Origin of the sequence: Phenylobacterium sp. (assembly GCF_031425575.1) — a bacterium.
Classification (GTDB): domain Bacteria; phylum Pseudomonadota; class Alphaproteobacteria; order Caulobacterales; family Caulobacteraceae; genus Phenylobacterium.
The window spans coordinates 1-44,800 of record NZ_JANPJP010000352.1 but is presented as its reverse complement, the minus strand read 5'-3'; the positions used below and the strand labels follow the sequence as shown (position 1 = coordinate 44,800).

The 44,800-nt window shown below is 66.3% G+C and carries 33 protein-coding genes and 1 pseudogene; 23 read left to right on the top strand and 11 right to left on the bottom strand.

Annotation, left to right across the window (positions count from 1 at the left end; all coding sequences use genetic code 11):
* Positions 1-285: 285 nt before the first annotated feature.
* The 6 genes from RMO97_RS19535 to RMO97_RS19510 all read right to left on the bottom strand — a co-directional run bounded on the left by RMO97_RS19535 (position 286) and on the right by RMO97_RS19510 (position 11,768).
* Positions 286-1,188 (bottom strand): transglutaminase family protein, encoded by a 903-nt coding sequence (locus RMO97_RS19535; protein ID WP_310542671.1) that lies wholly within the window; start codon positions 1,186-1,188, stop codon positions 286-288.
* The gene (locus RMO97_RS19530) at positions 1,185-3,719 is read right to left on the bottom strand and encodes a circularly permuted type 2 ATP-grasp protein (RefSeq protein ID WP_310542670.1); all 2,535 of its coding nucleotides are present in this window, start codon (positions 3,717-3,719) and stop codon (positions 1,185-1,187) included. The genes RMO97_RS19535 and RMO97_RS19530 overlap by 4 nt, the downstream gene beginning before the upstream one ends.
* The gene (locus RMO97_RS19525; RefSeq protein WP_310542673.1) at positions 3,709-6,957 is read right to left on the bottom strand and encodes a transglutaminase family protein; all 3,249 of its coding nucleotides are present in this window, start codon (positions 6,955-6,957) and stop codon (positions 3,709-3,711) included. The genes RMO97_RS19530 and RMO97_RS19525 overlap by 11 nt, the downstream gene beginning before the upstream one ends.
* Positions 6,958-7,140: 183 nt before the next feature.
* A complete protein-coding gene (locus tag RMO97_RS19520; RefSeq protein WP_310542669.1) occupies positions 7,141-7,995 on the bottom strand; it encodes a transglutaminase family protein in 855 nt (284 codons plus the stop codon).
* Between the two features lie 237 nt (positions 7,996-8,232).
* Positions 8,233-9,102, bottom strand: a complete 870-nt coding sequence (locus tag RMO97_RS19515; protein ID WP_310542668.1) for a hypothetical protein — start codon at positions 9,100-9,102, stop codon at positions 8,233-8,235.
* 371 nt (positions 9,103-9,473) lie between these two features.
* Positions 9,474-11,768, bottom strand: coding sequence for an Ig-like domain-containing protein (locus tag RMO97_RS19510; RefSeq protein ID WP_310542667.1), 2,295 nt, complete (start codon positions 11,766-11,768; stop codon positions 9,474-9,476).
* 593 nt (positions 11,769-12,361) lie between these two features.
* Between RMO97_RS19510 and RMO97_RS19505 the strand changes: the two genes are divergently transcribed.
* Complete coding sequence (locus tag RMO97_RS19505; protein WP_310542666.1) at positions 12,362-14,152, top strand: type I secretion C-terminal target domain-containing protein; 1,791 nt, start codon at positions 12,362-12,364, stop codon at positions 14,150-14,152.
* Between the two features lie 84 nt (positions 14,153-14,236).
* Here the strand turns inward: RMO97_RS19505 and RMO97_RS19500 are convergent, their stop codons facing one another.
* Entirely contained in the window at positions 14,237-14,551 is a 315-nt protein-coding gene (locus RMO97_RS19500; RefSeq protein WP_310542665.1) for a response regulator, read from the bottom strand.
* Between the two features lie 209 nt (positions 14,552-14,760).
* Here RMO97_RS19500 and RMO97_RS19495 point away from each other — a divergent pair, with 209 nt between their 5' ends.
* The 20 genes and pseudogenes from RMO97_RS19495 (at position 14,761) to RMO97_RS19400 (ending at position 32,350) form a co-directional block, all read left to right on the top strand.
* Entirely contained in the window at positions 14,761-15,339 is a 579-nt protein-coding gene (locus RMO97_RS19495; protein ID WP_310542664.1) for a sigma-70 family RNA polymerase sigma factor, read from the top strand.
* A complete protein-coding gene (locus tag RMO97_RS19490) occupies positions 15,336-15,971 on the top strand; it encodes a ChrR family anti-sigma-E factor (protein WP_310542663.1) in 636 nt (211 codons plus the stop codon). The genes RMO97_RS19495 and RMO97_RS19490 overlap by 4 nt, the downstream gene beginning before the upstream one ends.
* 4 nt (positions 15,972-15,975) lie before the next feature.
* Positions 15,976-16,743: a hypothetical protein gene (locus RMO97_RS19485; protein WP_310542662.1), complete on the top strand. Its 768-nt coding sequence runs from the start codon at positions 15,976-15,978 to the stop codon at positions 16,741-16,743.
* 175 nt (positions 16,744-16,918) lie between these two features.
* A complete protein-coding gene (locus RMO97_RS19480; protein ID WP_310542661.1) occupies positions 16,919-18,505 on the top strand; it encodes a DUF4331 domain-containing protein in 1,587 nt (528 codons plus the stop codon).
* A gap of 12 nt (positions 18,506-18,517) precedes the next feature.
* The gene (locus RMO97_RS19475; protein WP_310542660.1) at positions 18,518-18,775 is read left to right on the top strand and encodes a hypothetical protein; all 258 of its coding nucleotides are present in this window, start codon (positions 18,518-18,520) and stop codon (positions 18,773-18,775) included.
* Between the two features lie 86 nt (positions 18,776-18,861).
* Positions 18,862-19,437, top strand: coding sequence for a lytic transglycosylase domain-containing protein (locus RMO97_RS19470; RefSeq protein WP_310542659.1), 576 nt, complete (start codon positions 18,862-18,864; stop codon positions 19,435-19,437).
* A 4-nt stretch (positions 19,438-19,441) separates the two neighbouring features.
* On the top strand, positions 19,442-19,762 hold the full coding sequence (locus RMO97_RS19465) for a TrbC/VirB2 family protein (RefSeq protein ID WP_310542672.1): 321 nt from the start codon (positions 19,442-19,444) through the stop codon (positions 19,760-19,762).
* Positions 19,763-19,765: 3 nt separating this feature from the next.
* Positions 19,766-20,053 carry a type IV secretion system protein VirB3 gene (locus tag RMO97_RS19460; RefSeq protein ID WP_310542658.1) on the top strand — a complete coding sequence of 96 codons (288 nt, stop codon included), beginning with the start codon at positions 19,766-19,768 and terminating at the stop codon, positions 20,051-20,053.
* Positions 20,050-22,446, top strand: coding sequence for a VirB4 family type IV secretion/conjugal transfer ATPase (locus tag RMO97_RS19455; RefSeq protein ID WP_409035343.1), 2,397 nt, complete (start codon positions 20,050-20,052; stop codon positions 22,444-22,446). The genes RMO97_RS19460 and RMO97_RS19455 overlap by 4 nt, the downstream gene beginning before the upstream one ends.
* Complete coding sequence (locus RMO97_RS19450; RefSeq protein WP_310542656.1) at positions 22,446-23,648, top strand: type IV secretion system protein; 1,203 nt, start codon at positions 22,446-22,448, stop codon at positions 23,646-23,648. Before RMO97_RS19455 ends, RMO97_RS19450 begins: the two co-directional genes overlap by 1 nt.
* Positions 23,645-24,355: a VirB8/TrbF family protein gene (locus RMO97_RS19445; RefSeq protein WP_310542655.1), complete on the top strand. Its 711-nt coding sequence runs from the start codon at positions 23,645-23,647 to the stop codon at positions 24,353-24,355. Before RMO97_RS19450 ends, RMO97_RS19445 begins: the two co-directional genes overlap by 4 nt.
* A complete protein-coding gene (locus RMO97_RS19440) occupies positions 24,355-25,095 on the top strand; it encodes a TrbG/VirB9 family P-type conjugative transfer protein (RefSeq protein ID WP_310542654.1) in 741 nt (246 codons plus the stop codon). The genes RMO97_RS19445 and RMO97_RS19440 overlap by 1 nt, the downstream gene beginning before the upstream one ends.
* Positions 25,092-26,300: a TrbI/VirB10 family protein gene (locus RMO97_RS19435; RefSeq protein ID WP_310542653.1), complete on the top strand. Its 1,209-nt coding sequence runs from the start codon at positions 25,092-25,094 to the stop codon at positions 26,298-26,300. Before RMO97_RS19440 ends, RMO97_RS19435 begins: the two co-directional genes overlap by 4 nt.
* On the top strand, positions 26,297-27,301 hold the full coding sequence (gene virB11 / locus RMO97_RS19430) for a P-type DNA transfer ATPase VirB11 (RefSeq protein ID WP_310542652.1): 1,005 nt from the start codon (positions 26,297-26,299) through the stop codon (positions 27,299-27,301). The genes RMO97_RS19435 and virB11 overlap by 4 nt, the downstream gene beginning before the upstream one ends.
* Before the next feature lie 78 nt (positions 27,302-27,379).
* Positions 27,380-27,502, top strand: a complete 123-nt coding sequence (locus tag RMO97_RS19425) for a hypothetical protein (protein ID WP_310542651.1) — start codon at positions 27,380-27,382, stop codon at positions 27,500-27,502.
* Positions 27,503-27,615: 113 nt separating this feature from the next.
* Positions 27,616-28,470, top strand: coding sequence for a DUF4198 domain-containing protein (locus RMO97_RS19420; protein ID WP_310542650.1), 855 nt, complete (start codon positions 27,616-27,618; stop codon positions 28,468-28,470).
* Positions 28,471-28,489: 19 nt separating this feature from the next.
* A complete protein-coding gene (locus RMO97_RS19415) occupies positions 28,490-29,113 on the top strand; it encodes a neutral zinc metallopeptidase (protein ID WP_310542649.1) in 624 nt (207 codons plus the stop codon).
* 398 nt (positions 29,114-29,511) lie between these two features.
* Positions 29,512-31,137, top strand: a complete 1,626-nt coding sequence (locus tag RMO97_RS19410) for an alpha/beta fold hydrolase (RefSeq protein ID WP_310542648.1) — start codon at positions 29,512-29,514, stop codon at positions 31,135-31,137.
* Positions 31,138-31,212: 75 nt separating this feature from the next.
* Positions 31,213-31,491: pseudogene (locus tag RMO97_RS19405) on the top strand (IS30 family transposase); the annotation flags it as partial.
* A gap of 190 nt (positions 31,492-31,681) precedes the next feature.
* Positions 31,682-32,350, top strand: coding sequence for a M48 family metallopeptidase (locus RMO97_RS19400; protein ID WP_310542647.1), 669 nt, complete (start codon positions 31,682-31,684; stop codon positions 32,348-32,350).
* 508 nt (positions 32,351-32,858) lie between these two features.
* On the opposite strand, the gene RMO97_RS19395 is transcribed toward RMO97_RS19400, so the two are convergent.
* The 4 genes from RMO97_RS19395 to RMO97_RS19380 form a co-directional block, all read right to left on the bottom strand.
* Positions 32,859-34,163, bottom strand: a complete 1,305-nt coding sequence (locus RMO97_RS19395) for an FkbM family methyltransferase (protein ID WP_310542646.1) — start codon at positions 34,161-34,163, stop codon at positions 32,859-32,861.
* A 355-nt stretch (positions 34,164-34,518) separates the two neighbouring features.
* A complete protein-coding gene (locus RMO97_RS19390) occupies positions 34,519-34,770 on the bottom strand; it encodes a hypothetical protein (protein ID WP_310542645.1) in 252 nt (83 codons plus the stop codon).
* A 68-nt stretch (positions 34,771-34,838) separates the two neighbouring features.
* Entirely contained in the window at positions 34,839-35,561 is a 723-nt protein-coding gene (locus tag RMO97_RS19385) for a class I SAM-dependent methyltransferase (protein ID WP_310542644.1), read from the bottom strand.
* Positions 35,562-35,867: 306 nt separating this feature from the next.
* Entirely contained in the window at positions 35,868-42,743 is a 6,876-nt protein-coding gene (locus RMO97_RS19380) for an Ig-like domain-containing protein (protein WP_310542643.1), read from the bottom strand.
* A 1,113-nt stretch (positions 42,744-43,856) separates the two neighbouring features.
* On the opposite strand from RMO97_RS19380, the gene RMO97_RS19375 reads away from it, so the two are divergent.
* Positions 43,857-44,177 carry a hypothetical protein gene (locus tag RMO97_RS19375; protein ID WP_310542642.1) on the top strand — a complete coding sequence of 107 codons (321 nt, stop codon included), beginning with the start codon at positions 43,857-43,859 and terminating at the stop codon, positions 44,175-44,177.
* The gene (locus tag RMO97_RS19370) at positions 44,174-44,731 is read left to right on the top strand and encodes a prepilin-type N-terminal cleavage/methylation domain-containing protein (RefSeq protein WP_310542641.1); all 558 of its coding nucleotides are present in this window, start codon (positions 44,174-44,176) and stop codon (positions 44,729-44,731) included. The genes RMO97_RS19375 and RMO97_RS19370 overlap by 4 nt, the downstream gene beginning before the upstream one ends.
* Positions 44,732-44,800: the final 69 nt, after the last annotated feature.

The following is a 44,800-nucleotide window of genomic DNA, read 5'->3' as shown; positions in this document are numbered from 1 at the left end:
TCGACCGCCACGACCTGGCCGGCTCGGCCGACTGGCTGCTGACCACGACCCTGGCCCGTCAGGCGCCGGACAATGTCAGCTTCATCCTCATCGCCGCTGACTGATCCGCCTGTGGGCGGCGCCCGCCGGATCAGTCGGTGGGCGGCATAGATCACCGACGCAGGGCGGGTGAGGAGGAATTCGCATTATCAACACAATTGCGACCGGTTCGCATTATCGGGTGCGAGCGCGTGGCATTTGTGCGACATCGGTGACGGCTGGACTTAACGCAGCTCGAGGCGGGCATCAGGGGTGAAGGGGCGCGATGGCCTCGGTTTCCGGCGCGACGTCCACCTCGACCTTCAGCGTCTGGACCCCTGGGGCCAGGATGATGCCGTCGATCGGCGCGACGTCGGAATAGTCGCGGCCCACCGCCAGCACAATGTGATCGTTCTCGGCGAGAATCGCGTTGGTGGGATCCAGGCCGATCCAGCCGACCAGGTCCCCACACCAGAGCGAGACCCAGGCGTGGGTGGCGTCGGCGCCCTCCAGCCGGGGACGGCCGGGGGGTGGGATCGTTCGCAGATAGCCGCTGACATAGGCGGCCGGCAGGCCCAGGCCGCGCAGGCCCGCGATCATGATGTGGGCGAAGTCCTGGCAGACCCCGTGGCGGGCGGCGAAGGCCTCGGGAGCAGGGGTCGAGACCGTCGTGGCTTCCGGGTCGTAGACGAACTCCGCGTGCATCCGGGTCATCAACTCGGCCGCGGCCTCCAGGATGGGCCGGCCGGCCGGGAAGCTCTCGCGGGCATACTCGGTGATCGCCGGGGTGATGGGGGTGCGGCGGGTTGGATAGAGGAAGGTCGCCGGGCCATCGGGGGTGAGGGCGCGGCTCCTGTAGGCCTGGTCCCGGATCAGCGACCAGGCCGGCGTGGCCGCCGGTTCGGGCGGGGGCGGCGCGTGGACATCGATGCGGGAGCGGCCCTCGATGATCAATTCACGGTGCGGATGGTCGAGGACCACGGTCAGGGTCTTCTCGCCGAAGGGCCCGATCCCTTCCTGGCTGGTGGACGGCTCGGGGGTGACCGAGGTCGTGCTGCGCAGCACGGTTTGGGAGGCTGAGGACTGCGGGGTGAGGCGCAGCACGCAGCGGGCGAAGGTCACCGGGTCTTCGTAGGTGTAGGTGGTCCGATGGCGCAGGCCGTAGATCACGCCAAGGCCGACAGTTTCAGGGTGGGGACCGCATTCGCGCCCTGCAGGAAGTAACGGTCGGCCACCGCGCCGGAGAGGTCCATGAGCGCGCGCTCGAAGGCCTGCATCTTGGCGGTGGTGAGGTTGCGGGCGTCGGCGGTCTCGATCTCGGTGGCCAACGGCAGCAGGATGCGGCTGGGTTCCTCCAGCATGCCGTCCTCCAGCAGGGAGGGCAGGACCGCCAGGTGGTCCTTCAGCGTCTGCGCCTGGAAGGCCAGCGACCGGGTGTTGTACGGGTCGAGGAGCAGCATGTCGCGCACCGGCGTCAAGGCCAGGCCCACCAGGTAGCGGGCTCGGTAGGTGATCTGGCTGTCGGCGAGGTCGAGCAAGAGGTCCAGGTCATCGGTGGTGGCGTCGTCGGGCGCCAGGGTGTGGGCCAGGCGGCAGGTGTTGATGCCGCGCTCGATCCGGCGGCCCATGTCGTAGAACCGCCAGCCGGCCACACGGTTCATATTTTCCTGCGACAGGCCCGAAAGGGCCGCGACCAGCTGCAGGGCGCTTTCGATCTGCTGCAGGGCCTCGGCTTCGGACAGTGGGTTCTGCGCGCCTTCCGCCAGTTCCTTCTCGAGGTTCAGCAGCAGGGCCCAGAAGTCCACCGACAGACGCTCGCGCATGCTGGCGGCGGCGCGCTGGGCGGCGCGCACCAGATAGATCACCGAGCCATAGGCCTTCTGGTCGTGGAGGGCGTTGCGCGCCGCCGCCAGGGCCGGCGCCCCAAGCGCCTCCTCGTCGAGGGCGCCCCATTCGATCAGCAGCTTCTGAAGGCAGGCCAGGGTCTCGCCCGTGGTGTGCAGGGCGGTCTCGGAATCCATCAGGCTGGTGCAGAGGCTGCGGGCCAGGCGCAGGGTGGCCTCCGCGCGCTCCAGATATCGGCCGAGCCAGAACAGGTTGTCGGCCGCGCGACTGGGCAGATGTCCCAGGATCCGCCGGACCTTCACCTCGTCCTTGCTGGCCATGAGCGTCATGCGCTCCACCGGCTTGTCGTCCATGACCCAGACGTCGGCGGTGCAGGCGTCCTCGCCCATGGAGATCGCGCGGACGTCCAGGCGCTCGGAGGTGCGGCAGAAGCCGCCGGGCATGACCTTCCAGCCTTCCGGCGTCCACGCCGCGTAGACCCGCAGCACGAAGGGGGCTGGCTCGAGCCGGCCGTCGCGGAGCACCGGCATCGTCGAAAGCCGCACCACCTCCTGCCCGACAAAGTCGCCCGGCCGGTCGCGAAGTTGGGCCAGCAGGACGGCGCGCGCCTCCGGCGTCATGTCGGCGACCAGCTGCGGCCGGGTCAGCCCACCGGTGTCGGGGCGCGAATTGAAGGCCGGCGCGATGGCCAAGCGGTCGAGGTTGGCCACGACCATCTCGCGCTCGCGCGGCTGGCCGCACCACCAGGTGGCCACATTGGGCAGGCGAAGCTCCTCGCCCAGCAGCCGGCGGCTCAGTAAGGGCATGAAGCCCAGCAGGGCCTTGGACTCCGCCACCCCCGAGCCCGGCATGTTGAGCACCACCACCCCGCCGGAGCGGATCGCCTCCAGCATGCCCGGCGTGCCCAGGCGCGAGGCGCTGTTGAGCTCCAGGGGATCGAGGAAATCGGCGTCGACGCGGCGCAGGATCACATCGGCGCGCTTGAGCCCGGCGATGGTGCGCACGTAGACGCGGCCGTCGCGGGCCACCAGGTCGTCGCCCTCCACCAGCAGGAAGCCGAGGTAGCGGGCCAGGTGAGCCTGCTCGAAATAGGTCTCGCTGAAGGGTCCGGGGCTGAGCAGGCAGATGCGGGGGTCGGAGCGGTCGGCGGCGGCCGCCAAGCCCCTGCGGAACGCGTCGAAGAAGGGCGCCAGGCGCTCCACATTCATGGCGTTGTAGAGGGTGGGATAGGCGCGACTGAGCACCAGCCGGTTCTCCAGGGCGTAGCCGGCCCCGGAGGGCGCCTGGGTGCGGTCGTCCAGCACCCACCAGCGGCCGTCCGGGCCCCGTCCGAGGTCGGCGGCGTAGATCTGCAGGTGACGCCCACCGGGCGGGCTGACGCCGCGCATGGCGCGCACGAAGTCGACGCTGCCCGTCAGGGCCGCCGCCGGCAGGGAGCCATCGGCGACGAGGCTGGCCTCGCCATAGATGTCGCCCAGCAACGCCTCGATCAGCCTCGCCCGCTGGGTCACCCCCAGCGCGATCTCGTTCCACTTTTTCTGTCCCAGGATCAGGGGCAGGGGATTGAGCGGCCAGCTACGCTCGTTCTCTTCCCCATAGATGCGGTAGGAGACCCCGGTGTCGCGGATGTGCCGGGTGGCCAGGCCAAACCGGCTATTGAACTCCCCCTCCGGATACTCCGCGAAGTCCCCCAGCAGGCTCAGCCAATGGTCGCGCGGGCGGCCCAGGGCGTCGAACAGCTCGTCGGGAATGCCGGTCAGGGGTTTGTAGCCCTTCAGCCAGCCCGACAGCCGGCGTGCGGCCGTGGGCTCCAGATGCTCCTGCCGTCGATCGGCGGTGGTGGTGTCAGCGGCCACCCGTCGTCCTCAGGTCCAGCGTCATGGGAAACTCGTCGCTCCGTTCGTCGGCAGGCAGGCGTCGAACGCCTGGACTGTGACCCTGCATCTCGAAGCGCGCCCGACGCCTTGCCTGGGCTTCGTAGGCGTTGACCGGGAAGGTATCATAGTTCCGGCCGCCAGGGTGGGCGACATGATAGACGCAGCCGCCCAGCGACCGGTTGTTGGCCCGGTCCAGAATGTCGAAGGTCAGGGGCGCGTTCACCGGCAGGGTGGGGTGCAGTCCGCTGCGCAGCTTCCAGGCCTTGTAGCGGACCCCGGCCACCGCCTGCAGCGACACCCCGGTCGGCGTCATCGGCAGGGCCCGGCCGTTGCAGGTGATGATGTGCCGCTCGGGGATGAAGCCGTCGGCCATCACCTGCATCCGCTCGACCGAGGAGTCCACGAACCGCACGGTCCCGGAGCCCGAACTCTCCTCCCCCATCACATGCCAGGGCTCCAGCGCATGGCGCAGTTCCAGGCTGACGTCGCCATACCGGACCTGGCCGTGAACCGGGAATCGGAAGGCCCGCTGGGCCTCGTACCAGCGCGGGTCGAAGTCGTAGCCCGCGCCGCCGAGGTCAGCCAGGACCGCCTGGAAGTCGCTCCAGACGAAGTGAGGCAGCATGAAGCGGTCGTGCAGCGCCGTGCCCCAGCGCACCAGGCGCCCGGTCTGGGGTTCGCGCCAGAACCAGGCGATCAGGGCGCGGATCAGGAGGTGCTGGGCCAGGCTCATCCGGGCGTCCGGCGGCATCTCGAAGCCGCGGAACTCCAGCAGCCCCAGCCGGCCGGTCGGACCGTCGGGCGAGTAGAGCTTGTCGATGCAGATTTCGCTGCGGTGGGTGTTGCCGCCGACGTCGGCGAGCAGATTGCGCAGCAGGCGGTCCACCAGCCAGGGGGCTGGAGTCTTCTTGCCCGGCGCCGGGATGGCGGCGAGCGCGATGTCGAGTTCATAGAGCGCGTCGTGGCGCGCCTCGTCGACCCGCGGCGCCTGGCTGGTCGGGCCGACGAACAGTCCGGAGAACAGGTAGGACAGGGCCGGATGGCGCTGCCAATAGATGAGCAGGCTCTTCAGGACGTCGGGGCGGCGCAGGAAGGGCGAGTCATCGGGGGTGGCGCCGCCCACCACGACATGGGCCCCCCCGCCTGTGCCGGCGTGCCGGCCGTCGGTCATGAACTTGTCGGCGCCCAGGCGGCAGGCGCGGGCGTCCTCATAGACCCCGGTGGTGACCTCCACGGCCTCGCGCCAGGTGGCGGCCGGCTGGACATTGACCTCGATCACCCCCGGGTCGGGCGTGACCTTCAACACGTCCAGGCGGGGATCGGCCGGCGGCGGATAGCCTTCAAGGCGAAGCGACAGGTCCTGGGCCGCGGCGTCCAGCTGCGCCACCAGTTCGAGGTAGTCCTCGGCCCGCGCCAGCGGCGGCATGAAGACATAGAGGTGGCCGCCCCGGGGTTCGACCGTGATGGCGGTGCGCACGATGGGCGTCTTGCCCTTGCCCGCGGGCCGGGGCGGGATCATGTCCGGCAGGTCCAGCGACCCGTAGTCGGGCAGGGGCGCGCGCTCTTCGTAGGGATCGCGCGCTACGATCCGCGGATAGTCCTTGGGATCGACCTCCGGAAGGCTGTCCAGCGGCAGCCGCAGGCCCATGGGACTGTCGCCGCCGATCAGATACAGGCGTTCCCGGCGGAACACCCAGGCTTCGCTCAGCCAGCCGCCGCCCTCGGCCTTGGCCGCGGCGCGACGCAGGGGCAGGACATAGCCCACGGTCTTGGAGGGGCCGCCCTCCAGATTGCGACGCAGGCGGGCGCGGCTGTCGGTCCCGTCCAGCTCATGATCGGTGAGCTCGACATTTGCCGGCAGGTCGGCCTCGGTCTTGATCGTCAGCAGCGGATCTTCGCGGGCGGGCAGGATCAGGCCCGGATCGATCCCGAGACGATGCGCCAGGCGTTGGATCAGGCCCCGGGCGTCGGCCACGGAGGCCGAACGATGTGTCTCGCCGACCGTTTCGCCGTCGCGCCAGATCGACAGGCCGTCGCGGCGCCAGTAGAGCCCCAGGGCCCAGCGCGGCAGGGGTTCCCCCGGATACCACTTGCCCTGCCCATAGTGGAGCATCCCGCCGGTCCCGAACCGTTCGCGCAGCCGCAGCAGCAGCTGCTCGGCGATGATCGGCTTGGTGGGGCCGGAGGCGTCGATGTTCCACTCGGCGGATTCGAAGTCGTCGATGGATACGAAGGTCGGCTCGCCTCCCATGGTCAGGCGCACGTCCTGGCTCTGCAGGTCTGCCTCGACCCGGTCCCCCAGGGCGTCCAGGGCGCTCCAGTCCGTCTCCTCGAAGGGACGGGTGATGCGGATCGGCTCGACGATTCGCGTGACGCTCATCGCGAAGTCGAAGTGGTCGGCGGGCCGGCTCGCGCCCCCGGTGATCGCCGCGGCGGAATTGTAGTGCGGCGAGGCCGCGAGCGGGATGTGGCCTTCGCCGGTGAGCAGGCCGGAGGTGGCGTCGAGGCCAATCCAACCCGCCCCGGGAATATAGACCTCGGCCCAGGCGTGCAGGTCGGTGAAATCGGTCTGGGTCCCCTGGGCCCCTGAGACCGGATCGATGTCGGCCTTCAACTGCAGCAGGTAGCCGGAGACGAACCGGGCGGCCAGGCCCAGGCGGCGCAGAACCTGGACCAGCAGCCAGGCGCTGTCGCGGCAGGAACCCGACCCGAGGGACAAGGTGGCGTCGGGACTCTGCACCCCCGGCTCCATGCGCACCACGTAGGAGACGGCGCGCTGGATCTTGGCGTTCAACCCGACGATGAAGTTGACCGTCCCCTGGCCGGCCGGGCGAAGATCGGCGACCTCGGCGTCCAGCAGCGGGCCCCCGTCGTCGGCCACCAGATAGGGCGCCAGGTCCTGGGCGAGATCCGGCGGATAGGCGAAGGGCAGGGTCTCGGCATAGGGTTCGACGAAGAAGTCGAAGGGATTGACCACCGTCATCTCGGCGGTGAGATCCACCTCGATGCTGCACTCTCGGGTCGGTTGGGGGAAGACCACCCGCGCCAGCCAGTTGCCGTGGGGATCCTGCTGCCAGTTGATGAAGTGCGCCGCCGGCGTGATCTTCAGCGAATAGCTGGTGATCGAGGTGCGGGTGTGGGGCGCGGGGCGCAGGCGCACCACGTGAGGGCCGAGTTCCACCGGTTCGTCGTAGCGATACCGGGTGACGTGGTTCAGCGCGGCGATGACCGACAGCTTGGTCTCCTCTTGGCGATGGCCCCCAGCCTTAGCCCACCCCGGGAGCCTTGTGGGGAACTTTACCGCCGCGCGGGAACAGGTCGAGCCTTGGTGCGCGTGGCGGGTGCGCCTGGAGGCCGGGGGCGCAGAAAAAGCAGCAGCGGGGTCCGGCGAGGCGGAATATCAGGCTACCGCCATCCGCGCGGCGCCCTCGCTGGTGTCCGCCGCCGTCGCCTCGACCTCTTCGGTGATGACCTCGAACCGGGTCAGTATGGCTTGGCCGAAGGTGTGGGTGATCGCCACGTCGGCAGCGTCGCGGCCTCGGGCGACCACCACGCGCCCGATGCGCGGGATATTGTGGCGGGCGTCAAAGGTGAACCACTCCCCTTCCAGATAGGCTTCGAACCAGGCGCTGAAATCCATGGGCGCCGTGCTCGCCGGCACGCCGATATCGCCGAGATAGCCCGTGCAGTAGCGGGCCGGAATGTTCATGGCGCGACACAGGGTGACGGCGAGGTGGGCGAAGTCCCGGCACACCCCGACCTGCTCCTCATGGCCCTCCGCGGCGGTGCGGGTGGGCCGGGCGTTGTGATAGCCGAAGGTGATGCGGTCGTGGACATAGTCGCAGATCGCCTGGACGCGCGCCCAGCCCGGCGCGACACCGCCAAAGGTGCGCCAGGCCAGGTCGCCGAGCCGATCGGTCTCGCAGTAGCGGCTGGGCAGCAGATAGGGCAGGGCCTCGACCGGCAGGGCCTCCACCGGAAGCTGCCCGGCGCCCGGCGCCTGCCGGTCCCGCAGGCCGCTGTCGCGAACCACGAACTCGGCGGAGAAGGTGATGGGCCCGGCGGGCGCCAGGACGCGGGTGGCCAGGTTCCCGAGCGCGTCCTGTTCCCGGGTGACTTCGGCCCCGGCGTCGGTGCGCAGCTTGTCGTCTGTCACCAGGTCACCCCGGCGATCGGGATGGACGCTCAGCAACAGGTGGATGGGCATGGGGTTCAGGCAGTCGAACCCGATGCGGTAGCCGGCTCGGATCAGCATTGGCGGTCTCTGGCGGTGTTGACCAAGGCGGCGGCGAGCCGCCCCGGTTGGCGTTGAGCATTCCGGACGAACCGGTCCCGCACCAACGCCAAACGCCGCGGCTCCGTTCCGGCGGCCAGACCCCTGGCTGCGCCGGCCTTGGCGGGGACATCTGCGGGTCAGCGGCCATGGAAGAGACGGATGTCACTCCGCCTCTCCAACGACGCGATAGGGCTCAACCGCGGGGCGCCGCCAGGTTCACCGACGGCTGATGCGAGCGCGTGCTTCCAGCTCTCCGATCCGGCGCAGCAGGTATGTGCTGTCATCGGCCGACATCGTCATGCGAGCGTAGGCGGCTTCAAGGCGGGCGAGATCGCCGTGCGTCTCACGGATGTCCAACGCCTCTCGCCGCGTGATGGCGCCTGATCGCTCATTGGCGGCCACGGCGGTGAGGATCTCAGCCAGACGGACGCGCGGGCTCATCGCCGGGATGGGAGCCTGGGGGCCGTCGCCAAGGCGCTCGTCCAGAGCGTCCAGACGCGCGTCGAGGTCTTCCCGCTCCCGGGCGCTGATGCCGTCGCGCGCGATGGCGGCTTCAAACTGGATCAGGGCCTGATAGTCCGCGCGTAGCCGCGTGGCCTGGGTGCGCGTCATGCGTCGGGTGGCGACGGCGGCGTTTACTCTGGACTCAAAATCCGCACGACCGTCTGCGACGCTCGTGCCGGTGTCCTCGTAAGCCTCACCGGGCTGGCTGAGCCGCTGTGTGATGGCGCCATAGCGTTCGCCCAGGTCGGCGCGTTCCTGCGCCGTGAAGCGCCCATCAGCCGCATACTGGTTCTCGAGCATGACGAGGTTCGAGAAGTCCGCCCTCAGGCGGTTGGCGGAGCCCGTGGACAAGGCGCCGGCGCGGACATCGCCATCGAGCCGCGCCTGAAACTGACCCTGAGCGGTGCTCAACGGCCTTTCGCCACGCTGCCACCGGGCGTCCAGAGAGGTGCCTTGACCGAGCAAGGCCTCGAGCACCTGGCCAAAGCGCTCCTGATTGCTGCTCTGCGCCAGGGCCGCGGGAGCCGGCGACAGAGCTAGGGCGAAGGCGGCGGCGGCGGTTAAGGATTTCAGCGACAACATGAGTTCTACCTTTTCGAGCGCAGGAGTCGGGACGATGCACATGCTTCGGACTGGGGAGCTCTGCTGCAACGCGGCGTGGGACTGAGAGAAATGATGCGCCCTTGAATAGGAGCGCCTCACCCTCAACGCGCAGCTTGGCCATAGGCTCCCAGGCCTAGTGCGACTGTCCCCGTTCAACCCGAATTTCACAGGAGCTATTGGACGCTGTCTCGCGCAGATGGCCACGAAATGGGCCTTGCGCCACGGCCGGCGTCAGCGTGGCCACGCTCCGAGACGGGGAGTCGTCCGATCCCCCACCGATCCTCCGGCAGGGCAAGTCCGCTATCGCGATAGGTAGCGGGGCGGCCGCAAGGCCGCCCCGTCTGGCGTCCTCAGGAGAAGACGAAGTCGCCGCTGCTCAGGCTGGCCAAGTTGACGCCCTGCAGGGTGATCGAGTGGGCGGCGTCCAACGCGATCACCACCGAGCTCCCGACCTGGGAGGCGTGGCTCATCAAGTCCCCAAAGCCGCCCACCAGTGTGTGGTCGATCTGGATGCTGTCGTTCTGCGCCTTGAAGTCGGTGATCGTGTCGTTGCCAAAACCAGCGCCGAAGACGAACCGGTCAGGACCGTTCCCGCCCGTCAGGATGTCATTGCCGGCCCCGCCTGAGAGGGTGTCGGAGCCATTCTCGCCGGAGAGTTGGTCGATGCCCGCCCCGCCGAACAGCTGGTCACCGCCGTTGCCGCCAAAGAGGTTGTCGGCCCCGCCGGCGCCGTTGACGGTGTCGTCGCCGTTGCCGCCCTCGATACGCTCGTCAGCCTCGGTTCCCGACAGGGCGTCGGACTTCACCGTGCCCAGGATATTGGCCCCGTTGGCGACGCCGCCAACCGTCACGCTGACCGTCGCGGTGCTGGTGGCGCCTGCGGTGTCGGCCATCACATAGGTGAAGCTGTCGGCGACTGTCTGACCGGCGGTCAGCAGGTCCTGGCTGTCGGCGTCGGCGGTATAGACCACCTTGCCATCGACGATGGCGACACTGGCGCCGCTGGTGGTGGTGGAGACGGACACCAGGGTCTTGGCGTCGCCAGCGTCAATATCGGTGTCATTGGCCAGGACGTCCAAGGTCAGCGACTGGTCTTCCAAAACCGAGCCCGCGTCGGCCAGGGCGACGGGCCCGTCGTTGACGCCGGTGATGGTCATGGTCACCGAGGCGGTGCTCTCGGCGCCGGCGGAGTCGCGGACCGTGTAGGCGAAGGTGTCGGTGGCCGTCGCGCCGGCGCTCAGCGATTGGAAGGCCGAGCCGATGGCGTAGCTGACGGTTCCGTCGGCGTTGGCGGTCGCCGCCCAGATCGTGCCGGCCGTACCGACCGAGACCAGGGTCTTGGTGTCGCCGGCGTCAACATCGGTGTCGTTGGCCAGGACGTTGAGCGTCACGGCCGCGCCATCCTCGGTCGCCGCGCCGCTGTCGGCCACGGCCACAACGCCGTCATTGACGCCGGTGATGGTCATGGTCACCGAGGCGGTGCTCTCGGCGCCGGCGGAATCGCGGACCGTGTAGGCGAAGGTGTCGGTGGCCGTCGCGCCGGCGCTCAGCGATTGGAAGGCCGAGCCGGTGGCGTAGCTGACGGTTCCGTCGGCGTTGGCGGTCGCCGCCCCGATCGTGCCGGCCGTATCGACCGAGACCAGGGTCTTGGTGTCGCCAGCGTCAACATCGGTGTCGTTGGCCAGGACGTTGAGCGTCACGGCCGCGCCATCCTCGGTCGCCGCGCTACTGTCGGCCACGGCCACAACGCCGTCGTTGACGCCGGTGACAGTCATGGTGACGGTGGTGGTGCTCGTCAGGCCCGCCGTGTCTTTCATGGTGTAGCTGAAGGTGTCGGTGGCCGTTTCGCCGGCTTTCAGCGCTTGGAAGTTGGCGCCCGGATTGTAGCTGACGGTTCCGTCGGCGTTGGCGGTCGCCGCCCCGATCGTGCCGGCCGTGTCGACCGAGACCAGGGTCTTGGTGTCGCCGGCGTTGGCGTCGGTGTCGTTGGCCAGGACGTTCAGCGTCACCGCCGCGCCATCCTCAGCCGCCGCGAAGGCGTCAGCGACGGCGACCGGCGCCATGTTGCTGGGGCCGAAGGTGGCGTTGAGCGAGATGTTGTCCAGGCCAAAGGCGCCAGGGCCGGTGAAGTTGGCGGGGATGATCTCGACGAAGGTCAATTGGTAGTCGCCCGCGCTGAGCGCATTCAGGGTCGCGCCGATGTCCAGCGACACCTGGGTGACGGGGCTCCAGGCGGAATCCCGGAACGGAGCCACAAAATGATAGAAGCTGGCCTTCGTGGCGCCGCCCTGGGTGAGCAGGACGTCGAAGGTGCGAACCGCGCCGCTGTAGCTGGTGGTGGAGGCGAAATCGAACTTCAGGATCGCCGAGGACACCGTCTCCTCGATGTGGATCGTCTGGGACAGCTTGAATTGGCCAGGGCTGCCGTCGAAGCCGTTGAAGGCCGTGAAGCCGCTGATTGGGGTGGCGGCGCCGCCGGCGACATTGCGCAGGAACCAGGCCGGCTGGCCTGACGTGGAATACTCGATATCAGTATTGCCGCTCCCACCGAACGAGGCCTGATACGGATTGGCTTGGTTGCTGGTCGCGGTCCATCCCGCGAAAGAGCCCGTGCTGAATCCGCCGTTTGTGATCAGTTCGCTCATAGAAATTTGCCCTTAACAGAATCGGCCCGCTCAGCGGGCTGTTACACGAATATGTCGGGCGAACGACTAGATGCAGCTCTCAATTATTCCAAATCAAAATCCACATTAACTGCAATTTACCCGCCTTGCGGGAATATTAACTGAATCTAATCTGAAACCGTACCAGAAAAAGCCACCCCGTATCGGCCCCCAATCAACCTTGTGTTGGTGGATGCAATTTCAGGTGGATTGGGTCCGCTTCTCAAGCGTTGCGGCGCCGTGCGCCGGTTCGCGCTGACTGAAGCTTGGGCTGACAACGCTGGTGAGGGCCTTGCGCGCCACGCGCAGAAAAGGGCTCTCGGCCGGCCAATGGGCGAAATAGGTCGACCATCCAGCCAGAGGGGGGCGACCTGAACGGATGGTCACGTCTTGAGCCGTAAGTCGCCGCAATATCGCCGCAGAGACCTCATCATCAGTAATATCGCGTCACGGGCGAAATAAAGCGTGGCCATTGGGCAGAAAACCGGCGTTACATTTGTGTGCGGGACAGTGTTTCGTGTGTAGCGAAGCATGTCCGTATTCTAATCCGCGCCCGCATCAGGGAATAAATTAGCGTGACTATTGGATCATATGAAGACTTCTGGCGCGCACTTGGCCAGAACGAGTCCGGAAACAACTATTCGTTCGTGAGCAGCCTCGGCTATCTCGGTCGCTTCCAGTTCGGGGAAGAGGCGCTTCAAACGATCGGCTTCTACAATGGAGACTCAACCTCGACGATCGACTTCACAGGGAGCTGGACGTCCAAGGCCGGCGCCTTCGGGGTGTGGGACAAGTCGAGCTTTCTGAATTCGCCGGCGGCCCAGGACGCGGCCACACAGGCCTGGTTCTCCAAGGTCAACGAGGATGTGACCACCCTGGGCCTCAAGTCTTACATTGGGCAGTGGATCGGCGGCGGACCGATCACCGAGTCCGGACTGGTCGCCGGAGGGCACCTCGTCGGCGTCTGGGCCTTGAAGTCCTTCCTGGAGTCCGGGGGCCGCATCGACACACCGGACGGCTACAACACCCCCGTCTCGGAATATGTTCGCCGCTTTGGCGGGTACGACACCCCGTTCTCGCCGGGCGGCGGCGTGCAGCCGCCGGCGCCCACAGGCGACCAGGTGCTCACCGCCGCCTATCCGGGGGCGTACCTCGCCGGGGGCGCGGGCTCCGACACCCTCAATGCGAGCCAGGGCGGCGACCAGCTGACCGGGGGGGCGGGCGCTGACACCTTCGCCTTCAAGGCCATGCCCTGGAACGCCGGCCGGATCACCGACTTCCAGGTGGGGACGGACAGGCTCGACCTCTCCGCGCTCTACGCCAATGGCTATCGCGGCGCGAACCCCGTGGCGGATGGCTATGTCACCTTCGCCGCGGACGGCCAGGGCGGCGCCAAGGTCATGCTGGACGTCGACGGGCCTGCTGGCGGCAGCGCCATCCAGTACCACGTCGTCTCACTGCAGGGGGTCGCTCCTGGCGGACTCAACGCCGCCAATGTGTTCGGCGCAACGACCTCCCAGCCTGGGGCGCCGACCGCCGGCGGGGGGCAGATCCTGACGTCGGCCTATCCCGGCGCGACGCTCGCCGGCGGCTCGGGCGCCGACGTCCTCAATGCGAGCCAGGGGAGTGACAGGCTCACGGGGGGCGGGGGCGCCGACGCCTTCGCGTTCAAGGCGATGCCCTGGAGCGCGGGTCGGATCACTGATTTCCAGGTGGGAACCGACCGCCTCGACCTCTCGGCGCTGTACGCCAATGGCTACGGGGGCTCTGATCCGGCAGCCGACGGCTATATCCGCCTCATCGCCGACGCCGGGGGCGGCACAAAGGTGATGATGGACGTAGACGGCTCCGCGGGCGGAAGCACGATCGCCTACCACGTGGTGACTCTGGAAGGGGTCTCGCCAAACGGCCTGTCAGCGGCCCAGGTCCTGGGCGGCGGCCCCCCGGCGCCAGCCGCCGGCGGCGCAGGCCGCGTCTTAATCTCGGACTACCCGGGCGCTCCGCTCGCGGGGGGCGCGGGCGCCGACACCTTGCAGGCCAGCCGCGGCGCCGACCAACTGACCGGCGGCGCCGGAAGGGACCATTTCGTCTTTGGCGACCCGCCCTGGAGCGCGGGACGCATCACCGACTTCCAGCCCGGAGTCGATGTCCTTGACCTCCGGCCTCTGTTTGCGCAGGTCGGATATCGGGGGGGCGATCCCAGGGCGGACGGATATCTGCGCCTGGAGGACAACGGCCATGGCGGGACAAAAGTCCAGTTCGACTCAGATGGCTGGGGGTCCGGCAACCCTTGGTCCACCACCGTCACCAACCTCGACGGGGTTAAGCCAGCGGCCCTGAGCAGCTCGGACTGGCTTTTCAACTAGCGCAATTCACCAAGTCTCAGGCTCACCTAGGCTTCATCCATCTCGCCGCCGCCATGATCTGGCGGCGCTGAATGTCGGTGCGATCTAGGTCAGCCTGGCGCTTTGGTCGCGGTCGGCGGCCATGCGGCGGCCGATGGCGTCGAAGAGCAGATTCATGGCGACGGGTTTCAGGATGACGTCGTCGGCGCCGGCGGAGGGGCGGTCCTCGCGGGTGTTGAGGCCGGTATCCGCCGTCACCAAAATGACCGGGAGCTTGGCCTTGGCGTCTTCGCGGGCGCGGATGTGGCGGATCGCCGTGAGCCCGCCCATGCCAGGCATGCGCAGGTCCATGAGGGTCAGGTCGTAGTCGTTCTCGGCGATCATGCTGAGGCCGGTCTGGCCCTCTGGGGCCTCGGACATCTCCAGGCCGGCGAGCCCGCTGGCAAGGGCGACCGTCGGTCTAACCTGTGCCCTCAGGTGGATATGTCGGGGCGTCGCGCATCCCTGAGCGGTCGCCGGCCGTAGAGTCGGAACATGTGGAAACAGCGATCGTTAGGGCATGGCCTACTTGAAGCAGGTGCTTCCTGGAGCGGCGTCGTTGATCAGCCAGCTAGGGAGCCGGATGGCGTATGAGTGAGGCTCCCCATACGCAGCTGCGGCCATTCGCGCCTGCCCCGGTTCATTCCGATTGGATCCTCGCCATCGCCGATGAGCAGGACCGGAGCTCCTTCGTGGCGCTTTTCCATCATTTCGCGCCGCGGCTGAAGGCCTACCTCCTGCGTCTGGGGATGCCGGGGAATGTCGCCGAGGAACTCGTGCAGGAAACCATGCTGCTCGTTTGGCGCAAGGCGGGGCAGTTCGATCCCGCTCGCGCGACCCCGTCGGCCTGGATCTACACGATCGCCCGGAACCTGCGCATCGACATGCTGCGGCGGGAACGAAACGCCAATGATCCCCGCTTGTCCGAGCCTGAACAAGCGACCTGCTCGCCGGAGCAGGAGCTTGACCTGGTTGAAAGCGAGCGGAGAGTGCGGCATGCGTTGGATGTCTTGCCGGCCGATCAGGCGGCGCTCCTGCGGCTTTCCTATTTCGAGGACCGTTCGCACGCCGAGATCGCCGATCACCTTAGGCTTCCTCTTGGCACGGTGAAATCCCGATTGCGGCGGGCGGCGGCGCAGCTCCGTGAAATCCTGAGTGACAGATATTGAGTATCGAGACGCATCCACAGGCCTCGCTCCTCGCGGCCTACGCGTCGGGCGCCGTGCCCTTGGCGCCCGCCCTGACGATCAGGTGTCACCTGACCACCTGCGCCGCGTGCCGCGCGAAGGTCGCTCTGATGGAAGAGGCCGAGGGACAGCTGCTGGACTCCCTGCCTCCAACCCCGATGTCGGTGGGCGCTCTGGACCGAGTGATGGACCGTCTCTCGGCCGAGGCACCCGAGCCGGCTGCGCGCCCCGGGGAGCTGTTGGGCGACGTTCTTCTCCCCCCTGCCATTGCGGAGGTCGGGGTGGCGTCGCGTCGCTGGATGGGCCCAGGACTTTGGACCGCCCATCTGAGGCTTCCGCCGCAGGACAATTGGCGCGCCTTCATCCTGCGCGCACCGGCCGGACAAAAAATCCCGCAACACCGCCATGTCGGGCATGAGTTCATTACCGTCCTGCAGGGCGCCTTCAGCGATGGGGTGTGCTACGGCCCAGGCGACTTCGTGGAAAGCGAGCCGGACAGTCGGCACACGCAACAGGTAACCCCTGAGGGCCCCTGCGCCTGTCTTGTCGTCGTTCAGGGCCAGATCGAATGGCGTGGCATGGGTAGGCTCGTGACGCCAATGCTCGGGATCTGAAGCCGTGACGCGAAGCCAGGCCCTGTCACGTGGGATGGACATGGTCGGGGCGACGCCGCGGTTGCGCCGACCATGGACAACGGTCGCCGTCAGTCTGCTGCTGCATCTCGTGCTCCTTCTGCTGTTCCTGCGCGAGGCGCCCTCGGAACCGCTCGGCCCGTTTGAGCAGGCGGGGGTGAGCGTGGCCCTGTTCGACGGTCGTGATCGAGACTCCGCCGCCGCGCCGGTCCTGACCTCGGTGGTAAAGACGCGCGCCAGGTCAACGCCGCCGCAGGTCGAGGTGAAGCCCCCACCGCCGAAGTCAGACATCGAACCGATCTACGAGCACAGCCTGCCGCCCGTCGATCCCACCGCCGAACCCTTCAGCCTGGACGGTGAGGTCGCGCTCTCCGTGGCGGCCGCGGCAAGCGCGGCGAGCGGCCAGGCCTGCGACCTGAGTCAGTGGCTTCAAACCGCCTTGCAGAACAATCCCCAGTCCCAGGTCGCCCTGGCGCAAATCCCGCGGCCGGCGCGATCGGTCGCCAACGCCATGATGCTCTGGAACGGGCGCTGGGTGGAGATGCCTGCGGCCGCCGGCGGGTTGCAAGCGCTGCGTGCCGCGGTGCTCGCCGGCGTGGCCTCGGCCCCTGCGGCCTGCCGCTCGGAGGTCATTCGGGGGCCGGTGCTGCTGACCTTGGCCGACCCGGCGGGCTCCACGATCCTGGCCATCGGCTCTGGAGAATGGCGCTGGGACGACCTGCGCGCCGACGACCCGACCGCCTCTACGCGTTAGCCGGAGGGCGGGGCGAGCCGCCTGTCAAGTCTGAAAACTTCCTTCCGCAGCGACATATTTTCACAGCGTGGAGATCCAGTCGCACGCCGCCTTCGTAACGCTTTTCAAACCACCCCACCCCCGATCGCGGGGCGCAGGGGAAGTCGGGCGCTAGGTCCGCGGCGGAGGCTGAGACATGAAAAAACGCGTTGGCTACCTGATGGGAACCGCGGTGATCACCGCCCTGATGCTGGGGTCTGGTCCCTCGCTCGCTTCAAGCCACCGCGAGGCGCCGAACGTCACCAAGATGCCGAAAGTGGACAGCACCGACTTCTACATGTTCCGCAGCTATGAGCCGGGCCGGTCGGCCTTCGTGACCTTCATCGCCAACTACCAGCCGCTCGAAATTCCGGGCGCCGGGCCGAACTACTACACGATGGACCCTGACGCGATCTACGAGATCCACATCGACAATGATGGCGACGCCAAGGAAGACCTGACCTACCAGTTCAAGTTCAACAACATCCTGCGCAACGGCGGCAAGGGCATCACCCTGAACATCGGCGGCAAGGAGCTGCCGATCGCCCTGCGCCACGCCGGTCAGGTCACCGCGGCCGACGACGGCGATCTCGGCGAGGTCGAGGACTACACCATCACCCAGATCACCGGCGACCAGCGCGCCGGCACCCGCGCCACCGTGACGGCGGCGAATGGCGGGGCGACCAGCTTCCGCAAGCCCTTCGACAATGTGGGCAAGAAGACGACCCCGGACTACCCAACCTACGCCAACCAGTACATCTACAGCATCGCCGTCCCGGGCTGCGCAACGCCGGGCCGGGTCTTCGTCGGCCAGCGCGCCGAGGCTTTCGCCGTCAATCTTGGTCCGACCTTCGACCTGATCAACTATGTCCCGATCGACGGCGCCTCCTTCCCGGGCGGCATCACCCAGAGCCGGCAGAATGATGACCTGGTCGGCAAGCTGAACGTCACCTCCATCGCCCTGGAGCTGCCGATCGCATGCGTCACCGGTTCGGGCAACGGCGTCATCGGCGCGTGGCAGACGGCGGCCCTGCCGCAAGCCCGCCTGCTGAACCCCAAGGCCAGCTACGCCAACATGTCCCAGCAGGGCGGCGCCTATGTGCAGGTCTCGCGGCTCTCGGCTCCGCTGGTCAACGAGCTGGTGATCGGTCTGCCGCAGAAGGACACCTTCAACGCCGCCAAGCCGACCGGCGACGCGGCCCTGGCCGACTACGTCACCAACCCAACCTTCCCGGCGATCGTCGATCTTCTTTTCCGCGCTCCGGTCAACGCGACCCTCGGCACAAACTTCAGCAACATCGCGCCGTCCAACCTGCCGCGAAATGATCTGGTGGCGGCCTATCTCACGGGCATCAAGACGCTCAACCAGCAGAAGACCGTGACAGGATCGGAAATGATGCGCCTGAACACGGCGGTCAACCCGACACCTCGCGACCAGCAAAAGACCTTGGGAGTCGCGGCGGACGATCTCGCCGGCTTCCCCAATGGTCGCCGGCCGGGCGATGACGCCGTCGACATCACGCTGCGGGTGGCCATGGGTCGCCTCTGCTACCCGGTTCCGATCAACGGGGTGCAGACCGATCTTGGCCTCTGCAAGCCCGCCGACGCCCCCGTGGGCAACGCGCCGCTCACCGACGGCGCTCCGATCAGCGCCGCCGAACTGCAGAACGTCTTCCCCTACCTGAACTCGCCGCTCTCGAACTCGCCGCGCACCCTCGGCACGTCAACCATCCCGAACCCCTAGGAGTTCATTGCCATGAAACGCACTCTATTGACGGCGGCAGGGCTGGCGCTTCTCGCCCTGTCAGTCTCGGCTTGCGGCGGCGGCGGGGGGGGTGGTGGTCTCGGCGGCGGTACGACAACGCCGCCTCCGGCCTCGTTCGCATCGCAGTTTGGCGCGGGCTTCGGTGCGGCGTTCGGCGCGAGCGCCAACACCGATCCGCGTGACCTGGCTGCGGCCGATGTCATCGCCCCGAGTCTGACCGCCGAACCTGTCCCCCTGCCGGGCACCTAGCCCTGCTCCGCGCCAGGACCATCGAAACGGGCGTCGCCGGAGGACCATTCCTCCGGCGGCGTTGCCGTGCGCGGGCCCTGGCCGCGTTGATCCTCGGGCTCACGGGCGCGGTGGCCACCCCCAGCTTGGCGCAGGTCATCGAAATTGGCTCGGACGGCGCCGCGACCCTCCATGCCGGGCCCTCGGTCTTCACGCTTGAGGGCGCTCAGCCGATCGGTGTCACGCCTGGCCCACCGACAAACCCTGGCCGCGCGGAGGTCGTCCAGATGATCGCCGACGCCGCGCGCCGACATGAGGTCAGTGTCGATTTGATCACCGAGGTCGCCCGCCGCGAATCCGGCTTCCGCCAGAGCGCGGTGTCCAATCGCGACGCGGTGGGGGTCATGCAACTCACCGCCGGCGCCGCCCGCGAGGTCGGGGTTGATCGCTACGACATCAGCCAGAACATCCTGGGGGGGACGGCCTATCTGCGACGCATGCTCAACCGCTACGGGGGCGACGTGAGTCTGGCGCTGGCGGCCTACAACGCAGGCCCCGGCGCCGTGGACCGCTATCGCGGCATCCCGCCCTTCCGCGAAACCACCGCCTATGTCGCCGCTATCATGGCCCGGCTGTCTCAGAACGCCTTGTCCGACACCGCCCTAACCGTCACCGGCCGATAGGAGCCTGACCATTCACACTCCCCGAAATCTCCGAGCATCGGCCTTGGCCCTGACCATGACGTTCCTGGCTCAGGGCGCCCAGGCCCAGAGCCTGGATCCCTCCGGCTCCAACGTGATCGTCGGCGCTCTGTCCTGGATGCAGGGCACCCTGATGGGCACTGTCGCAACCGTCGCCGCCGTGATCGCCATCGCCGCGGTGGGCTTCATGATGCTGACTGGCCGCCTCAACTGGCGCTACGGCGCGACAGTCATCCTTGGCTGCTTTGTCCTGTTCGGCGCCGGCGCAATCGTCTCGGGCATCCGCCAAGCCGCGACAGGCTTCTGACCCATGACCGCGCAGCTCGACCGCGACGTGGTGTTCGGAGCCCTGACCCGGCCGCAGATGTTCGCCGGCGTCACCTATAGCTACTTCGTGCTCAACGCCGTCGTGACCGCCGAGCTGTTCCTCATCACCAAGTCGCTGTGGGCCGTGCTGGCGGCCATCGTCATCCACGCCATCGGCTATGTGGCCTGCCTGCGCGAGCCGCGGATTTTCGAGTTGTGGCTGACCAAGGTCAGCCGTTGCCCACGGGTGCGCAACTGGTCGGTGTGGCGATGCAACTCATACCAGCCATGACGGCGCAGCCCGACCTCCGACCCAAGGCTCGGCAGGCCGACCCGCGACGGGAGGCAAGCGCGGGATCCCGGCTGCCCTACGGCCGCCATGTCGACGACACCACGCTCGCGACGCGCGACGGGATGCTGATGCAGGTGATCCACCTGGCGGGCCTGTCCTTCGAGACGGCCGACACCGACGAGATTAACTACCGCAAGGCTCTGCGGGACGGGGCCCTGCGCGCCTTCGCCAGTTCCCGTTTCGCCATCTATCACCACGTGATCCGGCGGGAGGCCGCCGCCGCGAGTGAGGGCGAATTCAACGACGACTTCAGCCGCACCCTGGACGAGGCCTGGAAACGCCGGCTGAGCACCAAGAAGCTCTACGTCAACGAGCTGTTCCTGACCCTGATTCGCCGCCCCACCCAGGGTCGTGTCGGGCTGATCGAGGGCGCGATCCGCGCCATCACCGGAGCCGCGGATCCCGACCAAGGTGCGACGGCGCTCGCCAACGAGCAGCGCGAGTTGAACGCCGCCAGCGAGTCCCTTCTCGCCAGCCTCGCCCCCTATGGCGCACGCCTGCTGAGCGCCTATGACACCCCGGCCGGGCCCTGCTCCGAACCGCTGGAGTTCCTGTCGTCGCTCTATAACGGCGAGATGCGTCCGGTGCTGATGCCTCGATCGGACCTGGGGCGGCACATTCCGTATCGCCGCATCAGCTTCGGTGCCGAGACGGTGGAACTGTCCCGCGCCGGGGCGCTCGATCGCAGTTTCGCCGCGGTGATTTCGGTCAAAGAATATCCGCCACAGACCACGCCGGGCATGCTGGACGACCTGCTGCGCCTGCCGCACGAACTGGTGATCAGCCAGAGCTTCGGCTTCGTGGACCGGCAGGCCAGCCTGGACCGCATGAACCTGGCCCTGCGGCGCATGCGTGCGGCCGACGATGAGGCCGTAACCCTGCGACGCGGTCTGATCGAGGCCAAGGATGATGTCTCGGCGGGCCGGGCGGCGTTCGGCGAGCACCACCTGAGCGTGCTGGTCAAGGCGCCCAGTATCGCGGCCCTCGACGAGGCGGTGGCCGAGGTGCAGTCCAGCTTCACCGAGATGGGGGTCATCGCCGTTCGCGAAGACGTGAATCTGGAAGCCGCCTTCTGGGCGCAGTTCCCAGGCAACTTTAAGGACATCGCCAGGCGGGCCTTGATCTCGACAGCCAATTTCGCCGGCTTCGCCTCGGGTCATAACTTCCCGACCGGGCAGGCGCGGGGCAATCACTGGGGTCCGGCCGTGACCCTTCTGGAGACAACTTCGGCGGGCCCCTACCACTTCAACTTTCACAAGGGCGACCTAGGCAACTTCACCATTATCGGGCCGTCCGGGTCCGGCAAGACCGTGGTGCTCAGCTTCCTGCTCGCCCAGGCGCGGAAGTTCGACCCTCGCATCGTATTCTTCGACAAGGACCGTGGGGCGGAGATCTTCCTGCGCGCGATCGGTGGGCGCTACGACGCCATCCGCCCGGGCCAGCCCACAGGGTTCAACCCGCTGCAACTCGAAGACAACGCGGCCAACCGCGGCTTTCTGGCCGAGTGGACCGCGCGCCTTGTCAGCCAGCCGGGAGAGGTCCTCAGCCCCGAGGATGTCGAGCGCATCAAGGAAGCGGTGGACGCCAATTTCAGCCAGCAACCGGCCTACCGGCAACTGCGGTACTTCGCGGAGTTGTTCCGGGGCGACCGCCGGCCGCAAAGCACCGACCTCGCCGCCCGCCTGAGGTCATGGTGGGGGGAGGGGGAGCGGGCCTGGCTGTTCGACAACCCGACCGACGCCCTGGACCTGGAGGCGCGCACCCTGGGTTTCGACATGACCCAGATCCTCGATGACCCGGCCCTTCGGACGCCCGCCATGATGTACCTGTTCCACCGGGTGGAGCAGCGGCTCGATGGCGATCCGACCCTCATCGTCATCGACGAAGGCTGGAAGGCGCTTGACGACGAGGTCTTCCTGGCCCGGATCAAGGACTGGGAAAAGACCATCCGCAAGCGCAACGGCCTGGTCGGCTTCGCCACCCAGAGCGCGCAGGACGCCCTGGAGAGCCGCATCGCCTCGGCGATCATCGAACAGGCCGCCACCCAGATCTTCATGGCCAATCCCAAGGCCCAGGCTCGCGATTATTGCGAAGGGTTCGGTCTGACGGAGCACGAGTACGACCTGATCCGATCTCTGCCCGACACCTCCCACTGCTTCCTGATCAAGCACGGCGCCGACAGCGTGGTCGCGCGCCTGAACCTGTCGGGAGAACCCGACCTGCTCACTGTTCTTTCGGGGCGGGAGCGGACCGTGCGCCTGCTGGACAGCCTGCGCGAAGACCTGGGCGAAGACCCTGCCGTCTGGCTGCCGCGACTGCTGGAGCGCGCGTGATGGCCGGCTTCTGCCCCGCCCCTGCGCCCGACATCGGGTTGGTCCAGGGCCTGTTGTCCTCGGTCGACTGCAATGTCCGGGTGATGGCCGAGGCGGGATATGGCGCGCTCGCGCAGCCGGGCTCCTCGTTCGGCCCCGCCCTGACCGCGATACTGACCCTGTATATCGCGATCCTGGGGTTCGGCATGCTGATGGGTCGCACCCCGCTGCGGGTCGGCGACCTGACGATCACGGTGCTGAAGATCGGCGCGGTTCTGGCTTTGGCGACCAACTGGCCGACCTATCAGCGCGTGGTGTTCGACACCCTGTTCCTGGGACCCGAACAGTTGGCGACGTCGATGCTGAACGCCATCCAGCCGCCGGGTTCGGATTTGCGGGGCAATCCCTTTGATGGCCTTCAGCTGGCCTATGACGAGTTGCAGCGCTCCGCCACCTACTTCACCCAGCGCAGCCTGAGCCTCGCCTCGCCGCTTCAGGGCGGCAACGCGGGCGCCGCATTCGGCCTAACCCTGGCGTCCACGCTCATGCTGTTGATGAGTCTCGGCGCGGTGCTGGCCGCGAAGATCGTGCTCGGCCTGCTGTTGGCGCTGGGGCCGGTCTTCATCGCCCTGCTGATGTTCGACTCCACGCGGGGCGTTTTCGAGGGATGGTTGCGGGCGGCGGTGGCCTTCGCCCTGACACCTCTGTTAGCGACCCTGGCCTTGATCGTTCAACTGGTGATGATCGAGCCGCACCTGGTGCGCCTGGTTGAGATGCGAGCCCAGGGCGTCGTGGATGTCGCCCCAGCCAACGCCATCCTGCTGCTCACCCTGATATCCACCGGCGTCGCTCTCTCCCTGGGGATCGCCACCGCGATGGTGGCCACCGGCTTCCGGCTCCCCTGGCGCACGGTGGTTGCGGCCGAGGCTGGTCGCCAGGGCGCCGCCGCCATGTCGAACGAAAGGCGCGAAGCCACCGCCGTCACAGTCCCGGGCTCCTCGGCGCCCCCCCGCGCCGCCGCCGTCGCCGGCGCGGTCGCCGCCATGGAGCGGCGTGAGAGCCGGCTGGAACTTGTGAGCACCGACGGTCCCCGACGGACCTCGGTGGGCCGGGGTCGCGACGAACTTCCAGGCGCAGCCGAGCGCGCGCCGCCCCTTGGCCAGACCTATCGCCGCGCCGCCCAGCCCAGGCGGGCCGCGAGCAATGTTCGGAGAGATCGATGAAGCCTGACAAGCCGCTTCAGCGGGGCGCCTACTACGCCGAAGCCGCCTCCTGGTCCCAGGACGTGCACGGCGCGCTGCGTGCGTCCCGCCGCCTGGCCTGGATCATCGCGGGCGCCGCCGGGACTGTTGCGCTGTTCGAGGCCATCGCGCTCGCCGCCATGATGCCGCTGAAGACCGTGGTCCCCTACACCATCACCGTGGATCGCCAGACCGGCTATGTGGAGACCGCCCAGGGTCTGCGCCCGGGGTTGCTGTCACAGGACGCCGCCGTCACCCAGGCCTTCCTGGCCCAGTATGTCCTCGCGCGGGAGGGCTTCGATCCCGTCGATCTGCAGGCCACCTACCGCAAGGTGGCCCTGTGGTCAGCCGGTGAGGCCAAGGCCCAGTACCTGCGGTCCATGGCCGCCTCCAATCCCTCCAGCCCGGTCAAGATGTATGGCCGCGCCACGGTCCTGCAGCCCACCATCAAGAGCATCTCGCTGTTGTCCCCCAACAGCGCCCTGGTGCGCTTTGACTCCGAACGGCGCGACAGCGGGTCGGCCACGGGCGACCGGGCGTCCTTCGCCGCGGTGATCGGGTTCCGCTATACGGGCGCGCCGATGCGGATGGGGGATCGATTCCTCAATCCGCTGGGGTTCCAGGTGACATCCTATCGCCGGGATTCCGAGATGATCGGCTCCACCGCCGCCTCGCAGGGACAGCGCTGATGCGCGCGGTCCTGGCCCTCGTCCTGGCGATGTCGACCGCCCCCCTGGCCGTGCAGGCGGCGCAGATTCCGCGCCCCGGATCTGGCGATCCCCACATCCAGAGCGTGGAGTACGATCCGGATCAGGTGGTGCTCCTGAACGGGGTTGTCGGCTATCAGCTGATGCTGGAATTCGCGCCGGACGAGCGGCTGGTGAACGTCTCCATCGGCGACTCCCTCGGCTGGCAGGTCACTCCTAACCGGAACGCCAACCTGCTGTTCCTCAAGCCCATCGACAAGCGCGCGGTCACCAACATGACGGTGGTCACCAACCAACGTCGCTACGCCTTCGACCTGCGGGTGAGCACGGGGCGCAGCCTGGCGCGGACGCCCTATGTGGTGCGCTTCATCTATCCTCAGGTGGCGGTCGCAGCGCCGGCGCCCGAGTGGGTGGAGCCGCCTCCGGAGGTGGTCAATGCCGCCTATACGGTCACCGGCGCAGCGGAGAGCGCGCCGGTCCAGGTCTTTGACGACGGACGCATGACCTACTTCGCCTGGTCGCCGCAGGCCGCCGCCCCCGCCATCTTCGCCGTCGCCGCCGACGGCGCGGAGAGCCTGGTGAACTACGGCGTGCGCGGGGGCTACACCGTGGTGGAGCAACTGGCGCCGCGCTTCATGCTGCGCAACGGCAAGCAGGTGGCGACGGTCACCAACCAGGCCTACCGCGCCGCCGCCCTGGACCAACGGACCGCCGCCAAATGACCGATCCCCGCGCACCTGGCGCCATCTCGCCGCCGCCGATCTCCGAAGACCTGACCCGGGCCGCCGAGGCCTCAGAACCCATGGTGGGATCCACGACCCGCACGCTTCACCCAGCGGTCATCGTCGGCGGCTTCTCGCTGGTGGCCATCGCCCTGTTTCTGGTCCTCAATGGCAACCGCATGGACCGAACAGGCGCCAGTCTGGTGACCCCGACGGGCCAGCCGAGCTCCATCGCCGAGGCGTCGCCGCCGCCGCTGGAGCTGCCCTTGACCCAGATTTCCACGGGTGGCGACACAGGCCCGTTCAGCGGGCTGCCGACCCAGGTGGGGATGCCGCCACCGCCACCCCCGCCGCCACCAAACGTGTCCGCCGCCTATGTGCCGGTCTCGACGCCCAGGTTCGGCCCGTCGCAGGGCGATGTGATGGCTCGACGTCGCGCACCTTCGGTCGTGGTGGACTTCGGCGCACCCTCCGGCGAGCGCATGGTGCTGGCCCAGGCCTCGGCCGGCGGCGCCAGTCCCCAGGCCGCGGCGGCCCTGGCCGCCGGCGCCGCGGGCGGGCAGACCAAGGGGCCCGATCTCAACGACAGCGAACAGTTCGCCGAACGGGTCGGAGATGAAGAGCCGGCCCGCGCGAGGGCGACCACCCTGCGCAACCTCTCCGCCCTGGCCCCCCAGGGGACAATCATTCCGGGGGTGCTGGAGACCGCGATCAATTCCGACCTGCCCGGCTTCACGCGCGCGGTGGTCAGCCGCGACGTGCTCAGCTTCGACGGCCGCGCCGTGCTGATCCCTCGCGGCAGCCGTCTGATCGGCCAGTACAAGAGCGCCGTCGCCCTGGGTCAGTCGCGGGCGTTCATCATCTGGACGCGGGTGCTGCGCCCGGATGGCGTCTCGATCCAGATCGGTTCGCCGGGGACTGACGCCCTGGGTCGGGGCGGACTCGAGGGGGATGTCGACCGCCACTTCTTCCGCCGCTTCAGTGGTTCCATTCTGCTCTCGGTGCTGAGCGCCGGGATGGCCTCCCTAGGTGACACGCCGGCGACCCAGATCAGCATTGGCTCACCGGGGGCGGCGGCGGGTCTCGCCAGCTCGGCGGTCCAGGGCGAAAAGATTTCGCCCACCATCAAGGTGCCCCAGGGCGAGGCGATCCGCATCTTCGTGTCCCGCGATCTGGACTTCTCGGGCGTGGATCCGATCCGGTGAGTGCTGGTCCCGCCGCCGTCTATCTGAGGACCTACCTGGCGCCGCTGGCCTTTCTGCTGGAGCGCGCGGAGGTCACCGACATCTTCATCAACAAGCCTGGAGAGGTCTGGATCGAGACCGTTCTGGGCTCCATCGAACGCCATCCCGCGCCGGATCTCGACGAGACCACCCTGTGGCGGCTGGCGCGCCAGATCGCCAGCTTCTCCAACCAGGGGATCAGCCGCGAACATCCGCTGCTGGCCGCCACCCTGCCCAGCGGCGAGCGCGTGCAGATTGTCGCCCCGCCGGCGACCCGGGGTGATCTGGCGATCGCCGTGCGCAAGCACGTAGTGGCCGATCTCAGCCTGGACGACTACGACCGCGCCGAGGCCTTCGCCCATGTGCGCACCGACGGTCGCTCCGACAGCGAGGCGCTGGACGCCCAGCTGCAAGGCCTGCTGGACGCGGGCCAGCTCGCCGAATTCCTCCGGGTCGCGGTGCGGGGCCGCAAGAACATCATTGTCGCCGGCGGCACCTCCACCGGCAAGACCACCTTCCTCAACGCCCTGCTGAAGGAAGTTCCGCGCGAAGAGCGACTGGTGCTCATCGAGGATGCGGCGGAGGTGCAACTAGACCACCCGAACGCCGTCGGCCTGGTGGCTGTGCGCGGTGAGACCGGCGAAGCCAAGGTCACGGTCGAGGACCTCGTGCAGGCCTCCCTGCGCATGCGGCCCGACCGCATCATACTCGGCGAACTGCGGGGCCGTGAGGCGACCAGCTTCCTGCGCGCGGTCAATACCGGGCATCCGGGCTCCATCACCACCCTGCATGCCGACAGCCCGCGCGGGGCCGTCGATCAGCTGAGCCTTCTGGTCCTGCAGGCCGGCCTGCAGCTGACCCGGACGGAAATCGTCGACTACGTGCGCGGGATCGTGGACGTCTTCGTCCAGCTGTCGCGGCGCGACGGTCGGCGGGTCATCTCCGAGATCGTGTTCAAACAGGGCGCGGCGGCCCTGTCGTGATCAGGGCCGATCGCTTCCGTATCTTGCTGGCCTTGCGGTGCGGCGTATGGATTTGGACCGACCGCCCCGCTCCTCGCCGTGAACACCGGAGTGTGGTGCGGCGGCGTGATCGCCGCCGCCGGCGCCCCGCTGGACTTGGCCAAGGCTGCGCCGTGGGTGCTGCTCGCGCTTCCAGGCACCTGGCTCGTCGGCCGCCGCTAGGGCATCGGAGTGAAGGTTCTGGCGAGCTGACTGGCGGCGGTCGCTATCCTTGGCGCCGCTCTTCCCCACCACCACGCCGACGTCCGGCTACGTCGCTGATCACATGGATGAACATGAACACTGCCATTCGATCCTTGGGGGCTGGCGTCCTGCTGGCCGCAACGCTCACCGCCGGCGCTTCGGCCCACGACTTCTGGGTGCAGCCCGCGCAGTTCTGGCTGCCTTCCAACGGCGCGGTGCTGACTTCGCTCCAGGTCGGACACGGTCCGTCCCGCGAGCGTTGGGGCGCTGACGTCAACCGCGTGACGTCGTTCTACAGCCTTGGTCCCGCCGGCCGGACGGACCGTCTGGCGGAGCTGCGCGCCGGTGGAATGGACCGGGATCACCAGGTGCGTTTCGCGGGTCCCGGCGTCCATGTCCTGGTTCTGCAGACCAACCACGCTCAGAGCGAACTTCCGGGACCACGGTTCACGAGCTACCTGAAGGAAGAGGGGCTGACGCCGGCGATCAACCTGCGCGCCCAGCGGAAGATCACCGATCAGCCCGGCCGCGAAGTCTACACCCGAAGGGCTAAGGCCCTGGTGCAGGTCGGCGCGCCGAGCGCCCGGTTGGACGCCTTGGCGACCCGGCCGGTAGGGCTGTCGCTGGAGATCGTGCCGGAGGTGAATCCCTACGCGCCGACTGTCGGGACCAATCTGCCGGTTCGTATCCTCTATGAAGGGCGTCCCTTGGCCGGGGCCCTGGTGAAGCTGAACAACCTCGACTTCGACGGACAGCCCGTCGCAGAAATCCGCAGCGACAGCGCGGGGCGGGCGGTGTTCAATGTGCCACGCACAGGCTCCTGGCAATTGAACGTCATCTGGACCAAGCCTCTCAAGGACACCGCCAAGGCCGATTTTGACACCACCTTCTCCAGTCTCACCTTCGGGTTCCCCCGCAAAGGCGCGGCGGCGGCGGGCAACCCCTAGGCTCGGGGCGGCGCTGGCGGTGGCTGCGTGCGCGGCCACGCAGGCGCTGGCCGTCACGCCCGGCGAAGATGTCAACCTAAGGAGGCGGGTCCTGGCGGTCGTGGAGTCGACGAGCCGCGAATGGGACGCCGCCTTTCGAGCGCAAGGCGGGGCGTACGATGCGCCCAGGGTGCTGATGCTGCGGTCCCCGATCGGCCATCCCGCGCGCGGCGCCGGCTACTCACTCGGCCTTGTGGTGATCGACCTGAACGATATCGCCGCCCTCGAGGCCGTATTCGCGCAGGACAGCGCCCTCGCGGCCTTAGTGATTGCTCACGAAGTCGGACACCATGTGCAGGCATTGACGGACGGCCCGGCCAACCGGGGCGAAGATCCCGAGATTCTGGAGCTGCGAGCCGACTGTTATGCCGGCTGGTGGCTTGGCCGGGCCCATGCTCGAAGTCCCGTCGATTACCCTATCCCCAACCTTCAGCGGCGCCTGCCGGAGATGCTCGGATTGTTGTCCGTGCTGCAAGCAGGACATCTGTTAGCCGCCAGCGAAGCGGAAATCCACGGCGCCATTCCGCAGCGGCTGGAGGCGGTTCGACAGGGTATGGCGGCGGATGACCCCAAGGTCTGCGTTCACCCTCCGGGACGGACCTGACAGGATCGCGCTACGTGGACGTCCAGCTCGCCGAGGCTTTCTGGAGGACCTTATCGACCCGTGGACGCGATGGTCTGCAATGTCGGTGGCCGGCGCATGTATCTCTGGCGTGCCGTCGACCTCCCGCTGTGCCCGTGAGGCGCCAGGGGCGTCAGTTGGCTTTCATCGATGGTTTGCTGACCAAGAGGGCGCCGCCAAATGGCAGCTCGGAATTTAGGATTGAACCCGTGGCGCGCCTGCGCATCCGACTGTGCTGGCCTAGCGGACCCCTTGTGTCAGACCGCAAACCCCGTTTCGTGATTTCCATCGCGCCAGCCGGCGCCTAGGTTGGGGGCGTCAACGGGGAGGTGGTGTTGAGCGTGGTGAGCGTAGTAGGGCGTGGCGGGCCCGAGGGGAACGTGCGCCTTCTGGTGGAGACGCTCTATGCGTTGGCCGCCCATCCCGAGTCCTGGGAACACCTCATCTCTGCCCTTGAGCTGCCGCACGCCACCGACGAGCCGCCAGGACGGGTGGCCGCTGAACTGGAGGGCATTCACCATGTCTCAGCCCTGGCACGAGCGCCGGGGGAGGGGCCGCCCGACCGTGCGGCGAAGGGGATCGGCCTTGTTCTGCTGTCGCCGAGCGGCATGGTGTTGGCGTGCACGGATCTGGCTCATGACGTGCTTGAGCCCCATCTGGCTTCGGTTAAGTTGGGGACGAGGTTCCAGTTCGACCACCTCGACAACACAGAAGCCTTGCGGCGCGCGCTGGCCGAGACGAAGCGGTCAGGCCAGCAATCTATCCTGCGGCTCGAACGGTCTGCCGCCGGCCCGCCGGTGTTCTGCTTCGTGGCTGACGTTTCAACGCTCGCCGGTGACAACTCGCGTGAGCCCGCCGCCTTCGCGTTGATGTTCCCGGCGGCCCAGCCTGCACCCCAGCTCTGGGGCGTCATCGGTGAGAGCTTCGGGCTGACGGCCGCGGAGCTGCGGCTAGCGGCGAAATTGCGGGAAGGCTTGGGGCTTTCGGAGGCCGCCGAGGCGCTCGGTGTCAGCGTCAACACCGTCCGAAACCAACTTCGCGCGGTCTTCGATAAGATGGGCCTGAACCGGCAGTCCGACCTCATCCGAACGCTGACTGAGTTGGCGGCGGTTGGGGGCGCCTTGGCCGCGCCATCGGCTGTTCCGATGGAAGATGCGCCGCCGATCCGCATGGCGCGGCTCGCGGACGGCCACCGCCTGGCCTTTCGGGACTACGGACCGCAATCCGGTCGACCGGTGCTGGTGTACCACGGCGGCATGAGCTCCAGTCTCATGCCGCCTGGGAGTGGTGACCTGGCCGACTCACTGAACCTCCGGCTCATTTGCGCCGAACGTCCTGGCTTCGGCCAGTCGGATCGCCGTCCCCACTACAGCTTCGAGACTGTGGCTGAGGATATGGAGGAACTTTGCGATCGGCTCAGGCTCGATCGACCAGCCCTGTGCGGTGTCGTGTCCGGGGCGCCATTCGCCCTCGCCACCGCCCAAAGGATGGGCGACCGGGTTTCCGGTGTGTTCATCCTCGCCGGGCGCCCCCCGCGGCGGGTGGGACGGGAGCTCAGCCCTCTCAGCGAGCTGCGGGCTCGCTTCGAGAGCCACCCCTGGGTGGTGGAGACCTTCTACGCGATCCTTCGCATGCGTCTGTCCCCCGATCTTGCGCGTCGACTCGTGAAGCGTTTGGCGAGCTTTTCTGAAGCCGATCGCGCCTACTTCGAAGCCAATCCGGCGATGGCCGATTTCGTTTTCGCCTATGTCACCGAATGCCTCGCCCACGGCGGTCGTGGCATTGCAGACGAGATGACGGCGTTCCGCCGCGGTCGCAACATGACCTTAACTTCCGCTATCGCGCCCGTGGTGATCTGGCACGGCGTAGACGACCAGTTCAGCCCGATGGCGGACATCCTTGCCTTCGTTGGCGAGCATGCCACCGAAGTTCGGCCTCTTGAGGGTATTGGCCATCTGGCGCCGTTCAAGTACTGGCGCGAGATCATGCAGCGGATCGCGAGCTGAAGCGACGGTCGCGACAATGAAGGTATCCCGCGATCAGAAGGGGAGGTGAGTCCTGTCGTGCATCGCTTGCGGCGCCGGGATCGGGGCAAGGAACTGGCCGACCACAAACGTCTGGCTGTGGCCTCCGACGTCGCGGTCTACTTCTGCGATCCCCGCTCACCGTGGCAGCGCGGCTCCAGCGAAAACACCAACCGCCTTCCGCGCCGGTACCCGCCCCACGGGACCGACTTGTCTGTGCACAGCCAAGCCCAGCTCAGCGCCATCGCCCGCCAACTCAACGAACGGCCCAGAAAGACCTTGCTCTATCGAACACCAGCAGAGACCTTCGCCGAGTGTTTTGCTGCGATCAGTTGAGCCCACCACGCAAAGTGGTCGACGCCCGGTGCGAGCGAAATTTCGTAGCGTAGGAGCGGGTGGAAGCGGGGTGCGTTAGCCGGACATGTGTCACTCTTGTTTCGCTCGTGGTCGACGCGCCTTGATAGGCGGGCTTCTGGCCTTTCCCCTCGTAAGCTGCAGCGACAACGTCCAGACGGGCCGCCGTCAGATGGCCTTCGTCCCGGACTCGCAACTCGCCCAACTTGCAGATCAGGCCTGGGCTGAAATGCTCGCCAAGACCCCCGTTTTCAATAGTCCCGTGATTGCTGAACGACTGGCCAGGGTCGCGGCGCGGATCACCGGCGTCTCCGGGCGCAACGATCTCAGTTGGGAATTTGTTGTTTTCGACTCACCTGAGTTGAACGCATTCGTCCTACCCAATGGGAAGGTGGCGGTGTTTCGAGGAATGATGGAGTTCGCCACAAGTGACGATGAACTCGGCGCTGTCCTGGGACACGAAGTCGCTCACATAGTGTCGCGCCACCCCGCGGAGCGGGTGAGTCAGCAGCTGGCGGCTCAAGTCGGGATGACCTTGGCTCAGATGGCGTTCGGCGGTGAGAACGGCGAGAACGCCCAACTGGTCGCAGGTATATTCGGCCTCGGAGCCACATACGGCGTCTTGTTACCTTATTCCCGCACCCACGAACTGGAGGCTGACCGCTTGGGCGTGGAGCTGATGAGGAAAGCCGGCATGGAGCCACTCGGAGCGGTGCGCTTTTGGGAGCGGATGATCGAACGAAAGGAGAGGCAAGGCGCTCCGCCAGAAGCGCTCTCCTCCCACCCCGCGGACGAGCGACGCCTCACCGAACTCAGAGGGGCGGTGGGCGCGTCACGGTAAGGCGTCGCGATACGCTGCAGCGCAGCGCTCGATGCGCCGCATCGGCTGGCGGCCTGTTAGCGATACGGCGCTTCGCACGATGTGTGATCGCCACGACATACCCACGCCGGGCCGTGGCTACTGGGCCCAAGTCGGAAGTGGGAAGCTGACCGGATCGGTCACCTGCTTCGTCTGTTCGTCAACGCGCTGGAAAGGCGGGGCTGGACCATAGAGGACGGCGAGAAGGGACTTCGATTGGTCCCTGACGGCGAAGCGATCGGGTTTGAACTGACGGAACAGACCCTCCGTAAGCCACACAGGATCACGGAGCCGGAGAAGGCCGCGTTGGACAAGTATGAGGCCAGAGCCAAGTTGCCCTGACGGTCTGGCGGTGCGCGCAGTCGGGGGTCGAGTTGTCTCCGGTACGTCATGAGCGCTCACCGCCTCGAAGGTGCTCATTGATGATTGTGAAGGGGAGCACCAGCCCTCTGGCGCTACTGTGAGGTCAAATCATAGTTGGAGGGCCTACCTAGAAGAACGACAGTCCCATCTCTCGGGGCGCAAATACGAAGTCGCTGTATATCTGTGGTCCGGCATCCTCCCGCACGAGCTCGTAGTCGTAGGTGCTGAACAACTGAAGGACAGCGGAAATATTGTAGTTCATCACCTCAATCGCGACGATCGGGCGAATAGTTCGCAAGAGTGTGTCCGCCCCATGCAGAACTGGTAGTTCGCCACCATCCACGTCGATTTTCAGAAGCCGACAAGCAGTGAGCGCCAAGCTGTCGAGCGTGATGGAGGGTACAGGCTCTGTGCCTTTTGTCGGCGTTGCAGACACATTGGAAAAGTCTTCGCGAATAAAGTTGAAGTGCGAAGTCCCGACCTTGTCGGAGACAGCAGCTCCCAGATGGTCAAGGTTGATCTGAGCTTCAAGCTGGTTGAGGCGGACGGTTGCGCGTAGCCGGGCCACGAGGTTTGGATTGCACTCAAACGCGACGACCTTGCATGCCGCTTCCCCGGCGAAGAATACGGCGTGGTTGCCGATGTTCGCACCCACATCCAGCACGACGTCGCCTGGAGAGAGGACGTTCTGAAGGGTGCGTAGCGCGCCTTCTTCATAAAATTGGCCAATGGCATGCCGCAGCGAGATCGAGAAATTAGCTGCAGTGAAGGGGAATCGGTATGGCCGTGATCGACCGGAAACCTCGACCTCGTCTTGGTTTGACAGATAGACCTCGGCGAACTTCTGAAGTCCCTGCGATTGAATTGGCGCCAACTCCGCCACTGTCGCCCGATCGTCGATCATCATTGCACTAAGCATGGCGAGCTTTGATTGCCTGGCCACGTCTTCCACTGAACCTCTGTGGAGTTTGAAGAGAACCAGCGCTTGCTCCATCTCACCGGCGGCAAACAGCTCGGTAAAACGGCGACCTCGGATTTCCAAACCCAACGAGCCCAGAGCGTCGAGCAAGGTCAGGACCTCCGAGTGCTCTGAAAGCGCGCCAGCCAGGGCGGCAGCTACCCCAAGGTCATCAACCTCATGGCGCGGATAGTCACTGATGCGCGAGAGGGCAGCCTTCGCCTCTTCGGTGCGGTTGACCCGGATAAAAGCTAGGGCGGCATTTAGATGCTGCGCGCGTTGAAGTCGCCCGGGAGACGCGAATGCGCGGTAGATGTCGGCGATCAGCCGAAACTGTCCGCCGGAGTTCAGCGCGCGGAAGAGGGTGTGCACCGTTCCGATGGATGCAGGATCTTGCTGGTATGAAGCCAAGGCATAGGAAGTTTCCCGCAGATTGTCGCCGATATGGCGGTGGACTACCGCCAGATTGTTCAAGGCTGACGAGTCTCCCCGGCTTAAGCGATCCTGAAGTTCGGCGATAACTTCGGCCTGTTGGCCAGCTTTAACTCGCGCAATTATGTCCATCCAGCCCGGCCTTTCCTAGAGTCGGCGTCAAAGCTCGCCACGAGACCTGACCGAGATTTGCCTCATATCATGCAGAGTTTGAGCCTCCCAGAAGTGCGTCCAGAGATGCCGACGAACTGGCGGTGCGCTGGATAAGAGTTGCGCTCGATGGGGTCTGCACGAAAGAGCCAATTTCGCTCGCTACAGCCGCAGCGCAGCGACGGCCAACGTTATGAGGGAGCGGCACATCTTCAGTCTTGCATTCGATCCGATGCTCGGCCGGCTCTCAGGAATTGCCCTGGGTCAACGCCTTTGCACGTTGAATAAGACCGGCCACTAGGCGCTGGTCGTTTCCAGCCAACGGGTGGAGGGCGGCAAGCTGCCGAACTATTTCCAGTGCGCCAAGAATCCGCGTCGCGAAGGCTGCTTGCTCAGCAGCTGACGATGGCCAGGGTTCACCGCGTTCGTTCGCATCTTCATAGAGTATAGAGGTCAGGATAACCGAGCCCAAGGTTTCCACACGGTCACTTTCAAACATCTTTTCGCCGCCATCGTCGGTTTATCAATATGCTATGCAGATAAATACAGTGGCCAAGGCCAAGAAAACTAGTCGTTGTTAAAGAACGTTATCGCGGGATGACCTGCAATATTTATTTCGTGGGCTGTAAGTTCTGAAAACGTTGCCCGCATCAGTTCGGTGTAAGACTTAACCCCGCTCGCCGTTGCACAGATCAGTTTGGTTCCACCCCGTAGGAGGGACCCGGAGCGGGGAATGACCGCAACCGGGCGCAGATCCTTCGCGACACGGAGCCCATCCAAGACGCCTTCAGTTACGTCCGGATACCAGTCGTGAAGATAGTCGTCGATAACCACTACTGCCTGATCTGAGAGATGGGAAGTGGCGAGCTGGAGATCGCTCAATACTGCCCTATACGTGTGGTCTCCATCAATGTGCACAAATCTCGCTGGAGCCTGGAGCAACCTCATCCAGTCAACCGTCTTCAGGGTGGATGTGTCCTTCATAACCAGCTGAACAGTTGGGCGTCCTTCCGGTGGAAGAGCTTTGTCAATAGCTACCGATAAATCGTGGGCCATCGCGTCAGGGAATAGATCGTAGCCAATAACTCTTTCACTGGGTAGAGCGCTCAGGGCTAGGCCGACGAAAGTCTTACCTTTGAACGTTCCGATCTCAGCGAGGGAACCCTCGACCTCAAGCTTTGATTGCTGAGCAAGGATAGCGCTGATAGCGCGAGCTGCTCTTGGACTAATAAAGCCGTCAATTTGCGTCATTCCGCCACCGGGGGCGAACCAAGCTTCCTGATTAGTCATTTCGTTTCACTTTGGCTGGCGGAAAAAGTCGAGTTTCTTGGCGCGGGTGGTTGCCTAACACGCTGCCCGTGTCGCGAAAATGCCCAAGGTCTTGCTCGGGGCGAGCTGTCCCCTGCGTAACGGGCGGATTACCCAAGGACTACCCTTTTGTAGGCTCCATTAGTCTCAGTCGCCCCTCCATTTCCCGCCTGGCCGGCGCTGCTCGGTCAATGTCCCTGCTATTGCCGGGTGCATTTCCCAGGCCCGAGGTTCGCCGGGGCTCGATGGCTTGTTGGCAAACCTGGCGTCAGGCTTGGGTTGATCTGTTCACTGGAAGCGAACGCGTCCGGCAGTCGCTGGGGCTCCGGCGCCTTGGCGTGCGGTGTCGCTACTATTTCCCGGGTTTGCGCCACTGCCGGCGGTCAAGACCCCAGAGCTGACGTAGGCTGGATTGTAATATCCAGACCCTCCGCCGCCCGGCGATAACAGGCCGTCAACACCATCATCACCGGATCCGCCGCCACCACCACCATAGTAGCCGCCGCCCCCCGCGCCCGAGTTGTTGCCGTATCCCCCCTGGAAGGCTGAGCCGGGACCGCCTGTCGAATAGGCGCCTGTCCCCGCGCTGCCGCCTGCGGTCGCGGTTCCGCCCTGCCCAGGGTTTGCGTACCAGGCTCCGCCGGCGCCGGCGGCTCCCGACGAGCCGCCCCCCGCGCCCGCCCGGTTGGGATAGCCAGCGGCTTCACCACCACCACCACCGGCGATGAGAATCGCCGTGCCTCCCGCCTGGCGAATGCCGGAATACCCGCCACCGCCGGTGCCGGCTGTGCTGGCCTGCACATTCCCGCCTCCCGGGGCCCCGCCGCCGCCGACCGGCCCGTTTGGATGCACAACGCCAGGCGCGGCGACATAGAGGGAATAGCTCTGACCGGCGCTGAAGGTGATGGCCCCCTCAGCGTAGCCGCCCGCCCCGCCCAACGTGCCACCACCGCCTGCGCCCCAGGCCTTGGTCGGCACAGTGAAGGTTCGGGTGGGTGTGATCGTCCAGGTCCCGGCGGTCCCGAGGCTCAAGGGGCCATCGTCGTCCAGGTCCCAGCTGGTGTGGCCGTTTACCGCCGGGCTGATGAAGAAGTTTCGTTGATCCGTAGCGACGGTGACATTGGCCGTCGCTGCTGAACTCCCACCTCGCCCATCTGAGATCGAGTAGCTGAAGCTGTCCGCGCCCACGTACCCTGCGGCTGGCGTGTATGTGATGGTGGTCAAGCCGCTGGCGATGACTGCCGAGCCGTGCGCCGGGCTCCCGACCGTGGAGATCGTCAGGGGGTCGCCATTGCCGTCGCTGTCATTGAGCAGAGGCGAAAGGGTGGTCACGGCATTGCGGACCGCGATGGCGCTGTCGTTCGCCGCGACGGGATTGAGGTTGAGGCCAATCGTGTTCGCAAGGCTGAAGACGCCCCCCGATGTGAAGGTGTGAACTGTGTACCCGCCGACAGTGGTTACAGATCCCCCGGTCGCGGAGGCGGTGCCGATTAGGTAGCGGATGATCACCACACCAGAGCCGCCACTTCCTCCAGCCGCAGCAAAGCCAGCTCCGCCGCCGCCACCGCCGAGGTTCGCCGTGGCGTTGCCGCCGTTTCCGCTGTTCGTCCCATTTCCGGCGTTCGTTCCGCCGGACGCGGCTGACGGTCCATTGCCGTTGCTGGCGTTGCCGCCACCGCCACCGCCCGATCCATAGATTAGGCTCGCGCCGCTAATGCTATTTGCATAGCCTGCGCCGCCCGCGCCACTGGCGCCGGGACTTCCCGACGAACCCGCCGCCGCCGCGCCGCCGCCGCCGCCGGCGCCCTTTGCGGAATCCGCCCCGTAACCGGCGCCGCCGTTGTTGCCCATACCTGTTGACCCAGCACCGCCAGCGCCCGACATCGCGCCCCAGGTTCCTCCGCCGGAGCCGCCTGTGCCGCCGGTACGACGCCCGGGATCGTAGCCGGAGCCGCCGTATCCGCCGCCAATGGCGGTTATTCCCGGGCCGATGCTGCTGTTTCCGCCGCTGCCAGGGAATCCGTTATTCGCGCCACCAGCCCCACCCGCGCCAACTGTGATGGTGTAGGCGCCCGGAAGTATCGCGCCAGTGACGGAAATGACCCCACCGCCACCGCCGCCACCAGGGCTCCCGAACCACGACCCGCCGCCGCCGCCGCCGCCGGCCACCACCAAGTAGTCGAAGGATTGGCTAGAGATCGTAAGGTTGACGGTCGACGTCGCGACGCCGCCCCGCCCATCAGAGATACTGTAGGTGAAGCTGTCAAAGCCCGTGTATCCGGCCGTTGAGGTGTAAACGACGGCCTTCGATCCCGTGGTTATCGAAGCCGATCCGTGTGCCGGCGTCCCAACCGAACTGATGGTGAGGCTATCGCCTTCTGGATCGCTGTCATTCCCGAGCGGGGAAAGCGACGCTGCAACACCGTCCACCGCGGCGACGCTATCGGGGACCGCGACAGGGTTCGCGTTTGGCGTCGAACCATATCCGCTGGTCGGAGTCACCAGCCATGGGGAGCCGCCAAAGTTCGCAGTCACAGCATCGCTAACGCCAGTGATGGTTGCGGCTGGATAGACGGAGCCCACAACGGAGCTGAAGCTGATACCCGTTGATCGGGTGCCTCCGGCCTTCTGGAAATAGGCAAGCCGATTGGCGACGTCGAGTTCGACAGCGATGACGTCGCCCGGGCCAAAGGTGATGCCCGGAGCCGCCAGTTGCTGACCGGAGGCAATGATCGTGCCGTTGGGATAGAGCGCTATGCCGTTCGAGTCAGCGCCCACGTAGGTATTCATGGAGGCGGACGCGTTGACGATACCAACTCCGGGGCGCTGACCGGTTCGCTGACCGATCGTCACCTCGAAGTGCATCTTTCCGCTGCTGGCCGCCTGGGTTCCTCGCACGCTTGCATCGCCCGCGCCCGCGCCATGCGTGGCGGTGACATTACCATTCGAGAGCACGATGCTGGCCGCCTTGGTGGACGGATCCCAGGCGTTCAACGGGGGCGTAACGGTGACAGCGATTGTTGCGTTCGAGGTTCCGCCCCGACCATCGGACACCGTGTAAGTGAAGCCATCGGCTCCGAGGTAGCCTGCCGTGGCCGTATAGGTCACGTTTGAGCCGCCCAACCCGATCGTAACGGTCCCATGAGCCGGAGTTCCGACCGCGGAGACCGAGAGTGCATCGCCGTCGGGATCACTGTCGTTGAGCCTAGGGTCGAAGGTCAGCACGGCGTTTGATGGCGTCGAGGTGGCGTCGTTGACCGCAACAGGAGCCTGGTTCGCCGCCCGCACAGTCATGGAGACCGTCGCAGTGGCGCTTCCTCCCCGCCCGTCAGATATGGTGTAGCTGAAGATGTCGGGGCCGGAATAGCCGGCGGTCGGTGTGTAGAGGATAGCAGCAGCGCTGGAGACCGACGCCAGCCCGTGGCTCGGGACGCCGACCGAGCTGACAGAGAGGTTGTCCCCGTTGGAGTCCGTGTCGTTCGCGAGAGGCGATACGGTCTTGGCGGTGTCCAATTCCGTCGTCGCATTGTCGTTCGCTGCCACGGGCGCCAGGTTGGCGGAAGGATCGCCAAGGATCAGACGTCCAGGTCCCGCCGGCGCGCCCGCGCCGCCACGCATCGTGTCCGAGGCTGCGCCTGGGGAGGTGCTTGTTCCGGCGGATAGGATCGCACTGAAGACCTTGGCCGGGTCGTAGTACCCGGAGCCGCCGCCCGAGCCGTAATAGGTGTAGGGATCAGCGCCGCCGCCGCCGCCGCCATAGTAGCCGGCGCCTCCGGCCATCTGGCCGTGATAGCCGTCCGTCCCGCCAGTCCAGGCGCTGCCTGTACCGCCGGGGAACTGACCGCCGCCGCCGTTGCCGCCGCCAGTCTGAGTGCCGCCGCCGCCGTTGGCGGCCAGGCCGGCCGTCCCGCCGCCTGCGCCGCCGTGTCCGTAGTTGCCCGCCGTGCCGCCACCGCCGGCGATCAGGACCGCAGCGCCAGAAGTCGCCCGAATGCCCGAATAACCGCCCCCAAGACCATGCTCTCCGCCGCTAGTTCCGCCGGCTCCAACGTAGAGAGTGTATGAGACGCCGGCAGTCAGTGTGACATTGCCGACCGCGGCGCCACCGGCGCCGCCATTCTGGCTGTTTGACGCGTTGCCACCGCCACCGCCCCAGGTTTTGGAGGGGGCCGTGAAGGTCGTGGACGGAACGATGGTCCAGGCCCCTGCCGAGGCAAGGTTCAGCGCACCGTCGACATCGAGGTTCCAAGTCGACTTGCCGTTCACGGAGGGGCTGATGGAGAAAATTCGTGTGGCTGGAGACACAGTCACACTCACAGACGCCGTGGCGGTTCCGCCGCGGCCGTCTGTGAGTGTGTAAGAGAATACGTCAGAGCCGGAGTAGCCGGCAGCCGAGGTGTAGACCAAGGTCGCGCCGTCGATCGTGACGCTGCCTTGATTGGGCGGTGTCACGTTGACGAGGGACAGGAAGTCTCCGTCCGCGTCGTTGTCATTCGTCAGCGGCTGTATGTTGGTTGGCTGGCCGGCGTTGGCGGAGGCGCTGTCGTTGCTGGCGACTGGCGCGCTGTTCTGCGACAGCGGCGTGAAGTGATTGTAGCCCGCCGGCGGCGCATAAGCCGTCTGGCCCGCCCCGTACTTGAACTGGGCCTGCGCCGTGCAGGGGCTGTTCCAGTTCTGGACGCCAGAGTGGGGGTAGTAAGGTCCGCCGAAGGGTAGGCTTCGTGTCGCCCCCAGAACGTTGTTGCGGTAGATTCGAAGGGTTCGTGCAGCAGGGTCAAGGGCGAAACCGTAGATGTCGTTGTTGGCGCCGGCTCCAACACCTGCAGTAGCGCTGTTGGCTCCCGCCCAGGTGATTCCGTCCCAGCTGTTGACCCCAGCGTTATAGTTATTGAACCCGCCCGAATCTCTCGAGGTGCTGATGTTGTTGGTGACGCCCGTGAATATAATTCCGCAAACCTTTTTAACTTCCCAGTAAATCTTACCTGAACCAATGCCGCGGTTGAGATAAACGTTACCTGCAAACTGACTAGACGAAGAAAATGTCAAGCCAGAGATACTGAATGTGTTTGGATAGTTTGCGGGCTCCATGACCGACAGAAGCTCTGGCGGCAGGACCGTTACATTCACCGTTCCAGTCGCTACCCCACCGTGCCCGTCACTGAGGACATAGGTGAAGCTGTCAGCGCCGACATAACCCGTGGTCGCAGCATAGGTGACGGTTCCGTCCACATTGCGACTGGCGGTTCCGTGCAGGGGTAGGCTGACGGAAGCTACGGTCAGGAGATCGCCGTCGGGATCACTATCATTGGTGCGTGGGTCAAAGATTCTCGGCAGGTTGGAGGCTGTCGAGATCGCGTCAGTGACCGCCACGGGTGAATCATTGGGAGCGACATGGACTGCGATCATAGCCGTTCCGCTAGCACCGCGTCCGTCAGCGATTGTGTACGAGAAGCTATCAGGCCCGATGTAGAATGCGGTCGGCGTATAGGCGACTAGTCCGCCAGTTGTGATGGCCGCACTTCCGTGAAGTGGGACGCTGACCGACGCAATGGTCAGATTGTCCCCATCGGGGTCGCTGTCATTGGCGCGGGGGTCGAAGCTGATGGTGGAGCTTTGAGAGGCCGCGACATTGTCATTGACCGCTGTGGGCGGCCGGTTACCCGGATCGGATACCGTGATGGTGACTGTGGCCGTGGAGGTCCCACCCCATCCGTCGGAAATAGTATATGTGAAGGTGTCGAGGCCCGAGAAGGCGTTAGGCGCGGTGTAATTGATTGATTGTCCGCCACTATTAATGCTTGCCGTTCCGCGGACCGGGGCCGTTGAGGCAATGATCACGAGGGCGTCGGCGTCTGCGTCGGTGTCGTTGGTGAGCGGCGTAACGGTTGTTGTCGCGCCGGCATTCACGCCGCCACTATCGTTGGTGGCAGTCGGCGCGTGATTGGTGGGATGGATCGTGATGTGGACGGTCGCCGTCGAGAACTTCGCGCCTGCTCCACCGCCAGCTTGGTTCGAGACCGTATAGGTGAAGCTGTCAGAACCCACATAGCCTAGCGTCGGATGGTAGTCGAAAAGGTAGCCGCCGGCGACGACGACAGAACCATGGGCGGGATTGGTGTGGCTCACGACATAGAGTTGGCCACCATCTGGATCGCTGTCGTTTAGAAGTGGATTGACGGCGCCCCCGCCGTCCATCTGTCCACGGATGACGTCGTCCATGGCGATTAGCGCATTTGGTGCGGGGGGAAGCACAGTGATCGTGATTTGACCGGTGGCGGTCGCGTGGTTCGCGTCCTCCACCAGGTATGTGATCTGGTCGGTGCCGGAGAAGAAGGGAGGTGGGAAATAAACAATACTTGTCCCCAACACCGACACATTGGCCGGGGCGGCGACTTGTGCTGATCGGATCGTTGCCCCTGGATGAGAGGGATCATCGTAGCCGGCGAGGGGCTCTATCGTCGCGACTGAGCCGTAGGGGATCTCGACATGCTTGGCGGGCAGCGTGAAGTCCAAGAGGGGCGCGCCGCTGCTTGAGCTGGAGGTGAAGACCCGGAAATCTCCAGCCGCAAGCTGGCCAGCGATGGTGCGTTTGACTCGGATGTACCGTGCGTTGTTTCGCGGTGAGACGTCCTTGTAGGCGCCCGGGATGGCGCCAGAAATCGAGATGTCGGAGGTCCAGGTCGAGCCGTCGTCAGAGGTCTGAACTACCGCGCCGTTGAGGTTGGCCTCATTAATGCCGTGGTCTGCGTCGATGGCGGCCGCTAGGCTGATATGGTCGACATAGGTCGAAACGCCGAGGTCGGCGGTGATCCAGGGCTGGGCCTCCGAAGCCGTCACCAGGATCGAGTTTGAGAAACCGAAATTGACGTCGCGCATGCCCGCTGCGCCGAGGGACGTCGATCCTGGCGCCGTCGAAGAGGATGCGAAGCTGAGCGGGATGATCTCGCCGGCCTTCACGCCATTGCTGACCTGGATGCGATTGCCCGCGTCGTCATACTGATAGGCGACGGCTCGACCGTTGGAGTCCACGGCCCCCGTCAAACGGCCCAGGGCGTCGTAGTTGTAGACCGTGGTTTCAGCATGGAGCGCACTAGCTGCCACACCGCAAAGCAGTGACGCAGCCATAAATGCGCTGCGAAGTCGCCGCAGCGAAAAAGACGCCATATGCCCCCCACGGCTAGGTCGAGAGATACAATCTCGGATGGCGGCTAGATGCAAGTTGCGTCTTGAGGGTGTTTTTAAATCCCGGTCTGCAAGCCGCCGCGGCGCTTATATTCCGGCCTCTTTAGCGGGGCCTAGCGGCCGCCTCCGAATTCCAGCTGATAGGTCTTGCCGCCGAGACGAAGATCACCCCTTGGAAGGCAGGCCGCGAGAGAGGAAAGCGCTTGCGCCTCGGCGCGCAGGCGCGCCTCTGTGGGGTCGGCTCCTGGCGCGCGCAGGATCTTCGGCGGCACGCTCAGACCCCCTCGGCTGTCGAGGGAAACCTCCAGCAAGACAGGGATCGGCCCTGAAGCGCGGCCGCGGAGGCAGGGCTCAATTCGCCCGGCGAGGGCTCCTGAAGATCCGCCCAGGGCCTCGCCCAGGCGCGACTCGGAGGCTGCCGCTCGCCCTGTGGCGGCTTTGGAGGAAACCTCCTTGGCCATGGTCTGTGGCGCGGACGGGGCGGCCTCCTTGCGGTCGCTCTCCGCCTCCAAAGGCGGTGAGACCTTCGGCGCGGGCGGCGAGGGGGTGCGATCTCTCAGCCGTTCGAACATCTGGGACAGAGCCGGTGAATTGGCGGGGGTCTGAACGACCGGACGCGCCTCGGAGTGGGCCTCCAGTCTCGCCAGCAGGGGGCGGAGGCCAGCGTCGGACGGCGCGGGTGCGCCGGCGGCCGCGCGAGGCGGTGGCGCTACAAGGGCCACTTGAAACACCGGTCCGAGGCTGCCGCCGCCCTCAGCGCCGGCGATCACGTCGCCACTCGCCGAGCCGAACAGGGCCACAAGGACACCAGCGTGGAACAGCGCCGACCCGACGAGCGCCCAAGATCGCGCCCGGTGGGATCGGCGACCAATCCCGAGGGTGGTGTGCGTGACCCCGTCCTCAAAGCCCATCGTCGCCGCTGTCCAGGATCAAACTCAGAGTTGCGCAACCCTCTGTATATGATAGGCGTCTAACTGCAACGCTGGGGGGCGGAGCTTGGTATCAAAGCACTCTTTGCGGCCCGCCCGCCCACGGTTTCTCGGTTGCGAGCCCTTAGGCGAGGGCGGTCAATCCGGGTACGCCGTCGTCGATGCCATGATCGCGTTGATGCTTCTTTCCACAGCAATCATCATGAGCCTCATAGTCATGGAACAGGCGCGCCGTGTCACGGTCCTCGCCACCGAAGTTCGCCGGGCTCAGAGCCTGATGACAATGTTGCTCGAGACCCCGCCAGAAGCCCTAGAAGATCTGTCTGGCCAGGCTACGGGCTTCACTTGGCGGCTACAAACCCGTCCTACCGGCGCAGAGCGCCCGATCGAGATTTGCCGCCGCTCGGTCGATCTGGTGAGTGCTTCCGGCGGGCGGGCCTATCAGGCCGCGACGCAAGTCACTTGTCCCGCCGCCGACCCCGCATGAGCCAGGCCGGCTACACCCTTGCTGAAACCCTGGCCGCCCTCGCCATCCTCGGCTTGGCGGTCGGCGGTCTGACTGCGGGCGTGGGATTGCTTGAGCGGGGCCAGCGCCTCACCAGTCAGGCGACCGTCCAGTTGCAGGCCGAACGGGCCGCGGAACTTTCCCTTGATCGTATGCTGCAGGGGGGCGGACCATTCCGCTCCATCGAGCCGGCGCGACTCACCGGCAGCGCGACCGCCATTGTTGCCGAGTGCGGCGAGGTTGCGCCCTGCCGTATCGAACTCACTGACGGTGAGACGGGCCTGGGACTGCGGATCACTCGCCCTGGACGCGTCGACAATCTCCCGCTGCGCCGAAGTGTCCCCGCGGGGTTTGTCTATCGGGGTTCGAGTTCGACCAGTGTGACGTGGCCGCCGGACGATCCGCGACGCCAGGTGCTGCGATCCATTTCGATTCTTCGAACAGATGTTCAAACCGACCCCCTCCTGACCGTGAGGCTCTGGCGGGAGCAGGCGCTGGACTGCATCTTTGACGTTGTGATCCAGGATTGCCGGTGAGCGCTATGAACCAGGCCACACCAGACGAGTTCAAACCGCTCTCCGAGCCGGCGCCCGCCGCGACGCCGC

Excerpts from the sequence above, each read along its gene's own strand:
- RMO97_RS19520 (WP_310542669.1), bottom strand. The coding sequence starts at position 7,995 with ATGCTGATCCGAGCCGGCTACCGCATCGGGTTCGACTGCCTGAACCCC.
- RMO97_RS19515 (WP_310542668.1), bottom strand. The coding sequence starts at position 9,102 with ATGTTGTCGCTGAAATCCTTAACCGCCGCCGCCGCCTTCGCCCTAGCT.
- RMO97_RS19510 (WP_310542667.1), bottom strand. The coding sequence starts at position 11,768 with ATGAGCGAACTGATCACAAACGGCGGATTCAGCACGGGCTCTTTCGCG.
- RMO97_RS19500 (WP_310542665.1), bottom strand. The coding sequence starts at position 14,551 with ATGTCCGAGGCCCCAGAGGGCCAGACCGGCCTCAGCATGATCGCCGAG.
- RMO97_RS19495 (WP_310542664.1), top strand. The coding sequence starts at position 14,761 with ATGAGTGAGGCTCCCCATACGCAGCTGCGGCCATTCGCGCCTGCCCCG.
- RMO97_RS19480 (WP_310542661.1), top strand. The coding sequence starts at position 16,919 with ATGAAAAAACGCGTTGGCTACCTGATGGGAACCGCGGTGATCACCGCC.
- RMO97_RS19475 (WP_310542660.1), top strand. The coding sequence starts at position 18,518 with ATGAAACGCACTCTATTGACGGCGGCAGGGCTGGCGCTTCTCGCCCTG.
- RMO97_RS19460 (WP_310542658.1), top strand. The coding sequence starts at position 19,766 with ATGACCGCGCAGCTCGACCGCGACGTGGTGTTCGGAGCCCTGACCCGG.
- RMO97_RS19455 (WP_409035343.1), top strand. The coding sequence starts at position 20,050 with ATGACGGCGCAGCCCGACCTCCGACCCAAGGCTCGGCAGGCCGACCCG.
- RMO97_RS19450 (WP_310542656.1), top strand. The coding sequence starts at position 22,446 with ATGGCCGGCTTCTGCCCCGCCCCTGCGCCCGACATCGGGTTGGTCCAG.
- RMO97_RS19445 (WP_310542655.1), top strand. The coding sequence starts at position 23,645 with ATGAAGCCTGACAAGCCGCTTCAGCGGGGCGCCTACTACGCCGAAGCC.
- RMO97_RS19440 (WP_310542654.1), top strand. The coding sequence starts at position 24,355 with ATGCGCGCGGTCCTGGCCCTCGTCCTGGCGATGTCGACCGCCCCCCTG.
- RMO97_RS19435 (WP_310542653.1), top strand. The coding sequence starts at position 25,092 with ATGACCGATCCCCGCGCACCTGGCGCCATCTCGCCGCCGCCGATCTCC.
- RMO97_RS19420 (WP_310542650.1), top strand. The coding sequence starts at position 27,616 with ATGAACACTGCCATTCGATCCTTGGGGGCTGGCGTCCTGCTGGCCGCA.
- RMO97_RS19400 (WP_310542647.1), top strand. The coding sequence starts at position 31,682 with ATGGCCTTCGTCCCGGACTCGCAACTCGCCCAACTTGCAGATCAGGCC.
- RMO97_RS19390 (WP_310542645.1), bottom strand. The coding sequence starts at position 34,770 with ATGTTTGAAAGTGACCGTGTGGAAACCTTGGGCTCGGTTATCCTGACC.
- RMO97_RS19385 (WP_310542644.1), bottom strand. The coding sequence starts at position 35,561 with ATGACTAATCAGGAAGCTTGGTTCGCCCCCGGTGGCGGAATGACGCAA.
- RMO97_RS19380 (WP_310542643.1), bottom strand. The coding sequence starts at position 42,743 with ATGGCGTCTTTTTCGCTGCGGCGACTTCGCAGCGCATTTATGGCTGCG.
- RMO97_RS19375 (WP_310542642.1), top strand. The coding sequence starts at position 43,857 with ATGATCGCGTTGATGCTTCTTTCCACAGCAATCATCATGAGCCTCATA.
- RMO97_RS19370 (WP_310542641.1), top strand. The coding sequence starts at position 44,174 with ATGAGCCAGGCCGGCTACACCCTTGCTGAAACCCTGGCCGCCCTCGCC.